54 protein-coding genes (1 of these 54 running past the window's edge) are annotated in these 57,671 nt (G+C 52.9%); 16 read left to right on the top strand and 38 right to left on the bottom strand.

The window, feature by feature from the left end; genetic code table 11:
• On the bottom strand, positions 1-557 hold the 5' portion of the coding sequence (gene rlmN / locus QSV34_RS02025) for a dual-specificity RNA methyltransferase RlmN (RefSeq protein ID WP_289151559.1). 595 nt of this gene lie to the left of the window's left edge; 557 of the gene's 1,152 nt are visible here — the first part of the coding sequence; the start codon lies at positions 555-557; its stop codon lies beyond the left edge, outside the window.
• 35 nt (positions 558-592) lie between these two features.
• Positions 593-1,018, bottom strand: a complete 426-nt coding sequence (ndk, locus tag QSV34_RS02020; protein WP_289151557.1) for a nucleoside-diphosphate kinase — start codon at positions 1,016-1,018, stop codon at positions 593-595.
• A 182-nt stretch (positions 1,019-1,200) separates the two neighbouring features.
• Between ndk and QSV34_RS02015 the strand changes: the two genes are divergently transcribed.
• Together QSV34_RS02015 and QSV34_RS02010 are read left to right on the top strand one after the other, a co-directional pair.
• Positions 1,201-1,878: an AzlC family ABC transporter permease gene (locus QSV34_RS02015; protein ID WP_289151556.1), complete on the top strand. Its 678-nt coding sequence runs from the start codon at positions 1,201-1,203 to the stop codon at positions 1,876-1,878.
• Positions 1,875-2,183 carry an AzlD domain-containing protein gene (locus tag QSV34_RS02010; protein WP_289151555.1) on the top strand — a complete coding sequence of 103 codons (309 nt, stop codon included), beginning with the start codon at positions 1,875-1,877 and terminating at the stop codon, positions 2,181-2,183. The genes QSV34_RS02015 and QSV34_RS02010 overlap by 4 nt, the downstream gene beginning before the upstream one ends.
• Positions 2,184-2,263: 80 nt before the next feature.
• Here QSV34_RS02010 and QSV34_RS02005 read toward each other — a convergent pair whose 3' ends face one another.
• From QSV34_RS02005 to trmJ, 11 genes are all read right to left on the bottom strand, one after another.
• A complete protein-coding gene (locus tag QSV34_RS02005) occupies positions 2,264-2,764 on the bottom strand; it encodes a hypothetical protein (protein ID WP_289151553.1) in 501 nt (166 codons plus the stop codon).
• Between the two features lie 184 nt (positions 2,765-2,948).
• Positions 2,949-4,883: a sensor domain-containing protein gene (locus tag QSV34_RS02000; RefSeq protein ID WP_289151551.1), complete on the bottom strand. Its 1,935-nt coding sequence runs from the start codon at positions 4,881-4,883 to the stop codon at positions 2,949-2,951.
• Positions 4,884-5,168: 285 nt separating this feature from the next.
• On the bottom strand, positions 5,169-5,363 hold the full coding sequence (iscX, locus tag QSV34_RS01995) for a Fe-S cluster assembly protein IscX (protein WP_289151549.1): 195 nt from the start codon (positions 5,361-5,363) through the stop codon (positions 5,169-5,171).
• A gap of 188 nt (positions 5,364-5,551) precedes the next feature.
• Positions 5,552-5,890 (bottom strand): ISC system 2Fe-2S type ferredoxin, encoded by a 339-nt coding sequence (gene fdx, locus QSV34_RS01990; RefSeq protein ID WP_289151547.1) that lies wholly within the window; start codon positions 5,888-5,890, stop codon positions 5,552-5,554.
• A 1-nt stretch (position 5,891) separates the two neighbouring features.
• On the bottom strand, positions 5,892-7,757 hold the full coding sequence (hscA, locus tag QSV34_RS01985; RefSeq protein ID WP_289151545.1) for a Fe-S protein assembly chaperone HscA: 1,866 nt from the start codon (positions 7,755-7,757) through the stop codon (positions 5,892-5,894).
• Between the two features lie 109 nt (positions 7,758-7,866).
• On the bottom strand, positions 7,867-8,397 hold the full coding sequence (hscB, locus tag QSV34_RS01980) for a Fe-S protein assembly co-chaperone HscB (RefSeq protein WP_289151543.1): 531 nt from the start codon (positions 8,395-8,397) through the stop codon (positions 7,867-7,869).
• A 76-nt stretch (positions 8,398-8,473) separates the two neighbouring features.
• Positions 8,474-8,794 (bottom strand): iron-sulfur cluster assembly protein IscA, encoded by a 321-nt coding sequence (gene iscA / locus QSV34_RS01975; RefSeq protein ID WP_289151541.1) that lies wholly within the window; start codon positions 8,792-8,794, stop codon positions 8,474-8,476.
• Between the two features lie 21 nt (positions 8,795-8,815).
• Positions 8,816-9,208, bottom strand: a complete 393-nt coding sequence (iscU, locus tag QSV34_RS01970) for a Fe-S cluster assembly scaffold IscU (protein WP_289151539.1) — start codon at positions 9,206-9,208, stop codon at positions 8,816-8,818.
• Positions 9,209-9,267: 59 nt separating this feature from the next.
• Entirely contained in the window at positions 9,268-10,482 is a 1,215-nt protein-coding gene (locus QSV34_RS01965) for an IscS subfamily cysteine desulfurase (RefSeq protein WP_289151537.1), read from the bottom strand.
• 30 nt (positions 10,483-10,512) lie between these two features.
• Positions 10,513-10,992 (bottom strand): Fe-S cluster assembly transcriptional regulator IscR, encoded by a 480-nt coding sequence (gene iscR / locus QSV34_RS01960; protein ID WP_289151535.1) that lies wholly within the window; start codon positions 10,990-10,992, stop codon positions 10,513-10,515.
• A gap of 88 nt (positions 10,993-11,080) precedes the next feature.
• Positions 11,081-11,875: a tRNA (cytosine(32)/uridine(32)-2'-O)-methyltransferase TrmJ gene (trmJ, locus tag QSV34_RS01955; protein ID WP_289151534.1), complete on the bottom strand. Its 795-nt coding sequence runs from the start codon at positions 11,873-11,875 to the stop codon at positions 11,081-11,083.
• A gap of 201 nt (positions 11,876-12,076) precedes the next feature.
• Between trmJ and QSV34_RS01950 the strand changes: the two genes are divergently transcribed.
• Together QSV34_RS01950 and QSV34_RS01945 are read left to right on the top strand one after the other, a co-directional pair.
• A complete protein-coding gene (locus tag QSV34_RS01950; protein WP_289151533.1) occupies positions 12,077-15,082 on the top strand; it encodes an EAL domain-containing protein in 3,006 nt (1,001 codons plus the stop codon).
• Positions 15,083-15,178: 96 nt separating this feature from the next.
• The gene (locus QSV34_RS01945; RefSeq protein WP_289151531.1) at positions 15,179-15,982 is read left to right on the top strand and encodes an inositol monophosphatase family protein; all 804 of its coding nucleotides are present in this window, start codon (positions 15,179-15,181) and stop codon (positions 15,980-15,982) included.
• A gap of 163 nt (positions 15,983-16,145) precedes the next feature.
• On the opposite strand, the gene QSV34_RS01940 is transcribed toward QSV34_RS01945, so the two are convergent.
• From QSV34_RS01940 to QSV34_RS01925, 4 genes are all read right to left on the bottom strand, one after another.
• Entirely contained in the window at positions 16,146-17,567 is a 1,422-nt protein-coding gene (locus QSV34_RS01940; RefSeq protein ID WP_289151529.1) for an aldehyde dehydrogenase family protein, read from the bottom strand.
• Between the two features lie 81 nt (positions 17,568-17,648).
• Positions 17,649-18,578, bottom strand: a complete 930-nt coding sequence (locus QSV34_RS01935) for an aldo/keto reductase (protein ID WP_289151527.1) — start codon at positions 18,576-18,578, stop codon at positions 17,649-17,651.
• A gap of 58 nt (positions 18,579-18,636) precedes the next feature.
• Complete coding sequence (locus QSV34_RS01930) at positions 18,637-18,912, bottom strand: acylphosphatase (RefSeq protein ID WP_289151525.1); 276 nt, start codon at positions 18,910-18,912, stop codon at positions 18,637-18,639.
• Positions 18,909-20,171 (bottom strand): YihY family inner membrane protein, encoded by a 1,263-nt coding sequence (locus QSV34_RS01925; RefSeq protein ID WP_289151523.1) that lies wholly within the window; start codon positions 20,169-20,171, stop codon positions 18,909-18,911. Before QSV34_RS01925 ends, QSV34_RS01930 begins: the two co-directional genes overlap by 4 nt.
• Before the next feature lie 82 nt (positions 20,172-20,253).
• On the opposite strand from QSV34_RS01925, the gene arsC reads away from it, so the two are divergent.
• The 4 genes from arsC (at position 20,254) to sppA (ending at position 23,553) form a co-directional block, all read left to right on the top strand.
• Complete coding sequence (gene arsC / locus QSV34_RS01920; RefSeq protein ID WP_289151522.1) at positions 20,254-20,598, top strand: arsenate reductase (glutaredoxin); 345 nt, start codon at positions 20,254-20,256, stop codon at positions 20,596-20,598.
• A gap of 86 nt (positions 20,599-20,684) precedes the next feature.
• Complete coding sequence (wrbA, locus tag QSV34_RS01915) at positions 20,685-21,281, top strand: NAD(P)H:quinone oxidoreductase (RefSeq protein ID WP_289151520.1); 597 nt, start codon at positions 20,685-20,687, stop codon at positions 21,279-21,281.
• A gap of 12 nt (positions 21,282-21,293) precedes the next feature.
• Complete coding sequence (locus tag QSV34_RS01910) at positions 21,294-21,713, top strand: DUF2069 domain-containing protein (protein WP_289151518.1); 420 nt, start codon at positions 21,294-21,296, stop codon at positions 21,711-21,713.
• Positions 21,706-23,553, top strand: a complete 1,848-nt coding sequence (gene sppA, locus QSV34_RS01905; protein WP_289151516.1) for a signal peptide peptidase SppA — start codon at positions 21,706-21,708, stop codon at positions 23,551-23,553. Before QSV34_RS01910 ends, sppA begins: the two co-directional genes overlap by 8 nt.
• Positions 23,554-23,643: 90 nt before the next feature.
• Here sppA and QSV34_RS01900 read toward each other — a convergent pair whose 3' ends face one another.
• From QSV34_RS01900 to QSV34_RS01880, 5 genes are all read right to left on the bottom strand, one after another.
• Positions 23,644-24,555 carry a 5-oxoprolinase subunit C family protein gene (locus tag QSV34_RS01900; RefSeq protein WP_289151515.1) on the bottom strand — a complete coding sequence of 304 codons (912 nt, stop codon included), beginning with the start codon at positions 24,553-24,555 and terminating at the stop codon, positions 23,644-23,646.
• Between the two features lie 17 nt (positions 24,556-24,572).
• Positions 24,573-25,289: a 5-oxoprolinase subunit PxpB gene (gene pxpB / locus QSV34_RS01895; protein WP_289151513.1), complete on the bottom strand. Its 717-nt coding sequence runs from the start codon at positions 25,287-25,289 to the stop codon at positions 24,573-24,575.
• On the bottom strand, positions 25,289-26,020 hold the full coding sequence (locus tag QSV34_RS01890) for a 5-oxoprolinase subunit PxpA (RefSeq protein WP_289151511.1): 732 nt from the start codon (positions 26,018-26,020) through the stop codon (positions 25,289-25,291). Before QSV34_RS01890 ends, pxpB begins: the two co-directional genes overlap by 1 nt.
• Before the next feature lie 111 nt (positions 26,021-26,131).
• Positions 26,132-29,098, bottom strand: a complete 2,967-nt coding sequence (locus tag QSV34_RS01885) for a galactose oxidase-like domain-containing protein (protein ID WP_289151509.1) — start codon at positions 29,096-29,098, stop codon at positions 26,132-26,134.
• Positions 29,099-29,114: 16 nt separating this feature from the next.
• Positions 29,115-29,654, bottom strand: a complete 540-nt coding sequence (locus QSV34_RS01880) for an SCO family protein (protein ID WP_289151507.1) — start codon at positions 29,652-29,654, stop codon at positions 29,115-29,117.
• Positions 29,655-30,366: 712 nt separating this feature from the next.
• Here QSV34_RS01880 and QSV34_RS01875 point away from each other — a divergent pair.
• A complete protein-coding gene (locus QSV34_RS01875) occupies positions 30,367-32,838 on the top strand; it encodes a TonB-dependent receptor (RefSeq protein ID WP_289151505.1) in 2,472 nt (823 codons plus the stop codon).
• Positions 32,839-32,909: 71 nt separating this feature from the next.
• The gene (locus tag QSV34_RS01870; protein WP_289151503.1) at positions 32,910-34,262 is read left to right on the top strand and encodes an MFS transporter; all 1,353 of its coding nucleotides are present in this window, start codon (positions 32,910-32,912) and stop codon (positions 34,260-34,262) included.
• Positions 34,263-34,319: 57 nt separating this feature from the next.
• On the opposite strand, the gene QSV34_RS01865 is transcribed toward QSV34_RS01870, so the two are convergent.
• Genes QSV34_RS01865 through QSV34_RS01830 form a run of 8 tightly spaced genes read right to left on the bottom strand, consistent with a single transcriptional unit; the run spans position 34,320 to position 43,930 of the window.
• Positions 34,320-34,961, bottom strand: coding sequence for an HAD family hydrolase (locus QSV34_RS01865; RefSeq protein ID WP_289151501.1), 642 nt, complete (start codon positions 34,959-34,961; stop codon positions 34,320-34,322).
• 6 nt (positions 34,962-34,967) lie between these two features.
• Positions 34,968-35,855, bottom strand: coding sequence for an MBL fold metallo-hydrolase (locus tag QSV34_RS01860; protein ID WP_289151500.1), 888 nt, complete (start codon positions 35,853-35,855; stop codon positions 34,968-34,970).
• A 2-nt stretch (positions 35,856-35,857) separates the two neighbouring features.
• On the bottom strand, positions 35,858-36,868 hold the full coding sequence (iolG, locus tag QSV34_RS01855; RefSeq protein WP_289151499.1) for an inositol 2-dehydrogenase: 1,011 nt from the start codon (positions 36,866-36,868) through the stop codon (positions 35,858-35,860).
• Positions 36,869-36,886: 18 nt separating this feature from the next.
• Entirely contained in the window at positions 36,887-38,392 is a 1,506-nt protein-coding gene (locus QSV34_RS01850) for a CoA-acylating methylmalonate-semialdehyde dehydrogenase (protein ID WP_289151497.1), read from the bottom strand.
• 53 nt (positions 38,393-38,445) lie between these two features.
• Complete coding sequence (gene iolE, locus QSV34_RS01845) at positions 38,446-39,333, bottom strand: myo-inosose-2 dehydratase (RefSeq protein WP_289151495.1); 888 nt, start codon at positions 39,331-39,333, stop codon at positions 38,446-38,448.
• Positions 39,330-41,183, bottom strand: coding sequence for a 3D-(3,5/4)-trihydroxycyclohexane-1,2-dione acylhydrolase (decyclizing) (gene iolD, locus QSV34_RS01840; protein ID WP_289151493.1), 1,854 nt, complete (start codon positions 41,181-41,183; stop codon positions 39,330-39,332). Before iolD ends, iolE begins: the two co-directional genes overlap by 4 nt.
• Complete coding sequence (locus QSV34_RS01835; protein ID WP_289151492.1) at positions 41,170-43,119, bottom strand: bifunctional 5-dehydro-2-deoxygluconokinase/5-dehydro-2-deoxyphosphogluconate aldolase; 1,950 nt, start codon at positions 43,117-43,119, stop codon at positions 41,170-41,172. Before QSV34_RS01835 ends, iolD begins: the two co-directional genes overlap by 14 nt.
• Positions 43,120-43,132: 13 nt before the next feature.
• The gene (locus QSV34_RS01830) at positions 43,133-43,930 is read right to left on the bottom strand and encodes a 5-deoxy-glucuronate isomerase (RefSeq protein ID WP_289151491.1); all 798 of its coding nucleotides are present in this window, start codon (positions 43,928-43,930) and stop codon (positions 43,133-43,135) included.
• Positions 43,931-44,257: 327 nt separating this feature from the next.
• Here QSV34_RS01830 and QSV34_RS01825 point away from each other — a divergent pair, with 327 nt between their 5' ends.
• Positions 44,258-45,085, top strand: coding sequence for a MurR/RpiR family transcriptional regulator (locus QSV34_RS01825; protein ID WP_289151489.1), 828 nt, complete (start codon positions 44,258-44,260; stop codon positions 45,083-45,085).
• A gap of 61 nt (positions 45,086-45,146) precedes the next feature.
• Here the strand turns inward: QSV34_RS01825 and QSV34_RS01820 are convergent, their stop codons facing one another.
• From QSV34_RS01820 to QSV34_RS01810, 3 genes are all read right to left on the bottom strand, one after another.
• Positions 45,147-45,905, bottom strand: a complete 759-nt coding sequence (locus QSV34_RS01820; RefSeq protein ID WP_289151488.1) for a TIGR04219 family outer membrane beta-barrel protein — start codon at positions 45,903-45,905, stop codon at positions 45,147-45,149.
• A 203-nt stretch (positions 45,906-46,108) separates the two neighbouring features.
• On the bottom strand, positions 46,109-46,822 hold the full coding sequence (hda, locus tag QSV34_RS01815) for a DnaA regulatory inactivator Hda (protein WP_289151487.1): 714 nt from the start codon (positions 46,820-46,822) through the stop codon (positions 46,109-46,111).
• Between the two features lie 7 nt (positions 46,823-46,829).
• On the bottom strand, positions 46,830-47,912 hold the full coding sequence (locus QSV34_RS01810) for a DUF2066 domain-containing protein (RefSeq protein ID WP_289151485.1): 1,083 nt from the start codon (positions 47,910-47,912) through the stop codon (positions 46,830-46,832).
• A 125-nt stretch (positions 47,913-48,037) separates the two neighbouring features.
• Between QSV34_RS01810 and purM the strand changes: the two genes are divergently transcribed.
• From purM to dxs, 4 genes are all read left to right on the top strand, one after another.
• Positions 48,038-49,099: a phosphoribosylformylglycinamidine cyclo-ligase gene (purM, locus tag QSV34_RS01805; RefSeq protein WP_289151483.1), complete on the top strand. Its 1,062-nt coding sequence runs from the start codon at positions 48,038-48,040 to the stop codon at positions 49,097-49,099.
• Entirely contained in the window at positions 49,096-49,749 is a 654-nt protein-coding gene (gene purN / locus QSV34_RS01800; protein ID WP_289151480.1) for a phosphoribosylglycinamide formyltransferase, read from the top strand. The genes purM and purN overlap by 4 nt, the downstream gene beginning before the upstream one ends.
• Before the next feature lie 123 nt (positions 49,750-49,872).
• Entirely contained in the window at positions 49,873-50,589 is a 717-nt protein-coding gene (locus QSV34_RS01795) for a DUF3108 domain-containing protein (protein ID WP_289151478.1), read from the top strand.
• Between the two features lie 240 nt (positions 50,590-50,829).
• Positions 50,830-52,785, top strand: a complete 1,956-nt coding sequence (dxs, locus tag QSV34_RS01790) for a 1-deoxy-D-xylulose-5-phosphate synthase (RefSeq protein ID WP_289151477.1) — start codon at positions 50,830-50,832, stop codon at positions 52,783-52,785.
• Between the two features lie 60 nt (positions 52,786-52,845).
• Here the strand turns inward: dxs and ruvC are convergent, their stop codons facing one another.
• From ruvC to aspS, 4 genes are all read right to left on the bottom strand, one after another.
• The gene (ruvC, locus tag QSV34_RS01785; protein WP_289151475.1) at positions 52,846-53,367 is read right to left on the bottom strand and encodes a crossover junction endodeoxyribonuclease RuvC; all 522 of its coding nucleotides are present in this window, start codon (positions 53,365-53,367) and stop codon (positions 52,846-52,848) included.
• 113 nt (positions 53,368-53,480) lie between these two features.
• Positions 53,481-53,777 (bottom strand): hypothetical protein, encoded by a 297-nt coding sequence (locus QSV34_RS01780; protein WP_289151473.1) that lies wholly within the window; start codon positions 53,775-53,777, stop codon positions 53,481-53,483.
• 63 nt (positions 53,778-53,840) lie between these two features.
• Complete coding sequence (locus tag QSV34_RS01775) at positions 53,841-54,587, bottom strand: YebC/PmpR family DNA-binding transcriptional regulator (RefSeq protein WP_289151471.1); 747 nt, start codon at positions 54,585-54,587, stop codon at positions 53,841-53,843.
• 192 nt (positions 54,588-54,779) lie between these two features.
• Positions 54,780-56,555: an aspartate--tRNA ligase gene (aspS, locus tag QSV34_RS01770; RefSeq protein ID WP_289151469.1), complete on the bottom strand. Its 1,776-nt coding sequence runs from the start codon at positions 56,553-56,555 to the stop codon at positions 54,780-54,782.
• A 307-nt stretch (positions 56,556-56,862) separates the two neighbouring features.
• Here aspS and QSV34_RS01765 point away from each other — a divergent pair, with 307 nt between their 5' ends.
• Positions 56,863-57,285 carry an HU family DNA-binding protein gene (locus QSV34_RS01765; protein ID WP_289151467.1) on the top strand — a complete coding sequence of 141 codons (423 nt, stop codon included), beginning with the start codon at positions 56,863-56,865 and terminating at the stop codon, positions 57,283-57,285.
• 216 nt (positions 57,286-57,501) lie between these two features.
• On the opposite strand, the gene QSV34_RS01760 is transcribed toward QSV34_RS01765, so the two are convergent.
• On the bottom strand, positions 57,502-57,671 hold a 170-nt coding region (locus tag QSV34_RS01760; RefSeq protein ID WP_289151995.1), incomplete at its 5' end, for a transposase.

Below are 57,671 nucleotides of genomic sequence, written 5' to 3'. Positions count from 1 at the left end.
AGATTCATGGAGTCGACCACATTCTCGAAATTGAGCAGTGGCTCACCCATGCCCATCATCACCACATTAGTGACGGTGCGTTCTGCCTTGGGTTCCAACTGACCAAAGGATTTAGCGGCGATCCATACCTGGCCGATGATTTCAGCCGCGGTGAGGTCGCGGTTAAAACCTTGCTTGCCGGTGGCGCAGAAGCTGCAATCCAGGGAGCAGCCTACCTGGGACGATACGCATAGGGTGCCGCGATCACCGTCGGGAATAAATACGGTTTCCACACAACTACCGCCTGTGACGCGAATCAGCCACTTGCGGGTACCGTCGCTGGAATCCTGCTGGCTGACCACCTCCGGCGCGCGAATTTCGGCCTTTTCTTCCAATTTGGCGCGAAGCGCCTTGGAAAGGTTGGTCATCTGCTCAAAGTTTTCTGCACCCAGCTGGTGAATCCACTTCAATACCTGGGTTGCACGAAACGGTTTTTCGCCAATTGAGGCAAAAAATGCCACCAGCTTTTCAGCAGAAAGCCCCAGAAGGTTAACCTTCTGGGGCTCGTTTGCTGGCATTTGCTGCACGGCATCAGGCGCCGTCGATGCCGACATTAGCGTTCGCAGATCTCGTCTGCGTTAAAGAAGTAAGCGATCTCACGGGCAGCAGATTCTGGAGAGTCAGAACCGTGTACCGCGTTGGCATCGATAGTTTCAGCAAAGTCAGCACGAATAGTACCGGCAGCCGCTTCCTTGGGGTTGGTGGCACCCATCAAATCACGGTTGGCAACCACAGCTTCTTCACCTTCCAGAACCTGAACCACTACCGGGCCAGAAGTCATAAACTCAATCAAAGCGGGGAAGAAAGGACGCTCTTTGTGCTCGGCGTAGAAACCACCGGCGCTTTCTTCGTTAAGACGAACCATTTTCATGGCGACTACTTTCAGACCTGCCTTTTCAAAACGGGCGTCGATTTCGCCAATCACATTTTTGGCGACGGCATCGGGCTTGATGATGGACAGAGTGCGTTGAACTGCCATTGCTTGCTTTCTCCAGAGTAAGCGTACTGTTTAGACACGAGCCAGCAAAGCGCCAGCCCTTGAAAATCGGGGGCGAATTTTACTCTCCGCGAGCCTTGGTTACAACCATAAGCCAACAAACGCAGCGCATACAAAACTGGTATTGTTTTGCCTGAATCACGATTTACCTACAGGCCACTCCAATGAAGCACCCCCATATCATCCGACAAGCCCTGATAGATACCCTGCCCTTGTGCCTGCCAGCGGTGCCGTTCGCTTTTGTGATCGGGCTGGCCATCATTAGCGCGGGTATCAATCCAGTTGTTGGCTGGTCAAGCTCATGGCTTATCTTTGGCGGAGCCGCGCAAATGACGTTGATTTCCCTGTTGGGCTCAGGGGTGACCGCGATTGCCGCGATTGGCGCAGCACTGGTGGTAAACGCCAGGCATTTGATGTACTCCGGAGCCATCGCCCCCAGCTTTCAACAGCAGCCCAGGTGGATGCAGTTTTTTGGCCCCTACCTGCTGATTGACCAGGTGTTTGCTCTGGCCATGCTGCGAACCGCTGAGCACCCGGACGCCTTTCGAATTTACTACCTGACGGCCGGGTTTACTTTTTGGGTTATATGGCAAATCACCACCGCATTTGCGTTGCTTGTGGGCCCGCAGGTGCCGGAATCCTGGCACCTGCAATTTGCAGTCCCGGTATTATTTCTCGGCTTGATCGTACTGGGTATTGATAAGCCCCCCAAGCTGGTTGCCGCTCTTGTCGGTGCCGGAGTAACACTGGCCTGTATAGAATTGCCAAATCGTACGGGATTACTGGTTGGCGCTGTGGCCGGTGTTGCAGCAGGCATTATTGCTGAGAGGATAAAACCATGAGCCCACTGCTCGCCATCTTTCTTGTTGGTCTTGGCACGTACGCTTGCAGGGCCGTGTTCATTCTGGCGTTTGCCAATCGGAAAATGCCCCAGGCACTACAACGAGCCTTGCAGTATGTCGCCCCGGCAACCCTATCCGCATTGTTGGTGACACTGCTGATGGATAAAGACGGAAATCTGGCAATTACCATTGCTGAACTGGCGGGGTTAACTGCCGCGGCAATAGTCGCTCACTTTACGCGAAATCATGTATTTACCCTGGTAACAGGTATGGGAGTTTTTCTTATCCTGAAACACTTGCTTTGATCAGCAAGCAATTATTTGGAGCGACCAAATTCGAGAAAATAAATCTGTGCCCTTACCGCCCTTGATTCTCGTTTATTATTTTAAAGACCATACAATTCTTGTGCAGCTGCCTGGCAACCATTCATTTCCTCATAATAGACCCCATCTTTTGGAAATTTTATATCCTTCACATATTCAGCATTAGGGGTTACCTGTATGGCTAAAACTGCTCTCTGCCAATATTTTCCATCTTCAACTCTCTTTAATGGTCCATATGGAATACAAAGAGAAAATGAGCCACCTAAACCACTCTCATCATCATAATTTCCGTAATGCATGATTTCAGTATCAGGCAAACTTGGGTGCCTATATTTAGTTAAATCCTTTTTTGGGACATCCACCCATTTGATGCCAGTTCTTATCTGAAGAGTTTCTATGTAACCATTCGAATCCACTGATACTTCAACCTCAGTAGTACCATATGGTTCAAAAAGATCATATTTGATTAATATGCTGTTAGCTGGAGCCTGTTCAGGTTCCCATGCAAATACTGGCGTAAAGACAACTATGGCGAGAGATAAAACAAACAACTTGAGTTTCATGGGATTATCGCCAGCACATGATAATTATAAAAACGCGCTTATTTTTCGGGACTCGTTTATTTTGAATAGAAACTGGCTATCGTTGGGCGAAGCCCAACTGCGTTTGACGTCAGACTTCCGACGTCTGGCCGGGTGCCAAATTCAGGAGATTGCCGCATCGCTGCGCTCCTCGCAATGACGGGGGTTAAGCGACAAGCAGCTCGCGGAACCGATCTACCGGCACTGGCATGCTGTAGTGGGCGCCCTGGTAGCTATCGCAGCCTACTTTGGTGAGCACGTTGAGGGCCTCGGCGTTTTCCACTCCTTCGGCGATCACTTGCAAGCCGTACTGGCGGGATACCGCCATAATGGCTTCTACCACTCCGCGGCTTTCCGGATCGCGGTGGATATTGCGGATAAATTCCCGGTCGATCTTCAGGTGGTCGAACGGCAGGCGCTTCAAGTAGATCATGGACGAGTAGCCGATACCGAAGTCGTCGATGGAGAAGCAGGAACCCAGCGACTTGATGGCGTTCATTTTGCTCACCACCTCGTCCACATCTTCGATCAGCAGGTTTTCGGTGACCTCAAAGTTAAGATGGCGCGGGTCCACGTTGTAGCTGGTGATGCTGTGCTGTACCACTTCCAGTAGCTGCGGGTCACGGAACTGGCGGGGGCTGATATTGATGCCCATTTGCATACCGTCGCGCCAAATGCCTTCGTCGATAAAATTGCGCAGGTATTCACAGGCGGTACGGATTACCCAGTGGCCCACGTTGACGATTAACCCGGAGGATTCCAAGACCGGGATAAACTCCGAGGGCATATTGTGGCTTTTCTCGGTATTCACCCAGCGCAACAAGGCCTCGCCGCCGATCACGCGGCCAGTATCTACCTCAATTTGCGGCTGGATATAAAGGGCAAATTCCTGGTTATCCAGGGCTTTGCGCAGGCGGATATTGAGGCCGATCTGGCGTTGGGCTTTTTCGGTGATATAAGGATCGAAAAAGGCGATGCCGTTGCGACCCTTGCGTTTGGATTCGTACATGGCGCTGTCGGCGTACTGCAGCGCCCGCTCTGAGGTGAGGTCATTATCGGTCAACAGGGCAATGCCGATACTGGCGGTAAGAACCAGCTCATGGCCATCGATAAAAATCGGGTTGGCAATGGATTCGCGCACCTTCTCCGCCATTGCCTGGGCGTCCCAGGCGGCCTGAGACACGCTGTCGGAAATCTGCGGGATAAACAACACAAACTCGTCGCCGCCAAGGCGCGCCAGCACGTTATCGCCGCGCACAATATGAGCGATGGCAGAACCCACTTTTTTCACCACCTGGTCGCCAACGGTGTGGCCCCAGGAGTCATTGATGTCCTTGAAATTGTCCAGGTCGATCATCAACAGGGCACCGCAGATTTCCTCGGTGCGGGTGGCGTCGAAGTACTTATCCAGAGATTCAATCAGGAACTGCCGATTGGGGAGTTTGGTAAGGCTGTCGAACACCCTGTCCTGGTGAGTTTGCTTGGGCGCTTCCTGAGCCGCTGAAGGTGGCTCAACAACGACTTCCTGCTCTACAACCTCAGTTTCGGGGCTGGCTTGCCTGGGTTCTGCGACTTCCGGCTTTTCCTTTACCGCTCGGGCGGCAGCGCTCATGGCAGCCTGCAGTACCTGTTCCGGGTCTTCTTTCTGCTCCGGCCGATTGATAGCCGGCGGTTCCGGCTCAGCAGTTTGTTGGGGGGCTGCGTTTTCTGGCTGGCGAACGGGCTGCGGCGATAAAGGCTGAGCCTGAGAGTTGGCCCTCGCCTCCATCAGCGTCACCACAAATTCCCGCGGGTTGTGGGGCACTGGTTCAATGCACAGATCGATATCAACGCCATCACCAGAGCCCTGCGGGCAGCGCCACTGCAGACGCTTCTGGTCGCTGTTAACAGCGCGCTTGAGTTGCAGCTTGAGGTCAATAAGTGCGGAGGATTCGTCGCCGGAGATTTCATCCAGAGAAGCGCCAATCAGGTGGCTGCGCTCGCAGCCCAGCAGGGTCATGGCTTTGTCGTTGCATTCAATGCAGACGCCATAAACAAAGAACAGGGTGCCGTAGGGAGATATCTCCAGAAGTACCTTATAAAGCTCCTCTTTAGAGCTCATAGAATCCCCGCGACAGTTTTATGTTGGCTTTTTTTAGGTGTTTTATTTGCTGCGATGGCGCTTCTGCCATTCTACGCCGGGGGCTGGTTTGCGGGCAAATGGTTTGTGGGCAGATCGCCAGGGTTAAGTCACCTCTCGTCATTGCGAAAGCAGTGACAAATCTTTGATTTGGGCAGCCCTTGGGCTGAGCGTAGCGTACAACCAATCTCCATCAATCTGCTACTTAACCGGACGAGATTGCCGCGCCGCCTGCGGCGGCTCGCAATGACGGGGGTTTAAGGAAATTCAATCCAGTTCGTCGATCCACGCCATTTGAATGGCTTCCAATATGCGCTCACCACAGCGGTCGGGATCGTCGTCAAAGCCATCCAGCGCCATCACCCAGTTGCGCAAATCCACAAAGTTAACGGTACGCGGGTCTACGTCGGGCTTACTGTCTGCCAGTTCGATGGCAATATCCAGGGTATCGATCCATTTCATTGTGTTTTACCTCCAGTAAAACGGGAGATGAAAGACGTGAGATGGGAGACGTAAAATCCCACTGCTGTCATTCTGAGCGTAGCGAAGAATCTCGTACTTCGAATTAAGCCTTGAGATTCTTCGCTACGCTCAGAATGACACAAAAGGACAGCTTTACGTCTCTCATCTCTCGTCTCCCATCTCTCGTACTAATGATTCTCCGACACCATGTTGATGGTGTACTTGGGAATTTCCACCACCAGGTCTTCGGATGCCACCAAAGCCTGGCAGCTGAGGCGGGAGTCCGGGTCTACACCCCAAGCCTTGTCCAGATAATCCTCTTCCAGTTCGTCCGCTTCTTCCAGCGACTCAAAGCCTTCCCGGACGTGCACATGGCACGTAGTGCAGGCACAGGACTTTTCACAGGCGTGTTCAATATGGATGCCATTTTTCAGGGCCGCATCACAAACACTGACTCCCGATTCAACCTCTACCACTTTGCCTTCCGGGCAGATGGTTTCGTGGGGCATAAAAACGATTTTCGGCATGCTATTTGTCGCTCTGTTCAAAATCTTCAAGGTGATGGCCTGCCAAGGCCTTGCGGATACTATTGTCCATACGGCGGGCGGCAAATTCTTCGCTGGCCTTGGCCACTGCTTCTATGTGACGGGCGATGGCGCGGTGGTCGCTGCCTTGAGCATAATCCGCCAACTCCTCAACCGCCACTTCCAGGCAATGAAACTCATCCGCCGACAACAGGGCACGGCCATCCAGTTCAAGCGCGGCGTTCAAATCTTCCACCATACGCTGAGCCTCCACTTGCTGCTCCCGCAATGCCCGCGCCTGCATATCATCGCGGGCGTGCTCAAAGGAGTCCTGCAACATGGAGGTGACTTCGCTGTCGGTCAGGCCATAGGAAGGCTTTACTTCAATATGAGCCTCTACATCACTGGTTAGCTCCTTGGCGAATACACTCAATAAGCCATCTGCGTCTACCTGGAAAGTCACCCGAATCTTCGCCGCACCCGCCGCCATAGGAGGCATATTGCGCAGTTCAAAACGCGCCAGGGAACGATTGTCTGCCACCAGCTCCCGCTCCCCCTGCAACACATGGATAGCCATGGCAGTCTGGCCGTCTTTGTAGGTAGTGAACTCCTGGGCTTTGGCCACCGGAATCGTGGTGTTGCGATGGATAACCTTTTCCGTCAGCCCACCCATGGTTTCCAAACCCAGTGACAGCGGAATCACGTCCAACAACAGCATTTCGTCGTCGGGCTTGTTGCCCACCAGTACATCCGCCTGCAGGGCAGCGCCGATGGCCACTACCCGATCCGGGTCGATATCGGTCAGCGGCGGTTTGGCAAACAGTTCGCTGACTTTTTCCCGCACCCGCAGGGCGCGTGTGGAGCCGCCCACCATCACCACGTTGTCTACATCGGCGACGTCCAGACTCGCGTCGCGCAGAGATTTGCGGCAGGCACGCAGGGTTTTTTGAATCAATGGATCGATCAGTTCGTTTAACTGCTGGCGAGTGACTTGCCCTTTCCAACCGACAACATCCACATTGGCAGATTCTGCGCTGGACAGCGCTTCTTTGGCGCTCTGGGCCGCATCCAGCAGTTGGCGCTGCTGACTTGGGGTCAGTGATTCATCCAGACCGGCCTGCTGCCTCAGCCACTGGGCCAGAGCGCGGTCGAAATCATCACCACCCAGGGCGGAGTCCCCCCCGGTTGCCAACACCTCGAATACACCCCGTGAAAGCCGCAAAATGGAAATATCAAAGGTGCCGCCTCCGAGGTCATAAACGGCGATCACCCCCTCACCCTGCTGATCCAGCCCATAGGCCACTGCCGCTGCGGTGGGTTCGTTGAGCAGGCGCAACACTTTAAGGCCAGCCAGAGTGGCGGCATCTTTGGTGGCCTGGCGCTGGGCATCATCAAAATAAGCGGGCACGGTAATCACCGCGCCGTCCAGCGGGCCATCCAGAGTGGCTTCGGCACGGGAGGCCAGTTTTTTCAGTATCTCCGCAGAAGCCTCAACCGGGCTGACGGTACCGGCAGCGGTATCGAAGCGCACCATGCCCTCTCCTTCGGCCAACTGGTAAGGTAATTCACTGCCAAGGGAAACCACATTCTCCCGGCCGCGTCCCATAAAGCGCTTTACTGACAGCAAGGTGTTCAACGGGTCGCTGGCGGCAGCGGCCCGAGCACTGTCGCCAACCACAACGCCATCGCTGGTGTACCGCACTGCCGAGGGCAACAAATGACGCCCCTGTTCATCGGGCAAAGTTTCGGCGCTGGCGCTGCGCACGGTGGCCACCAGTGAATTGGTAGTACCGAGGTCAATACCAACCGCACGGCGCCGCTGGTGGGGTTCCGGGGAAAGGCCCGGTTCGGAAATTTGTAATAAACTCATTTATTCAATGATGGCTGTGATAAGTAGGGTGGATTAGCGTCAGCGTAATCCACCGCATCGGATTATATGGTGGATTACGCTGACGCTAATCCACCCTACAGTAAAAACATCATAAAGCGTCCAAATCTTCTTCCAGCAATTCCATTTCTGCCAGCAATTTACTGGAGAACTGCATCTTTGCCACGGTATCCAGTGCGCTGTCGTATTCACCAGCATCGTAATATTGAGCAAACGAGGCCTGCTGATCGCGGTAGTCGCTGCTCACCCGGCTACGCAATTCGTCCAGGGCGGCAAAAGGGTCGTTATTATCACGAACATCAGCAAGGGATTCTCGCAATTCCATCTGCGTCATTAAAAACATGGGGTCGCTACTTACAGTGGATTCCCCGGTGCTATCCAGACCCTGCCGTTCCAGCAAATACTGGGCCCGCTTCAGGGGCGATTTCAAAGTGTCAAATGCCTGGTTAATAGTGGCAGACCATTGCACTGCGAGGTTGCGCTCCCGCTCCGGTTTGTCCGCATAGCGATCCGGGTGAAATTGCTGCTGCAGTTCGCGGTAGCGTTCTGACAGCACCAGCAAATCTACTGTGAAGGATTCGGAAATCCCTAAAATTTCAAAAAAGCTGTTGCCGTTTTCCACGAAAAAGTACTTCCCCAATAAAACAAAAGGTGGATTACGCTTGCGCTAATCCACCCTACGATATTACTCAAAAACCTTAAACGTGAAAGGATTCGCCACAGCCGCATTCGTCTTTGACGTTGGGGTTGTTGAATTGAAAGCCTTCGTTCAACCCTTCTTTGACAAAATCCAGTTCAGTGCCATCCAGGTAAGCATAACTTTTCGGATCAATAAACAACTTAACGTCATCGCCAATCACCGTATCCGCATCGTCTGCTTCGTCGACAAATTCAAGCACATAGGACAAGCCAGAACAGCCGGAGGTACGCACCCCCAAGCGAATACCCAGCCCTTTACCGCGCTTTAACAGGTGACTGCGAACATGATCTTCCGCCGCTGGCGTCATGGTAATTGCCATTTCTACTGCTCCAAAGTCCGCTTACTGCTGCTCTTCGCCACGCTTTTTGCGCACGTCCTTGATGGCTGCCTTGATGGCATCTTCCGCCAGTACTGAACAGTGAATTTTTACCGGTGGCAGAGCCAACTCTTCCGCCAGCTCGGTGTTCTTGATTTCACCGGCTTCTTCCAGAGTTTTGCCTTTCACCCATTCGGTCAGCAAAGAACTGGAGGCAATGGCGGAACCACAACCATAGGTTTTGAACTTGGCGTCTTCAATTACGCCCTCGTCGCTCACCTGGATCTGCAAGCGCATCACATCGCCACAGGCGGGAGCACCCACCATGCCGGTACCGACGTTGTCAGAATTGTCATCCATCTTCCCCACATTGCGGGGGTTTTCGTAGTGATCCAGAACTTTATCGCTGTAAGCCATTTTGTTTCTCCAAGCTGCCTTTCAGGTAGCAAAAAACACTCAATAAATCAGATTTCAGATCAGTGTGCGGCCCACTCAACCTGATCCAAATCAACACCGTCTTTATACATATCCCACAGGGGCGAAAGCTCCCGCAATTTGCCCACCGCGTGTATTACCTTGTCGATGGCGTAATCGACTTCCTGCTCAGTGGTAAAACGACCAATACTGAAACGCAGGGAACTGTGAGCCAGTTCGTCGTTCAGGCCCAAAGCGCGCAGCACGTAGGAAGGTTCCAGGCTGGCGGAGGTACAGGCCGAACCGGAGGAAACCGCCAAGTCTTTGAGGGCCATAATCAGGGACTCACCCTCGACAAAATTCAGGCTGACATTGAGCAGGCCAGGCACGTGGTGATTCTCTGAGCCATTGAGATGCACTTCTTCAACATCTTTTAAGCCGCTCCACAGGCGATCCCGCAGGCGGTTCAGGCGCAGTGCTTCATCGGCCATTTCCTCGCGGGCAATGCGGAATGCCTCACCCATACCAACGATCTGGTGGGTAGCAAGAGTGCCGGAGCGCATGCCGCGCTCATGGCCACCACCGTGGGTCTGGGCCTCGATGCGAACACGGGGCTTGCGGCGCACATAGAGCGCCCCCATACCTTTGGGGCCATACACTTTGTGAGCGGAGAATGACATCAAGTCCACTTTCATGGCTTCCAGGTCGATGACAACTTTGCCCGCACTCTGGGCAGCATCCACGTGGAAAAACACTTTGCGCTCACGGCAGATTTCACCAATGGCAGCAATGTCGTTGACAGTACCAATTTCATTATTCACGTGCATCAGCGACACCACAGTGGTGTCTTCACGAATGGCGTCCGCCACTACCTGCGGCTGAATAATGCCGTCACTGTCCGGCTCCAGATAGGTAACTTCAAAACCCTCACGCTCCAATTGGCGGCAGGTGTCCAGCACCGCTTTGTGCTCAATTTTGGAGGTGATAATGTGCTTGCCACGCTTCTGGTTGAAGTGGGCACAACCCTTGATGGCCAGGTTGTCGGATTCCGTTGCGCCTGACGTCCAGACAATTTCCCGTGGATCGGCGTTGATCAAATCCGCCACATGGCGACGGGCTTCTTCCACCAGTTCTTCCGCCTGCCAGCCAAAGGCGTGGGAGCGGGATGCCGGGTTGCCAAACACCCCTTGGGTGGTGAGGCATTCGGCCATTTTCTCCGCCACTCTCGGGTCAACGGGGGTGGTGGCAGCATAGTCGAAATAGATAGGCAAATTCATGGGTTACAACACCTTACGTACTTTTGTACTTTAATGGCCACTGGCCGCTATCAGGGGCTCGCCACTTACCTGCGCCACTTCGTTCTGACGTAGGCAAATGGATTGGATATCGGCACGGGCGGTGAGGTCCGCCAGGCTGATACCGCTGAGAAACTGGTAAATCTGGTCACTGAGTTCCTGCCACAGATGGTGGGTCAAACAAATTTCCCCGTCCTGACAGTTGCCTTTACCGGAGCAGTTGGTGGCATCCACCGACTCGTTGACCGCGTCGATAATAGCCGCCACATCAATGCTGCTGGCGCCACGACTGAGGCGATAACCGCCACCGGGGCCGCGAACACTGGACACCAGATCATTCTGGCGCAGCTTGGCAAACAATTGCTCCAGATAAGAAAGAGAAATGCCCTGGCGCTTGCATATATCCGCCAGGCTGATGGGGCCAGCGTCGCCGTGCAGTGCCAAATCCAGCATGGCAGTAACGGCGTATCGTCCACGGGTTGTCAGGCGCATAGTGACACTCTAAATAACTCTAACCGAGGGCAATTATGGAAAAACCAACTTTTTTAGTCAAGTAAATAATAGACTAATTTAGTAGGAATTATTTCTCGCTTTCAGAATTCCCGTTTACCGCCTGCTTTAGCTGCCGCGCCGCGCGCTGAATGGAGGTGAGCATACCCCGTAAAATCGCCAGTTCCATCTCATCCAGGCGAATGCGCCCGTACAGCCGCCGCAAGCGGGCCATGGTCTGGCGCGGGTTGTCACGGTTGTGGAAATCAATATCCACCAGTGCCTGTTCCAGATGTTCGTAATAGCGTTCCAGAGCATCGTGTTTGGCGGGGGGAATATCCCAGTCGTTGAGATCCGGCAACGTCCCCTCTTCCGCTAACAGCGCCGCCATTCGAGTTTCGTAAGTCAGTACCTGCACTGCCGCTGCCAGGTTAAGGGAACTGTAATCCGGGTTGGTGGGAATATGCACATGGTAAGTGCAACGCTGTAATTCCTCGTTAGTGAGGCCACGGTCTTCGCGGCCAAACACCAGCGCCACCTCGTGCTCGGTGGCTTCCGATACCGCCTTTTCGCCGCACTCACGGGGGTTGAGCATGGGCCAGGGAATACCGCGGCTGCGGGCGCTGGTCCCTACTACCAAGCCACAATCCACCAGGGCTTCATCCAGGGTATTTACAATCACCGCGTTATCGAGAATGTCCAGAGCATTGGCGGCCCGTTGAAACGCCCGGTGAGAAGGAAATTCTTTGGGCTCCACCAGATACAGCTTCTCTAGCCCCATATTCTTCATGGCGCGCGCCACCCCACCTATATTGCCGGGATGGGTGGTATTTACCAGTACGATGCGTACCTTTTTGAGAAGGTCAGTTTTGAGAATATCTGTCATAGGGGCCTCTAAAATCGGCGCGGATTCTATCATTAATAGATTCTTTCCGGGTAACTCTACGGCATCACTGAATATACGCCCACACTCATACACTTTGATGGTGGCCTTTGTCAGAGTGTATGATGTCTCGCAACGAGAAATGGCTTAAGCCGCCTGCAGCGAGAAGCGGCAGATAATAAAAAGAGCCATTGAGGGCCCTTAATGCTTTCACAAGCAAAATGGATCATCATCAGTCTTATTTTGGCTTGCAGCCATTCGGCCGCAACCACGCTCGATCTCTCCCAAGAAGAAATACAGTTCATCAAAGCCAACCCGGAAATTGTCGTCGGCGGCGAAATGGATTGGCCGCCCATGGATTTCGTGGCCGACGGCATCTACCAGGGAGCCGCCAAGGATTACCTGGATGAAATCGAAACGATTTCCGGGCTCAAATTCAAAGTTGTTACCGGGTACACCTGGTCAGAGCTGATGCAACTGCTCGATAACCGGGAAATAGACATGGTTCCCATGATGTACTGGAGCAACAGGCGTGGCCAGATTTATAACATGACCAACCCCTATATCACGGTCAGACACTACGTATTTACCAAAGGGGAAAGACCTGACATTGTCGATCTGATGTCACTGGAAGGAAAGACTGTCGCCATCCCAAAAGGCTATGCGTCTATTGAGCATCTCGCAGACAGTCACCCCGGCATAAAAATACGGCAAGTACCCACAGTACTGGATGCTATTGATGCAGTTGTTGTGGGTAAAGCCGATGCCATCATCGAAAATACCGCCAGTGTGGGTTGGTACTCCTTGCAGCACAATATTCTCGGCCTGAAACCGGCCTTCCCAATAAATTTTGACGTCAACAATGTGCATATGGCGGTCAGGCGAGACTGGCCAGTGCTGCGCAGCATTCTGGAAAAATCCTTGAGGAGTATTCCAAAGGAAACCACTGCGGCAATCATGGAGAAGTGGACAGGCAGTGAAACTGCCGCGCGCACATTTTTAACGTCGGAAGCCAGATTTTCGCCACAGGAAATTGCCTACATACAAGATCGGCAGGGGTTTTCTGCCTGTGTGTTGTCTAGCTACCTTCCTTTTGAATCGACCGATGTACACGGCCATCAGGGAATGAGCCTGGATTATCTGACCATCACGTCGGATAGTTTGGGAAGACCCTTCTCCATCGTTCCCGTTAGTCAATGGGATCAAGCCGCCGCCAACATCAAGGCGGGCAATTGCGACCTTGCAACGTTTTTTGCCGATACCGGAAACAGCAAGGAAGGAATCACCTCAACGGTGCCTTTGTACAGTGACGATCTCGTTCTGGTCACTCGGCTGGATTCACCTTTTGTTAGCTCACTCGGTGAGCTGCCGGATGCCACAATTGCGGTGATCAAAGGCTATTCAAATCTCAACGACCTTCAGCAAAGCTACCCCAACATCCGTTTTAAGCAGATCGATAGCAGAGCTGACGCGTACCAGCTCATTGAATCCAATCAGGTTTTTGGTGTTCTGGATTTTATACTGGCCGCAAGCCATGAAATATCAAGACGTTACCAAACATCCCTGAAAATAGGCTCCGTACCCACCGAAAACCCCATCAACATCAGCTTTGCAATCCGCAGTGATGAACCCGAACTGGTATCTGCGGTGAACAAAATTTTCAACTCAATACCCAACTCCCAACACAAAACCATTCGCGACAAATGGGTTGCCCTGAAAGTTGAGGAGCGGGTCGATTACCGCCTGGCCATTCAGGTGCTGGTGGTTGCCTTGATTGTACTGGCGGTGGTAGTGGCGTTTTTGATTAATATGCGCAGGCATCGAACTGCCATCCAATCGAAAAACGCCGAGCTGCAAACCATAAACCTGGAATTGAAAGAACAAAGACAGGTAGCGCTGCATCGCGCCAACCACGACCAACTGACAGGCCTTTCCAATCGCCACAAACTGATAGCTGAACTTGAGTACGCCAAAAAATGTTGCGACCGAAGCGGCGAGGAATTGGCATTATTGTTCGTCGACCTGGACCGATTCAAAGCGGTGAACGACACCCTTGGGCATGAATTTGGCGATCAGCTGTTGGTCGCCGTTGCAGATAGGCTGAAAAGTCTGTTCCGGGAAACAGACCACCTGGCGCGTATCGGGGGTGACGAATTCGTCGCAGTCTTGCCGCGCACATCCGACAAACGCTCTGCCTCTATCGTTTCTCAAAGGGTCATCAAGGCACTCACCAAACCCTTTGACGTTCAGGGGCATTCACTGACCATTGGCGCCAGCATTGGCATCGCCTTTTACCCCAGTGATGCACAGGACATGAAAATGCTTATGCGGTACGCCGATGGCGCCATGTATGCAGCCAAAAACTCGGATTCCGATTCAGTACATTTTCACAACGAAGATTTCGCCTTAAAAATGCAGCGACGGCTCGCGATAGAAAAAGGCCTGAACAGCGCTTTCGAAAACAATAGCTTCGAACTGGTTTTCCAGCCTATCGTTAGCCTGGAGACAGGAAAAGCCGTTAAAGCAGAAGCTCTGCTGCGCTGGAATGACCCAGATCTGGGTGCCGTTTCGCCCATTGAATTCATCCCCATTGCAGAAGAACTGGGAATCATCAAACAGATAACCGATTGGGTGCTGGATCAAGTCTGCGCAACACTTGTTAAGCTCGCCAAGCGCGGCTGCCATCTGGAGGCCATTGCCATCAACGTCTCATCTGTTGAATTTGGTTCAGGCACCATCGCTGACAGATTTCAGCAAACGCTGCAAAAACACAGCATTGATGCCCAGCAGATTGAAGTGGAGATTACCGAGGGCCATATGCTGGATCGCGGCCACAAAATCGACGCAGACTTACAGAGCCTGCGGGATATTGGACACAACATAAGCGTGGATGATTTTGGTACAGGCTATTCATCGTTGAGCTATATGAAACGTCTGCCCATTCACCTGATAAAAATCGACCGCGAATTTGTCCGGGACATACCCGACATCCAAAGCGATGTGGAAATTACCCAGGCAATCATTTCACTGTCTCATGCTCTGGGTTACAAGGTAGTGGCCGAAGGGGTAGAAACCGAGGATCAGCTGACATTCCTGAAAAGCCACGGCTGCGATCTGGCACAAGGGTATTATTTTGCCAAACCCCTGCCGGTCGATGGACTGTTTGATGCCATAAAGCGTATAGGTGTGGATGCCTGTACGGCACACTGACATCATTACTCTATTCTGCTAGAATCCCGCGCCCAGCCGGTGATGGCCACTGCGCTACGCTCTTTACAACCCCTAACACTGCTATCGGGAACGACCATGGAACCCACGGTAAACATTGCCCTGCGCGCAGCGCGCAAGGCAGGCGAGCTGATTGTGCGCGCCACTGAACAACTGGATAAAGTCAGAATCCAGCAGAAAGGCCACAACGACTTCGTAACCGAAATCGACAAGGCTGCGGAGCGTGAGGTACTGCACCACCTCAGTAAAGCGTACCCGGATCACCGTTTCATTGGCGAAGAAAGTGGCGAAACCGGCAACCCGGATAGCGACCACCTGTGGATCATCGACCCCATCGATGGCACCACCAATTTTATTCGCGGCATCCCCCACTGCGCAGTTTCCATCGCCTGCTCCGTTAACGGCCGCCTGGAACACGCGGTTGTCTACGACCCATTCAAAAACGAAGAATTTACTGCCAGCCGCGGCCGTGGCGCACAACTCAACGGTCGCCGCATTCGCGTTACCGGACGTACATCTATGGAAGGTGCTCTGATCGCCACCGGCGTTCCCTTTAGCGAGCCCTCCTTCAGCGAAATGGACAACTACCTGGCGTGCATGAAAGAACTGGCAGAGAATTCCTCTGGCATCCGTCGCATTGGCGTGGCTTCACTGGATTTAGCCTACCTGGCAGCGGGCCGTTTTGACTGCTTCTGGGAAATGCACCTAAAACCCTGGGACATCGCTGCTGGCGTGCTGCTGATCAAAGAAGCCGGCGGCTTGGTGTGCGACTTCCAGGGCGGGGAAAACTATATGGAAAATGGCCATGTTGTGGCTGCCAGCCCGCGGTTGTTAAAGCCGACGTTGCAGGTTGTTGGTAAGTATTTGGGGCATCTTAAATAGCGGCGAGCTACGCGCTGCTGGCTTCGAGCAGCCCCAGCGTAATTGTCATCCTGAGCGCAGCGAAGGATCTCATTATTGCAACAATCACAGAGATTCTTCGCTGCGCTCAGAACAACAGATGACCACCCTACTGCTCGCAGCCCGTAGCTAGAAGCCCGCAGCCTTAAAAGCCATTTATGGCTTTGATTTCCAGGAAGTCTTCAAAGGCATAGGCACCCCACTCCCGGCAGTTACCGGACTGTTTGTAGCCGCCAAAGGGGGCGTCGTAATCCTGGTAGGCGCCGTTGAGATGAATCATGCCGGCCTTGATACGGCGCGCAACTCGGCGACAACGCTCCACATCACTGCCCTGCACATAGCCGGCCAAGCCATAAATTGAATCGTTGGCAATGGCAATGCCCTCTTCCTCGTCGCCATAAGGAATAATGCACAGTACCGGGCCAAAAATTTCTTCCTGGGCGATGGTCATATCGTTGCGCACATCAGCAAAGATAGTGGGTTTGGCGTAGTAGCCTTGTTCAAGTCCCTCCGGTTTGCCCAAACCACCCCACAACAAACGCGCTCCTTCGTCGATGCCAATTTGAATATAGCGCTGGGTGGTATCGTATTGTTTTTTGCTGGCCATGGGGCCCAAGTGGCGACCTTCCTGTGTAGGGTCACCTACTTGCACTTTGGCAGCCGTCCGAACAGCCACGTCCAAGGCTTCTTCATAACGAGACTGTGGCACCAGCATACGAGTGGGAGCGTTACAGGACTGGCCGGTGTTTTCGAAGCAGTTGAATACGCCCCATTTCACCGCTTTTTCCATATCCGCATCGTCCAGGATCAGGTTGGGAGATTTGCCCCCCAGCTCCAGCGCCACTCGTTTGATGCTGTCTGCCGCCGCTTTGGACACCAACGCACCCACGCGGGTTGAGCCGGTCAGGGATACCAGGTCAACTTCCGGGTGGGTCGACAGCACTTCGCCCACCACCGAGCCAGGGCCATTGATAACGTTGTACACACCGGCAGGAATACCCGCCTGGTGCACGACTTCGGTAAACAGCATGGCGGACAGCGGGGTTTCCTCACTGGGCTTGACAACCATGGTGCAGCCAGCGGCAATGGCCGGGGCCACTTTGCACACAATCTGGTTCATGGGCCAGTTCCACGGGCAGATAAAACCACACACGCCAATGGGCTCTTTCACCACACGGGCGCTGCTGGTACTTTCCTCAAACTGGTAATTTTTCAGGGCATCGATAGCCGCCTGAATATGACCGCGCCCGGTATCCGCCTGAGCCGCTTTGGAAAAAGAAATAGGGGCACCCATTTCCTGGGTAATGGCAGCAGCAATCTCGTCATAGCGCTCCATATAACCGGCCAGCAAACGCTCCAACATGGCCAGGCGCTCTTCGCGACTGGTCTGTGAAAATGAATCAAAAGCAGCCCTGGCAGCAGTGATAGCACGTTCCACATCAGCAGCGCTGCCCATGGCAGTAGTGGCAAAAGACTGTCCGGTGGCAGGATTTTCCACTTCACGGGAAGTGGATTCCAATGGCTCGACCCACTGGCCGTCGATATAGAATTTGCGTAAATTTTCCATGGTTTTTCTCGATATTTAAAAGCGTAAATAAAAATTTTATGGACAGCAAAAAGCGACCGTTATACCTCGATCAGGGAAGAGTCAGGCAAACAGTTTTGACAACTGCCGGTCCAGATCAACAGGCAAATCATACTCCTGTGCCGCCAATGTTTGCTGCAATTGCTCCGCACTGGTAGCCCCCAACAGCACGCTGGCAACCTGATTGCGCTTCAGCAACCAGGATATAGCCAGCGTCGCCGGAGCGACTCCCGCCTGTTCTGCCAAACTAACAAACTGAGCGATTTTGGCGTTATTGCCATCGGTGAGAATTTCCTGCAACCACTGGGTATTGGCGCCACGGCTGTCCACAGGCATGGTATTGACGTACTTGCCCGTTAGTGCCCCGCCAGCCAGTGGACTCCAACACACCATGCCAATACCGGCGTGCTGGTAAAAGCGCTGTTTTTTCTCCACCCAACGCTCCAACAGATTGTAGGGCGGCTGTTCAACAATGGGTTTGTGCAGAGAATTCTGTTCAGCAAATGCCAGCGCTTTTTTCAGCGTTTTATCCGACCACATGCTGGTGCCCCAATAGAGAATTTTCCCTTGGGCAATCAGGTCATGCATCGCCCATACCGTCTCCTCAACCGGCGTACTGCTATCTTCGCGGTGGCAGTAATAAATATCCAGGTAATCGGTTTGCAGGTTTTTCAGTGTGCGCTCAATACTGACGCGAATATGTTTGCGACTGAGGCCGCAGTCGTTAGGATCATCACTCTGCGGCCAAAACAGTTTGCTGGCAATCACCAGAGCGTCCCGCTGCAAGGGTTTTACCAACTCGCCAAACGCACGCTCTGCGGCACCGTTGCCATAGGCGTCAGCCAAATCAAAATGATTAACACCGGCAGCGACGGCGCTGTCGACAAGCTCCCTTGACTGCTGCTGATTAAGACTTTGCCCCACTGTCAGCCAGGTGCCGAGGCCAAGAGCGCTGACTTTAAGCCCGCTGCGACCGAGATTTCGATAATCCATAGATAACCCAGACGTATTGAAAATATAAAAAGTTAGAGATGTATAAAAACGACAAGCCTTAAAGGATTTCAAATCCGTGTGCGATCTGAGCCTCAATACTCTGCCACTGAACACCATCAACCCGCGCATCTGGCGGCCCGTTGGCCACCGCTTTCTGGACTTGGGCGACGCTCTCTTCAGAACCGCAAAGCAGTACTTCAACTTGCCCATCCACCAGGTTCTTGGCGTAGCCAGTCACCCCCAATGGCTGTGCCTGTTGTTGCACGAAGTAACGGAACCAGACCCCCTGGACTTTACCGCTGGCGTAGCCGATAACAGAAACATCAGTGCTCACTGCCCCTCCTGCAACAACTCAGCCACCGTCTTATCCAGTAGCGGCGCAGACTGGTTGTGAAAGTTATCGAGCAACTGCCGCAACTGACTGCTCCAGGGGTAACGTTCCAGAACGGTCCAGGCGCCCGCAGAGGGCTCGGTGGCAAAGTGCTCACCGAACAGATTTACCACTTCTGCCATTTTCAGAGAGCTAAGTTCTCGAGCCAGCACATAGCGGTTGTTGGCGGTACTCACCAAAATTTGTTCACCGAGAAACAGGTCGCGCAACTGTTGCCAATGCAGCTGATCCACTCCCGCCTGCAGCATGTGATGGTCGGAAATAGTTTCCCCCTGGCGCTGCTGTTTAGCGGCTTCGGAAAAGATCATCAGCGCCGCCACCAGGTTAGGGTAGCTGTAACCGCGCACGGATGTTTTAAACGTTTCCAGGCCCCGTACCAACTCTGCCCCCAACAACACCAGCGTCCAGATCAGGTAAATCCAGAGCAGGAACAGGGGCACCACCGCAAAGGTGCCATACACCTCCTGGTAGCTGGTATTTGCCACCACCCAGCTAAAGCCGTTTTTCAAACCCTCAAACAGCAATACCGTAACAAGGCCGCCGAACAGGGCAAAACGGATTTGAACCCGACAATTTGGCACGGCAACAAACAACAAGGTGGCGGCAGCCCAAGCGAACAGGAATGGCAGAATTTGCAACAACGTGGCGCCTACTTGCGGGCTGCCAGAATCTTCCAGCAGGAAGCGATCGATCACACCGTAGGCGTTGATGGACAAGCCCACCCCCAACAGTACCGGGCCCAAGCTAAGAATGGCCCAGTAAAGCAGAAAACTGGATAGCCCTTTACGGCCACCGGCAGTACCCCAGATTTTATTGAAGGTTTTTTCAATATTGGCCAGCATCAGGTAAGAGGTAACAATCAGCACGCCAATGCCCACCGCGCTCAGTTTACGCGCCTGATCCATAAAACCGGTCAGGTATTCCTGAACACGGACGCCGGTATCGCTGTCTGAACCGGCTTCCGGCAGAAAGTTACTGAAAATCAACGACTGCAGCTTCGCTTCCAGCCCCCTGAAATCGGGAAACAGGGAAAATGTGGCAAACATCAGGGTGAGCATAGGCACCAGAGCAAACAGCGTCATGTAAGTCAGTGCCGCTGCACTCTCCGGGCAATCGTCGCGAAAAAAACGCCGTGTCAGGTGAACAATAAACTGCCAGCAGGTTTCCAGAAGATTCAGCGGCTTTTGGTGCCATTGGCTCATAAGTGAGAATGCCTTTAAAATGAACCGCTTGATTACAGCACACCCCCTTAACCAATTCCACTAGCCAACGGCTCGCGAATTTATGACTACGATTTACCACAACCCCCGATGTTCCAAATCCCGCCAGACCCTGCAATTGCTGGAAGAAAAAGGCATTATCCCTGAAATAGTGCTTTATCTGGAAAGTACGCCAGACGCCGATACCTTGAAAACCCTGCTGACCAAACTCGGCATCACCACTCGCGAACTAATACGCAGCGGCGAAGATGCCTACAAAGACAACAACCTGGCGGACCAATCCCTGAGCGACCAGCAGCTGATTGATGCTATGGTGAAGTACCCCAAACTGATCCAGCGCCCCATAGTGGTCAACGGCGACAAAGCCGCACTGGGACGACCGCCGGAAGCGGTGTTGAGCATACTCTGAAAGGAGAGATGTAAGATGGGAGACGAGAGACGGGAAAGAACCGACCACGTCTCTCGTCTCCCATCTCACGTCTCCCGGACTAAGAAATGACTGACAGATACATTCTGATCCTCTACTACAGCCGCTCCGGCAACACCCGCGCCATGGCGGAGCTGATTGCACAGGGTGTGGAAGCCGCCGGCATGGAAGGCCGCCTGCGTACAGTACCCGCGGTGTCCGCCAACTGTGAAGCCAGCGAACCGGAGATTCCCGCCAGCGGCGATTTATACGCCAGCAGCGACGATCTGATTCACTGCAGTGGCTTGGTTCTCGGCAGCCCTACCCGCTTTGGCAATATGGCTGCGCCGTTGAAATATTTTCTCGACAGCAGCGGCGAGCAATGGCTCAACGGCGATTTGATTGGCAAGCCCGCCGGGGTTTTTACCTCCACTGGCAGCCTGCACGGCGGTCAGGAAAGCACTCTGCTCACCATGATGGTGCCGCTGTTGCACCACGGCATGGTGATTGCCGGCCTGCCCTATTCCGAATCTGCTCTGCACCACACCAACACCGGTGGCACGCCCTACGGCCCGTCACATACCGCGGGCAGTGACAGCAACACGCCGGTGAGCGATGACGAAGCACAGCTTTGCATCGCCCTTGGCAAACGCATCGCCACCCTGGCGCAAAAACTGACGACATAAATAGAAGCAACTATGGCAACCAGTGATATGCCCACAAGTACGGGTTTTAAGGTACTTAAAATTCTTAGCTGGCTGAGTTTTTTCGGCCTCTGGATCACGCTGGCCCTCAATGGCTTGAAATCGCCACTGGTGGTGCAAGTGATTACTCTGGCACCTCTGCTGATTTTTTTACCAGGCATGATCAAACAACGCCACAAAACCTTGTCGATGCTGTGTTTTGTGTGCCTGATTTATTTCACTGCGGTCACCGTTAATCTGTTTGAACCAGACGCGGGCATACTGGACGCATTGGAAATGGTGTGGGTGGTGATTTTATTTATCGCCACCATGCTATTCAGCCGCAGCATTCAAAAACACCGCTACCAAATGGCCATGCTGGCCCAGGAAAACGCCGCCACCAATCCACCGAGCGAGGACAGCCACAATGACTGACAAGCCCAAGGGAATATTCAGACGATTTTTTGGTTTTATTGGCAACACATTGCTGGGGCTGCTGAAAAGCATTGCCCGACTGCTGATTTCAGCGGTGGTTATTATCACTGTGGCCGTTGTTCTTATTGCCCTGTTCACACGCCCGGAACCCATTCCTGAAAGTGCCGCTCTGGTCATTGCTCCCCAGGGCAGTATTGTCGAGCAGCTGAACCGGTCGCCATCCCCCATGGCCTTGCTGGCCGGACAACCCAAGGAAACCCGGCTCAGCGATTTGCTTGGCAGCATTCGCGCCGCCGCCAAGGATGAGCGCATCAACTCTCTGATACTGAATCTGGACGGCATGTCCGGAACCAGTTTCAACAAGCTCAGTGATATTGGCGATGCACTGCAGGAATTTCGCGACAGTGGCAAGCCGATCACCGTGGCCGGAGACAACTTCAACCAAGGGCAATATTTTCTGGCCAGCCACGCCGACCGCATACTGCTGAACCCATTCGGCGCCGTGGAAGTGATGGGCTTTGCCAGATACCGGCCCTACTTCAAGGATGCCCTGGACAAACTCAAAATCAATGTCCACGTATTCAAGGTGGGCAGCTTTAAAGATGCGGTAGAACCGTTTCTTCGCAACGACATGTCGGAGGCATCAAAGCTCCACAACAGCGAGTGGCTCAATTTGCTGTGGGCGGACTACACCAGCCGCGTGGAGTCCCTGCGCGGGCTCCCCAAAGGAGCCCTTAACGGCTTCATCAATGCCATGGACAGCGAGTTGCAACAGCACAATGGCGACACCGCCAAACTCGCTCTGGAAAATGGTCTGGTCGATCAGCTGGCCACCAGCCAGCAAATGCACGACGCACTGGTGGAGCTGGCCGGTGACGACGGCAATGGCGGTTACCGCCAGGTAGGGATGAAGCGCTACCTGCAAGACATTTTTGCCCAGCGCGAAGCAGACAATATGTTCAAGGAAGACAAGGTGGCACTGGTGGTAGCCAGCGGTGAAATTCTTGATGGCGAACAACCCGCCGGCAAAATTGGCGGCGACAGCCTGGCTGAATTACTGTCCCAGGTGCGTGACGACCCGGCCATCAAAGCACTTGTTTTGCGGGTAGACAGCCCAGGAGGCAGCGCCTATGCCTCTGAGGTGATTCGTCAGGAAATACTGCAAATCAAGGCGCAAGGTATTCCCGTGGTGATTTCCATGGGTAGCCTGGCGGCTTCCGGCGGTTACTGGATTTCCGCCAACGCTGACCAGATATGGGCCAGCCCGACCACCCTCACCGGCTCCATTGGCGTGTTTGGCATGATCCCCACCTTTGAGAACAGCTTTGCGGAGCTGGGTATCAGCAGCGATGGCATAGCCACGACGGAACTGGCCGGCTTTGGCAACCCGACACGCCCAATGAGCGAAAAAGGCGCCGCCGTAATCCAATCAGCCATTGACGGCATTTACCAAAAATTCCTCACTCTCGTGGCCGAGGGCCGCAACAGCAGCAGTGAAGAAGTCCACAAAGTCGCCCAGGGGCGGGTATGGACTGGTGCCAAAGCCAAACAACTGGGGCTGGTGGATGAACTGGGCAACCTGAAAGACGCCATTGTTGCCGCCGCCAAACTGGCAGACATCAGCGAGTACAAGGTAGAACTGATACAACAACCGCTGAGTTTTCAAGAAGCTCTGATGTTGGGGCTAACGGAGAATGTTGATTTGGGGCAATGGCTGAATATCGACAGCCTGATTCCGCAAAGCATCCAGCAAACCGCAAACCCGCTGGTTGAAGCGCTGAACGACCTTAACGATCCCAAGGGGTATTACTTGCGGTGTTATGAGTGTGGGGAACTCTGACAACCCGTAGCCCGGGTAAAGCGCAGCGGAACCCGGGAGGCTCCCCGACAAATTCCCCCGGGTTCCGCTGCGCTTTACCCGGGCTACGAGTCAGACTAAGGGCACTGCAAAAAACTGCTTAAATTCGCGCAGCTCTCGCTGCGCCTCTTCCAGATCGCCTTCCACAAAACGCACCCGATCCCCCGGCCGTGCCTGAGCCAATTTGGGCAAATCTACTTGGTAAACGGAACCCAATTTCGGATAACCACCAATGGTCTGGCGGTCATTCAGCAATACGATGGGCAAACCATCGCTGGGCACCTGGATGGCCCCCAGCGGCACAGCCTCTGACACCATACTGCCGGGCACATCAGTCATAGGCTCGCCATCCATGCGGCACCCCATGCGGTCGCAGCGGTTACTGAGTTGGTAGTCCTGAGCAAAAAACTGCTGGCGAGACTGCTGGGAAAACTGCTCAAACTGATTGCCGGGCAGAACTCGCAAGGTAATGGCGGCGCCAAACTCAGGAATAAATTTTTCCGGTACCTGATAGCCGCCAAAAGTAGCAGAACGGTTATCCCAACTATCACAGGCTATTTGATCACCAGCCTGCACCCGTTCACCTCCACGTAACCCACCCAGGCGATCCCCCATTACCGTGGCGCAGCTGCCGAACACCTTGGGCAACTGCCAACCACCGGCCACCGCCAGGTAACCGCGCACGCCGGTGCTGGCAATACCCGCTCGCAGTTCACTGCCGGGCCGTACTCGATAACTGGCCCAGGGAACCAGCGGCTTACCATCCAGGCGCCAACCCAAATCTGCGCCAGTCAAAGCGATCCAGGTGGTGGCTGCAAAGCGAGCGTGGAAATTGCCAAAACAGACTTCTATCTGGGCAGCGTCGGCACAATTTTCCAGCAAGCGATTCCCCCAGGCAAAGGCGTGGGCGTCCATGGGGCCACCGACACCAATGCCGAGATGCTGGCTACCCAGACGCCCCCTGTCCTGCACCGTGGCCAGCACACCGGGGGAAATAACCGTCAGAGCGATATCTCACCTCCATTCTCTTCGGCTAATTCCAGAAATTGCGAACGCCCCACGGCGGTAAATGTTACCCGGTCACCCACTTGCAGGAATGGCGCGGGTGGATTAGTACGTCGGTTAAACATGGAAATTGGACAGCGGCCAATAATATTCCAGCCACCGGGGCTGACATCCGGGTACACTGCCGCCTGTGCTTCGGCAATGGCCACCGCACCTTTCGGCACCCTCTGGCGCGGTGTAGCCAGGCGCGGCACTCGCAATTGTTTTGGCAGTGACCCCATAAAGCCAAAGCCGGGGCGAAACCCCAGGGCGTACACGCGCAGGTCGGTGCTGGTGTGCAGTTGAATAATTTGTTCAGGGCTCAGGCCAGTGGCCTCACTCACCCGACCGAGATCTTCCGCCACCTCGTCGCCGTAATACACAGGGATTTGCAATGTTCTTCCAAACGCTGCGCCTTCAGCTTGCCCACTATTTTCAAACAGCTGATTCAGTTGCGCCTGTACTTGAGAGAAGTTCGCTTGCAGCACATCGTAATACACCATCAACGACGTAAACGAAGGCACCAACTCCACCAGCCAGGGTGGCTTGGCTTGTTCCAGGTTGGCACAGAGTTGCTGGATAGAAGACAGTACGGTATCGCCAGATTGATCCGCCAGATAGATCAAAGCCGCCTCTTCGCCAGCGGCAATCACTTTGGGAAATTGTGCGTCCATCACCCGTCCAGCAATTGGCGCAACTGGCGAGCCACGTCCACCGCGTCCGGGTTATCGCCGTGTACGCACAGGGTATCGGCCTGCAGCCGCAGTGGTTTGCCATTAATGCTGACCAGTTCGCCACTGGCCAATAGCTGCTGCATACGTTCAGTAATTTGCTTACTGTCATGCAATACCGCACCGGGTTGGCTGCGGGGCACCAGGCGACCATCGTCGCCGTAGGCACGGTCAGCAAACAGCTCGAATTCCAGAGGCAAACCCAGAGGCTGGGCCATTTGCAGATAGCGAGAGTTTTCAGCGGTGGACAACATCACCAGTGAAAGATCACCGGCGCAACCGGCCACTGCTTCCATCACGGCAGAGCAGACCGCGTCATCAGCCATCATGTCGTTATACAGGGCGCCATGCGGTTTAACATAAGCCAGGGTAGCGCTGTGGCGATAAGCGATAGCTGCCAACGCGCCCACCTGATAAGTGATCAGAGCGACAATTTCATCGTGACTACAGGGAATGGAGCGGCGACCAAAACCCTGCAAATCCGGATAGCCGGGATGGGCGCCTATAGTAACGCCGTGCTTAACCGCCAGCGCCACAGTGCGATCCATAGTCACCGGGTCGGAAGCATGAAAACCACAGGCAATATTCGCCCGGTGCAGATGGGGCATTAGCTGTTCATCCATGCCCATTTTCCAGGGGCCAAAACTTTCGCCGAGGTCGCCGTTGAGTTGCATAGTGTGCCCTTTATATAAGAAGGCAGAGTATATCGCTTCAATGATTTCCCGGAAACGAAAAAGCCCCACCCGATACCGGGTGGGGCAAATGGGCTTCCTTGCGACTGACTGTTATTCCGCTTGAATGCTGACATCGTCGAGCAGCACACCGCAGCAGGGGTTGCCGCTAGTGCCCTCGAACGACAAGGTTTCCGAGGTACCTGACGCCGTGAACTGGTAGGTGGCGGTCAGCCAGGGCCCCGTTCCCACATTGGATACCGACAGAGATTCATCCAGGTCGGAAATAGTGACGTCCACAGTGGCGGCACCTCCGGCAAAACTGTGCAGGGCATACTTGAAGGTCAAGCTGTAATCTTGCCCAGCCACCAGGTTATCGATCACCTGGGAAACTTTGCCCAAGGGAGGGCCGTTCACATCCAGGTGGTTGCTACCACTGGCACCACCGGCGCCCAGATTATGGTGCGTGTTGGACTGAACGCTGACAGAACCCGTATCTATCTGCCAGGGGCCGAACGCGGAGCCCGCCGCGTAATCGTGCCAGCCGCCGGCAGGTGCCGGGATGGTTTCAAAGCCACCATCCTGTACCAAAGGTGCAGTGGGTGCTTGTTCAATGGCCACATCGTCCACCAGCACACCGCAGCAATCGCTGCCACTGACGCCAGCCAGGGTCAAATCTTCACTGGTTGCCGTGGCGGTAAACTGGTAGGTAGCCGTGAGCCAGTTGCCACTACCCACATTGGTGGCGGTGATGGTTTCATCCACATCCGCGATGGCAATGGAGGCACTGGCGCTGCCACCAGCAAAGCTGTGTAGCGCGTATTTGACGCTGACGTTGTAAGCCTGGTTCACCTGCAAACCGGTTATGGTCTGAGAGATTGACCCCGGTGTGGTGCCATTCAGATCCACGTGGTTTTGACCACTGGCACCGCCATTACCCAGGCCGTGGTGGGTGTTGGATTGCACACTCACAGCGCTGTTGACAGTCCAGGGGCCGAAGGTGGAGCCGGAGGCGTACTCTGTCCATGCGCCTGCCGGTGCTGAGGTGGTTTCAAAGCCACCATCTTTTACCAGCGGTTCCGGGGGCGCCTTATAGATAGTGACATCGTCCACCAGTACACCACAGCAATCGCTGCCGCTGACGCCAGCCAAGGTCAAATCTTCACTGGTTCCAGTGGCAGTAAATTGGTAGGTAGCCGTGAGCCAGTTGCTGCTACCCACATTGGTGGCGGTGATGGTTTCATCCACATCCGCGATGGCAATGGAAGCACTGGCGGTACCGCCGGCAAAACTGTGCAACGCGTATTTCACACTGAGGTTGTATTTCTCCCCTATTTCCAGTTCATCGATGGTTTGGGATACTTCCCCCGGCGTGTCGCCATTCAAATCTACATGGTTACTGCCGCTGGCTCCACCGGCACCAAGGCCGTGGTGAGTATTGGATTGCACACTCACGGCGCTATCGATACTCCAGGGGCCAAAGGTGGCGCCGGAGTCGTATTCGGTCCAGCTACCCGCTGGTGCAGCAATGGATTCGAAGCCGCTGTCATCCACCAGATTTTCCAGACCACCGCCGGGTTTCAGGTGAATAATATCGGCAACACTGGGAGTACCCTCGGAATCGATAACGAACAGCATGTAGAAACCGGGAGTGGCTGCGCTGGCGCTGTCTGGCATCGACAACGTCAGGGTGTTGCCACTGGCGGTAAATGGTACTTCCACAATGCGTTGATCGTTATTGAAGGAATGGGTCACGGCGCCGGTCTTCACCAGGGTGACGCGGTCAATAGCCAGGCTTGATGTGACCTGGATAGCCACATCGTCGGAGTAATCCAGCTCAGTTTCCGCAATGGTATAGCTGGGCCGGGGCGCCAACTGATCGCCGTTATACAGGTAGGGAGGGTAAAAAATCTGGGCATTGAGGTTGTCGACGGGCCCCGGTGCGCCACCGCCGCCAGATAGCACAGTGGCATCTGGCAACAGAATGGCGGTGCTGTGGTACAGACGGGCATTTTGTTCAGCGGCCAGTGTTGTCCAGTTTTCCGTATCCGGATCCCAGATTTCAGCGGCGTTGTAAAAACCAAAAGCAATACCCGCATTTTGCAAAGAGCCGCCAGTCAACAATACATCGCCATCGGGCAACAAGGTAACGTTGCCCCAGTGGCGGGCATACTGTGGGCTGTCGGTGTTGGTGACGCTGGGCGAGTCACCACTGACGTCAATAATCGACGCAACACCAGATGCATTGGGGCCACCACCATTTTCAAAGTGGCCACCACCCAGCTGAAGAATTTTATCCGGTGAATACATCACCGCTGTTGAGGTAGCGCCAATATTGCCATAAGGGAAAGTGCCGGCACTGGTCACCGAGCCATTATTGGCGTAATCCAGAAAGTACATGGCCGGGCCGGCAACCCCAAACACACGTCCATCGGACAACACCCAGCTGCGCGGGTACCACCAACGTTTAAAATCATCGCCATAGGCATAGGCACTGGTGGCTCCCATCAAGCTGCGCCAACCGGTTGCCGGGGAGTAAATTTCTGGCGTCAACATACCGGTACCGGGCACACCGTTGTTACTGCCCCCCTGAACCAGCACCTCACCATTGGGCAGCGCAATTGTGGTGGGATACCAGCGGGGGTAGGCCATGGCGTGGCCGGGGTTGCTGATGTTGTCGTTATCGCTGTCAAACAGCGTGGTGCCGTTGTTGCCCGAATTACCGGGGCCGCCATTATCACCACCGGCCAGCATTATCTCTCCACTACTTGGCAGTATGATCTGGGCAGCACAAAAAATATCCGTGGGCGTGGTATTAGGCAGCAACGTAAAGGCGTTGGCGCCGGTTCCCAGGGCAGGGTCCCAAATGCTGTAGTGCAATTCCCCTCCCTGGACACCGGTATTGTGTGTGCCAAATGTCATCACACGACCGTCCGGGGTCAACACGGAATGAATGGGAATCAGGTTCCAGTCAAACACATCCCCCCAGGCTCCCTGGGTGTCATTAGCAAACACCCCGGTGACACTCGACAAGCCAATTGCTGCAGCCAACGCGCTGCGTTTTATTCCTTTGATAGCCATTAAAATTTCCTCGTTATTAGTTATGCGTCAAATAAGTGATATCGCGAGCAACCCTGACGGGCTCAAGGGAGTCTCCGACATAACGCTGCACCACCTGGCCAGCGCCATTGATCAAAAAGACCGACATCTGGTGATCCAGCTCATCCCCTTCACCGACGGTTTCCAGCGCCAACTTGTCCAGCAGCTCTTGCAGCTGGGGATTTTCAGCGCGGCCGAAAAACCAGTGGCTGTCGTCTACACCGTGGCGTTTGGCAAAGGTGTCAATTTTTTTCACAGAATCCCGCTTGGGATCGATAGAGATGGAGACAAACCGGGTGCCTTCTTTCACTTGTTCCGGCAGATTTTTCTGCGCTTGCCTCAAGTTGGCGGTTTGCATGGGACAGGCGTAAGGGCAGCTGGTGAAAAAGAAACTCAACAACAGTGGCTCACCGGCCATTTCTGAAAGCTCCACTGTTCGCTCTGCAGTTTTGAATTGCAGCTGCCAGGGATAAGAGTCTTGCGCGTGAGCAAGCCCACTCCAGAGAGCAAGAGCTCCCAAAAGAACACGAAAAATCACGTCTAACCTCCTTGGTAGGCAGTGTTTTTGGTTGGCAAAAAAGTGTAGTTGGGATGAATTCACACTGTTTGTGTGACACAGTTCACGAAAAATAGTATTTAAGTATTAATTTTCGATCAATAGATAAGCACTAAAAGATTAATCAAGAGATCTTAAAAACTAACACTTTTAAATTAATAGCCAGCTTTAATTACTATTGATAAGTAGCTGAATTTATTAGCAGGCAAACCGTGAAGTCATTCTTTGGATGGTTAGCACGCAAAAAATGCAGACACGACAAATCGCACTTTTAACCAGACGAGTGGCAAGAAAACAGATAAGGAAATAGTAGGAAGGAGGAAGCGTTAGTAACGATATTCGTCATCAGAAACAAAAAACCGGCGACATCAGCTACCGATTTTTAGACCACAACTAATGATTACAAACCACCAAATCGCACTCAAAGGTAACAACCCTTTCGAGATTAACGCTGAAACAAAGCACCTGTTAAATTGCAGCCAATCATTGTGCCGCAGCCCCCTTGCTTGCCCGATTTCATAAGAAAACCAACTAGTTATACCTTCCTCTGCCTGGGTTATTCTCCCACCCAACAAAAATAGAAAAATAATTCTAAATAAGTAACCAAAATGAAATATACAGTTCGTAATATAGCTGCGCTCGATTGAGGTTTACCCCTTTCCACCATGTCTCCAAAGATTAAGAGGAGAGTGACATGACCAGCTTGACCCATTGGAAAAATGTGAGCGCGAAAACTTCCAAATTTGCGCCGAATCTGATTGCTTTAGCCGTTTGCAATGCTGCCTTGGCGGGCACTGCATGGGCAGAAGAAGAGAACAGGGAAATCATGGAAGAGGTTGTCATCTCGGCAACCAAAAGACCACAGAGTGCCCAAGATGTAAGTATCTCGGTACAGGCTTATTCTGGAACACAGCTCGACCGTATGGGGGTCGAAGATGTGCGTGATCTGGGCCGATTGGCTGCCGGTGTGGAGTTTACCGGAGGCAGTAATGGTGTTGATCCATTTGTCGTCATCCGTGGTGTCAGCTTGCAAGCTACCGGGCCGGCGAATGCTTCTGCCAATGCGGTTCACGTGGATGAGGTGCCATACACTCGTTCGCAGTTTTTGAACTTCCCTACCTTTGACCTGGAACGGGCTGAGGTACTTAAAGGGCCGCAGGGCACCTTATTTGGCTTGGCGGCAACTGGCGGTACAGTAAACCTGATTACCAAGAAGCCAACAGAAGAAACTGATGGTTATCTCGACGTGTCATACGGGAGTTTTGAGGAACTGGACATCACCGGTGCTATCGGTGGCGCATTAACTGAACGCACAAACGGTCGATTGGCGTTCAAGGTTCAGCAGTCCGATGGCTATATGAGATCTGTTGGCACGACAAACGTTGACAGAAGTAATTTCCCTGCACTGGTAACAGACCTCGGTTTTAATTTTGACAAGCATCTGGATAGCGGCCTGATTACTGCCGATGACTTGGGGCCAGATGGTTTTATCCAGGAAGCCTATGAAAACTACGTGGCCTCTATTCCAACCATTGCCGCTGATGACAATTACGGCGATCTGGACAAGTTTGCCGTTCGTGGTTCGATTCAGTCATACCTGGCGGACAATGTCAGCATGTATGCTGCTGTTCAGTATTACACTGACGACTCCGAGATTCTTCAGCGGGAGATTGAAGGCGTTGATGGCGGCCCGCTGGGTACCGATGGCCTTCCGGTAAGGGATCGAGCAGGAAACCTGTTGCCCACAACCCCGTTCACTATTGCCCACAATATCACCGACCCGACTTACGACCACCGGCACCTGGGCTGGACGTTGCGTTTTGATGTTGACCTGGATAACGCCACGTTGACAACACTGACCGGATTTAACGATCTCTATCGAGTTGTTCGTGACAATACGGATGTATCGTCTATCTCCGAGCAAGAGCAAACCATGGTGACGGACAATCAGGTCTTCAGTCAGGAGATCCGCATGGTGAGCAATGACGACAGCGACCTGTTTTGGACAGTTGGTGCGTTTTTCTTGAACGACCAGCTGGCGGCTGTTGTGGACACTCCTTTCCCGTTTAAAGGTGGAAATGATTTCCTGGGAACCTTCCACACCGCATACACGGAAGATGTCGTTCATTGGGCATTGTTTGCAAATGCCGAATACAACCTCTCTGATAACGTGAAGGCAATTGGTGGTATCCGTTACAACGACGAGAATCGCCAATACAACGTTCAGGCTTTTGACGGAAATGACTTTGGTCTGGCCATTTCGCTGATGGACGCAAATCGCAATTTCCCTATTGACGAATCTCCGGTAGTAGACGAGAGCAGCACTACTTACAAGCTCGGCCTGGAGTGGACACCATTTGATGATGTTTTGCTGTACACCAATATTTCTACCGGGCAATCAGCAGGTGGATTTGATGGCAGTGCGGTAACCAGCCTGGCAGAAGCCATCAATCCGATTAAAGGCGAGACAGTAGACGCGTTTGAGGTCGGCTTCAAAACAGATTGGGTAGACGCAGGTATTCGCTTCAATGGCGCCTTCTTTATGATGGACTATGAAGATATTCGCCTGTCCGCTGCCGAGCGCCTTCAGGTTGGTACTGATAGTCAGGGCAACCCGATTTTCACTCAAGGCGGCGCCCTGGTTAATGCGGGCAACGCTGAGATCAAAGGTGCGGAGTTTGAAGTGAAGTGGTTCGCCAATGAGTACTTTGGTATCGATGCCAACGTCAATATCATGGATACCGAGATTGTCGAGTTTACCGGTAACCGTATCGCCACCAGTCCGTCGAAGATCGAAGCCATCGAAGGCAGCCGAATTCCAGATGCGCCAGAACTTACCTATCGGGCAGCAATTTGGTCGGAACTTCCTCTCAGCTCCGGGTATAAGCTGTTTGGTTCCATCGATTACATATACCGCGACGAGGCATTCACCCGCACCGTTGAGGAAGATCGACGTAAATTGATTGATGACTATTCATTGGTCAACGCACGCATTGAACTCTCACCAGAAGAAGGTAACTGGACTGTGGGAATCTGGGCCAAGAACCTGACTGATGAGAGTTATGCCGTTGCTTTGGACGGCGGCGAGGGTGCAAATGGATTTCGCCGTATTACCCGCGGTATGCCACGGTCAGCAGGCATTTCATTGAAATATAATTTTCTATAATTCAATGCAATAGTTTTCATCTTCTAGTGATCTGTCCCCCTCTGCTTCTGTAGCAGTTTTGGTGGTGTATCGTGCAAGCGGTACACCACCATTTTTTGTTAACAATGGCAGATTTGGGGCTGGGAAAGGTGGTTATGGTTAAAGATAAACTCAACGCAATTCTGTCCAAGCTGGGATTTAATCGTCGCATGATGGTGCAATTCCTGGTGCTGTCCATAGGAAGCCAGACGATATTTTGTTTTCAGGCGATCCGAAGTGTTCTTTACGACCCATTCATCAATACCCTGGGCGTCAACAATACCCAGTTTGGGATTTTGATGAGCCTTACCGGTTTGGGCGTGCTGTTTTCTGCCGTTTTGGGCTACGTACAGAATCGAATCGACCCCAGGCTGTTGATTACGTTTGGTCTTTTGGCGAACGGTATTTGTGTGCTGATCATATCTGGATCGCCAAGCTATCCTGTTTTGCTGGTTGTGTTCGGCATAATGGGGTTTCAGTCCATGGGAATTTTTTGGCCAGCGGTCATGGGAATGGTTCGACGAGTAGCTGCTGATGATCACCAGGGTACTGCGTTCGGATTTTTGGAGATGATAAGACGAGCAACGGAGTTACTTCAAAACATGCTGGCAGTTGCCGTTTTTACTGTCATCGGCGCAACCTTGGGCATCAAGGTTGCTATGGTCATTTCTGCAATTATGATGATCATCATGGCGGCTCTTAACTTCTTTGTTTTGCCAAAAGAAGATCACGCCGGGGAGACCAGCGAGTACCGTAACAAGAAGGCAATCTCCGATCTTTTTTTGGTCCTGAAAATGCCTCAAGTGTGGTTGGTTGGTGTGACTGCTGCAGGTATTTACGCCTCTTTCGTTGGCCTGCAATTTTTTCTTCCTTTTCTCAATAGTGTGTTTGTTCTTCCGGTTCTTGCCGGGGCGATATTTGGCCTGGTAAATACCTCTGTAACCGGCATGATTGCGTCACCCGTTTCCGGCGTGCTGGCTGACAATGTGTTTAAATCACCCATGCGCTACTTGAAACTGTTGCTGGCCTTGCTCGCAATAGGCGTTTTCGTACTTTTGGTACTGCCAAGAGATCAGGCCATGCTGTATGTGACTATTGGTCTACTGATATGTTTGTCGTTTTTGCTGTATCTCGGGCGAGGCGTCTATTATGCGCCTATCGGCGAGATGAAGATTCCAAAAGAAATCAGTGGCGGAGCGATGGCAGTGGCCGCCTTTATTGGCTATTCCCCCATGTTTTTTGCCTACGCCATATATGGCTATCAAATGGACAACTTCTCCCCGGAAACCGCTTTTAATAGAATCTTCATGATTATGCTGGGGTTCGCTTGCATAGGCTTCGTGTCTTCTTACTTGCTAAATCACAAGTACGGAAAGGCAAAGGTTGGAAGCAGGATCGAAGCGTAATTTCCGGGTCGTGAATTGCGTGCTGAATGGAAAATCAGCACGCAATTTTTTTGAGCGCTATTTTGGGTATATCTCAAGCAGTTCGGCAGGTTCGCTTATTTGAAAGTCTGGCTGTTCCCGAGCCAGAAGTTGCTTGTCTTGAAACCCCCAAGTGACGGCTACAGTGGTTACATTAGCCAGCTTTCCCTGGCGAATATCACTGATGGCATCCCCTACCATCAGCGTCTCACACTTTTCAAAACCAAGCTCTTTGCACACCATGTCAATTCGATCAGACTTTGAAAGGCCGAGCTCACCACCCAACACTTTGGTGATTGTGTCTCTGATTCCCAAGGCTGTCAGGTTTTCAGAAACAACCTGACTCTCGCTGGCGGTGATCACCACCAGAGTGTGATATTTGGACAGCTCCGAAAACACTTCGGCTATCGTTGGAAACAGTGAGACTGACCAGCTTTTCTTTTGCTCACTAAATACTGCATCAGAGTACTGTTTGGCGTCATCGCCGTTTAGGCCGATTAGTTGGCCTAAATCCAGGAAAGTGAGGTTCTCAATTGAGTGAAAATCTTCTTTCGCAGGTTTACGGCTTGCGGGGAATTCTTCACTTGCTCTAATGGCAATATCTAACAATTCGTCAAACGAATCGACGATGACACCATCGTAATCAAAATTTATTAACATCTTTTGAACCTGCTTTTTCATCTGGAATTAAAACTGGAATTCGAGTTCATCTTTAGCCAGCAGGGTTCCGAACCCGTAGGTATCCAGCTGAGCCTGAAGATGCTGATGGGACATATGCAAAGCGGAGCTAATGTGAGTGGCGTAGATACGGGTGTTGCTGTCAATAAAACCAATCTTTGACATTTTTTCCAGCTGATTGTGGAATGTATCAAAATTCATATGGGTGTCATTCATATGGCCTCTGTCTTTCCAGGGGCCAAATGTTGCTTCCATGACCACGGTGTCTGCTCTTTTCCCTTGCAGATATTCCCAGGTGTCATCCTGATAGAACCCGGTATCCCACGCCAACAATATGCTCCTCGATGGTGAATGCACCAGGTAGTTTAGTGCAGACTCATTGACGCCGAGAGCGTGATGATTGCCCTTTACCGCATCAACCTCAAGATCGCCAGCACGGAACGATTCAAAGTAATTTATGCAATGAATATTCAGGAACTGCTCCAAATCTTTTAGGCGCTTTTTATTTAAGAAACCGTGGTGCACAGGCAGGTAACGATCAATTAACCATTCATGTGCTGCTGTACTCAGGTACAAATTGATTGGAGCCGTATTAGTGCTGGCAGGCTCTTCTGAGCACATAGATAATGCGTCAAATAGCTCTTGCGGAGCGAAATGGTCGGCGTGAGTGTGTGTTATCAACAGGTGCCTGATGTCGTACATGTCACTGCCGTACCTTCGCAGCTGATAAGCAATGTCCGGCGAAAGGTCAATCTGATGTTCCCTGCCAATTCGAAATCCCGTGCGAGTTCTCACCTCATCAGGTTCTTCTTCTCTCAGTGATGTATAAAAGTCATTTCGCCCGTAGATTGGAGGGAAACCCTGCGCGCCACTGGTTCCGAGAAACTTACAAATCACTTTTAGCCCTCGGACTCTGGCGGCATCTGCACAGGCCGCCCCTGCAGAAAGGAACGGTGCGCGGCGTCGGCAAGTTCGAGAGCCTTTGCCCCGTCTATACCGGTTACTTTTGGAGGCTGTCCGTTCAATGAGTCGATGAATTCATTCATCTCGATTTTGTACGCCTGATGGTATCTGTCCAGGAAAAAATAAGGCGGCAAGTCCCGACGAATTCCGTGTTTATCGTGTATGACGACGCTGGACGATGATACGTTTTCGGCCTGGATCATACCCTGCGAACCAAGAATCTCGATACGTTGGTCGTAGCCGTATGCCGCCCTGCGGCTATTTGAAATCTGACAAAGTTTGCCGGAAGCGGTTTTCAGTGTGACAAGTGCAGAGTCAATATCTCCGTGCTCGGCAATAGCCGAATCCACCAAACAACTCCCAGTGGCATACACTTCAACAGGTTCTTCACCCAAAAGCCAACGGGCCATATCCAGATCATGAATCATCATGTCACGAAACAGCCCACCAGATACGCGAATATAATCTGATGGTGGAGGGCCTGGGTCGCGGCTGGTGATTTGTATCATTTCCAAATCACCGATGGATTTATCATTGATGGCTTTATGCAGTTGCTGAAAATTGGGATCAAACCTGCGGTTAAAACCGACAAATAAAGGGGTACTGCATCGCTCAACGACATTCAGGCACGCCTTGACCTTCTCAGAATCCAGGTCGATTGGCTTTTCACAAAACACGGCCTTGCCTGCCCTTGCTGCAGCCTGAATGAGATTCACATGGGTGTCCGTTGAACTTGCAATCACCACGGCATCAATCTCAGCGTCATTCAGTGCTTCGTCAAGAGAACACCAACGCGCTCCCAATTCTTTAGCCAATTGTTCAGCTGCGGCATCATTTATATCAACGACACAACGTAATTGAGCATCGGCTCGCTCACAGATATTTTGTGCATGCAAGCGGCCGATTCTCCCGGCACCGATCACACAAATTTGGTGAATTTTTTTCATCTACAGGCTTCCTGAACTTTATTTCATGGTTGGCATAACAAAGTCAGGATCAAGGCGTTGACCAGTTGGCCAGCGGCTTGTGATGGTTTTTAACTTGGTGTAGAAGCGAACACCTTCAGAGCCGTGGATGTGATGATCACCAAATAACGACTGTTTCCAGCCTCCGAAACTGTGGAATGCCATGGGAACGGGAATAGGAACATTAATCCCTACCATGCCAACCTGAATCTCATTGCCAAATGCCCTCGCGGTGTCACCGTCGCGAGTAAATATGGAGGTACCATTGCCGTATTTGTGGCGATTGATAATGCCAACCGCTTCGGAATAATTTCTGGCCCGCACAATGCACAATACCGGGCCAAATATTTCCTCACTGTGGATGGTCATGCGCTCTGATACCCGGTCAAAAAGACTCGCCCCCAGGAAGTAACCGTTCTGATGATCAACAGAGTCAATTTTATGTTGACGCCCATCAACCACCAGCTCTGCACCTTCCTCCACACCCATTTCTATGTACCGCACTACATTGTCTCGATGAGCCTCGGAGATCAGTGGGCCCATCTGTGAATCAGGATCTGAATATGGGCCAACGTTGAGTTGTGCAATTTTGTCTTTCAGGCTGGCCACCAGTTTGTCGGCAACCGCGTCGGTTACAGCCACGGCTACCGATATGGCCATACAGCGCTCTCCTGCAGCACCATAAGCAGCCCCCATCAGCGCCTGAGAGGCTTGTTCGATATCCGCATCCGGCATAATAACCATATGATTTTTGGCGCCACCCAGTGCTTGTACGCGCTTGCCATGGGCTGCTCCCGTTGTGTAAATGTAGCTGGCAATTGGCGTAGAGCCGACGAAGCTGATTGCATGAACATCCGGGTGTTTGATAAGCGCATCTACTGCAGTTTTATCACCTTGAATAACATTGAAAACACCATCGGGGAGCCCCGCCTGCTTCAGTAATTCCGCGATCCGCAGTGAGGCAGATGGGTCTTTTTCGGAGGGCTTCAATATAAACGTATTCCCGCAGACCAGAGCCACCGGGAACATCCATCCAGGCACCATGAGTGGAAAGTTGAAAGGCGTAATACCTGCCACCACGCCCAGCGGCTGACGAAGGGAGTGGCTGTCAACTCTGGTGCCGACATTTTCGGTGACATCGCCCTTCAGCAAGTGAGGTGCTCCACAGGCAAATTCCACAACCTCAAGACAGCGAGTTACTTCACCCATAGCGTCATCAATTACCTTTCCATGCTCTTTACTGATGAGTTCTGCAATACTTTGCGCGTCTTCCTCAAGGAGTGCTTTGAACCGATACATGACTCTTGCACGATTCAGGGGCGTCCAGTTTGACCAGCTTTCATACGCGGCTTTAGCAGACGCCACTGCGTTTTCAACGTCGTCGGGAGCTGCGTGAGCCACTTTAGCTATCTCTGTTCTGGTGGATGGGTCATACACTGGAGAGAAGCTCTGGCCTGTGCCTTCAGCAATTTTTCCATTGATGAAGTGGTGGATGGTATGGGTCATATACTGATCCTGATAAATTATTTTTTGGTGTAAGGTATCTGCAACAAGCTACGTTATAGACGAGCTTCTGTTACAGCATTGCGTAAGTGCTGAAAGCCGTTTGATACGTAGGTGAAAGGGTCGGCGAGCGATGGATCTTGTTCAGCTTCCACCACCAACCACCCGGAGTAGTTGATTGATGCCAGGCTAACGGCCAGCTCTCGATAATTAATGAACCCGTCGCCTGGAACAGTGAAAACCCCTGCCAACACCGAGTTCAAAAAACTCCAATCCTCTCGACGAGATTCCTCAAGCACTTGAGGTCGAATATCTTTACAATGAACATGGCAAATTCGACCGCCAAACTGGTCAATCAGATTGAGTGGAGAACCACCAGAGTAGGTAATGTGACCAGTATCCAGAAGAAGCCCTACGCTCTCGCTGGTGCTTGACATAAGGCGATCCACGTCGGCTTCAGATTCGATCACTGTGCCCATGTGGTGGTGATACGCCAGCTGAAGCCCTTCCGATAACAAATAGTCCGAAAATTCGTTTAGGCGAGAAGTCAGTCGGCACCAGTCCTGTTCATTCATCCTGGGTGATTTTGACAGCGGAGTATTGATATCAGAATGGATTGCACCACTGACCTCACAGGCAATAAATATTGTGCAATTCATTGCCTTTAGAAGTTTTATATGGTCTTGAGATTTTTGAATTTGGCTCTCAACACTGTTGTTGAGTAATTCAAGACTGAACCAGCCGGAAATAATCTCTAAATCGTATGCTTGCATCAGTGGCTGCAAGACACAGGGATCCCTCGGAAATTTGTTTCCCAGTTCAAACCCTTGGTACCCGGCCTCTTTGCCCTCGGAAAGACATTGCTCAAGAGGGATATGTGAGCCCAGGCTCGGAAGGTCATCGTTGGTCCAGGATAATGGATTAACACCGATTTTTACTGTCATTCTACTGCCTGAAATTGTTGAACCTTGGCTTGCCGGTACGAGGAATGCGCTTCCATCACATCGGGCGAACTGGACGTTTCTGAAACTGGCACATCCCACCAGGCTCCCCCAGCAAGAGACCGCTTTTCAGGGTCAGTTTTCATCACAATGGTGTATGTTTTCTCTGACAACTTTGCCCGCTCAATGGCAGAGGCAAGCTCAGTCAGATTGGCCACCTCTTCGCTATTGGAACCCATAGCGGCAGCATGGGCGACAAAATCCACCTGGAAATATCTGCCATCATTCGGTGCCGAATCTTTCAGCAAATTGTTGAATGGTGCACTGCCGCAGCCTTTTTGCAGGCGATTTATGCAACCAAATCCGCCGTTATCCAGAACGACAATGATCAGTTTTTTATTGAGGGAGACAGAGGTCGCGATTTCGGAGTTCATCATCAGGTAACTTCCGTCTCCGACAAGAACGTAGACGTCTGAATCTGGCATGGCCATTTTGGCACCTAAACCACCGGCAATTTCGTATCCCATACAAGAGTAGCCATACTCTAATTGATATCCTTTCGGCCCTGAGGCATTCCACAGCTTATGCAGCTCTCCAGGCAACCCTCCTGCAGCCGAAACCACAGCGCCGTTACTTACCGCGGCGTGGTTTAAAACACCCACAACCTCCGCATCACCTGGTAGCTCGCTGGGTTTTTCAGCGATCAATTGGTTTCTCAATGTATGCCAATCGCGAATTTGGGATTTTGCGAATTCCTGCCAATCAGTGGGTGAGCAATAGTTTCCCAGGTCACGACTCAATATATGCAGGCCTCGCGCAGCATCCGCTACCAGCGGCACTGATTCGTGTTTCATTGAATCTGGTGGCGATATATTCAACCCGACAAGTTTGCAATTCTTGGCAAATAGCGTTCGAGATGCCGTTGTGAAATCTTGAAGACGAGTACCAATTGCCAGTACTACATCGGCTTTTTGCGCGAGTGCATTTGCTGCAGTTGTGCCGGTAACGCCGACCGCTCCCGCTTGAAATTTATGATTCCAGGGCAGAGAGCCTTTACCCGCCTGTGTTTCAACAACGGGTATTCCTTTTCGCTCTGAAAACTCAGCAAGAAGATCACCGGCGTCTGAATATTTAACGCCGCCACCAGCAACGATCAGTGGCGCCTTGGCGTGCCGAAGAATATCAATGGCAGACTTCAGCTCGTGCAAGTCGGGCTCAGGTCTGCGTATGCGATGTGTTTTGGCCTTGAAAAAATTTTCAGGGAATTCGTAAGCCATTGCCTGAACATCTTGCGGAAGTGACAACGTTACAGGCCCACATTCAGCCGGGTCTAAAAGTGTCTGGATAACCCGAGGCAAGCTGTGGATAAGCTGTTCAGGGCGGGTAATTCGATCCCAGAAACGGGACACCGGCTTAAAGCAATCATTGACAGAAATTGTGGGGTCGGAGAAATCTTCCAATTGCTGCAACACCGGATCGGGCATTCTGGTGGCAAAGGTGTCACCGACTAACAGAAGCACTGGCAGCCGGTTTACATGGGCCAGCGCAGCGGCTGTCACCATATTGGTTGCGCCGGGCCCAATGGATGTGGTGCAGGCAAATACTTGCTTTCTGTTTTTTGCTTTTGCATACGCGATAGCAGCATGAGCCATTGCCTGCTCATTGTGTGCCCGATAGGTCGGGATTTTATCTTGGGCGTGAAACAGTGCTTCGCCAAGACCGGCTACATTGCCGTGACCAAAAATAGCCCAAACACCTGGAATGAGTGGTTCTTCAGTGCCATCAATTTCAACGTACTGCTGGCTAAGAAATTTAACCAGCGCCTGAGCCATCGTGAGTTTAACGGTGGGCATGATTGTTCTCACTTTGAGAAATTTGATTTTCGCGCTGCTTCCACATGTGGACAATTTCCCGATAATTTTCTGCAACCTGATCCACTAACTGAGTATCGTTCATCTCGCCTCTTAGCCAGAGCTTTGATGGTTCAGAAAATACACTTCTGCCAATCGCAAATCCTTTGCACAATGGAGCCTGTACTGAGTTAAGGAAACTTTCCTGAAGAACATTCATCGGTGCTTCAAGGCCAAGGATGAGTATTCCCCGGCACCACCTGTCGTGTGATTCGATGACGTTATTTGTCTGTTTCCAACCCTCAGTAGTTTGGGCGGGCAATTTCCACCAGTCGGGATAAATGCCTTCTTGATAAAAATTTTCTATACAGCGGGCTATAGTGTCGTCACTCACCTTCGATTCTTTGGGCGGAATAATCTCTAACAACAGTTCCAGTTCTTGACGTACACATGCCCGGTAGAGGGATTTGATTCGTTTGTGTTGTGTCTCTCGCATCGAAACGGAATCATCCGGGTGGTAAAAAACCAGGCACTTGACGACATGGTGTTTTGGCCATTTGCTCAGGGTCGATGTGATATCTTCCCCACCCTCAAAGGCGATGGGGCGTGACCCGGGCAACTCAACCGGTCTGCCCACCCAGAGGTTTGACTCTCTTGTCGAGAACAGCTCCCTTTGGCCATAAGTGTCATCCACCAGGATACCCGCAGAGCCTTCCAGATTTTCTTCCTGTGAGACTTTTACAGCAGCCTTGGCGATCAGTGATTTCAGTGTGAACAGTTTACTGGGGCAGGCTCCTGCTTCATCCGCCATGTCCAATAGTTGCTTGCGGTGATCAAAAGCCAGTGCATAGACACTGCGATGTTTGTCTTGCCTTGTTGTTACTCTGTGAAGGTGGTTGAGCATGACATCGGATGCCGGGTCAATTGGCGCCTGGTGTTCCGACAGAAAGTAGTTCAGCTCTGTTTCGGTGGGCATAGCAGGAGAACAACCATGCCTCGAAACCACAATCGCGCCGCAGGCGTTGGCGTACTCACAACATTTGTTAATGCTGTCATTCCTGATCCAGCCACGCAAAAAACCACTGATAAACGCATCTCCGGCCCCAAGCACATTGAGAACATCAACTTTCCTGCCCTGGGAGACAATGCCGCCATCCAGTTCTTCCGGGATATTCTGTTGGTCAAAAACCACACAGCCCAGAGAGCCCCGTTTGACCACAATTGTGGCACTCGGATTGAGCTCACGAATCTTCTTCACTGCTTGCAATGTGTTTTCATTACCTGCGGCAATGTGGATCTCTTCTTCTGTACCAACAATCAAATCAAAATGAGGGATCACGGATTGAAGGTGCTCGGTAACTGATTCAGCACTGATATAGCGCGTTTCTCCATCACCTTTTGCAGTCAACCCCCACAGCACCGGCCGGTAATCAATATCCAGAACTCGCTTTACCTGGTGCTTTTCCGCATAGGCAAGGGCGAGCTTGGATGCCTGGAAAGTTTCCAAAGTGGAAAAATGCGTGCCGGTTATAACGAGCGCTCGGGACGATGCGATGAATGACTCATCGATATCACGCTCCTCCAGCGCCATATCAGCACAGTTGTCGCGGTAGAAAAGTAGCGGAAAGCTCTCGGTATCTTGAATTCCCAGTAAAACCAGTCCTGTGAGCCGAGTCGGATCCAGAGATATGTGGTCGGTATTGACACCATTGCGCCGTAACTCACTGGTTACAAAACGGCCCATCTGCTCGTCGCCAACCCTGGTGAGCATGGCAGTTTTTAACCCCAATCGGGACACACCGATAGCTATGTTTCCCGACGATCCTCCCAGGTATTTGTTGAACGACCGGCAGTCTTCAAGGGATTCACCGATCTGCTGGGAATATAAGTCTACCGCTGCACGGCCCATGCAGATAACGTCAAAATTGGCTGTAGTCACAGCATTGTCCTTATTAACTGTTCTTTGGTTTCCAATACTGGGCTGCTGGGTTCATCACCCACTTGTGGGCTTCAGTAAACTCCGGTTCCAGGTATCGATTGTCGGGCAGATGACGTATCACCCAGCTGTAGTACATGCCGTATCCGGGAGCTGCACATTGGGCATGGTCGTCAGGGGATAGAATTTTTACCGTGTCGAACTGCTGAACTTTGACCACATCCTCGCCGAGCTCAGCGTGCCCGTAGCCTTGTGGCTCACTGAACCGGTAGTGATATATCTCTGGCTGAGGATGGTGGTGAGGTGGGTAACTGGACCATCGGCCTGGAAATGTTATGACTTCACCCAAAACAAGGTTTGATTCTGGAAAGCTATCACCAAGCCCAAAAATAGTGCGCACTTCTCGCCAGCAGGTATCGCCAACGCTGCCCTTACCACGCTGCTCACAGGTGGTTTCTTCCGGGCTGTAGAGGCGCTCTGAGAATTTGCAGGAGTTTTCAGTCTGATAGAGCGTCAACTCGGCGGGCTCGATGCACTCAATCTGTACGCGACAACCAGCACTTGTATGCAGGGCCACAGGTTTGTCGTCAAACAAAGAAGAGCGATGCACTTCTATAGAACCAAGTTCCGGGGAAGATAACACGACTCGCCCGGACATCAGTAACCAGGCACACTCAGCATCCAACTGAAGTGACAGTGATTCACCCACTGCCATATTCAAGACTCCAAAGCCTATTCCCGTCACATCAGTTTTATGGTCTGTGACCCATGTCAACCCGGGCGGGAAGCCCTGGCGATAGTTCTTATTGTGCATATCAGATTTCAACCCCTTTTAACTGGTTTGATTCGCCAAATTGGCAGAGCGCTTTTAATGTTGGACGTCACGCCTCAATAGAACTAAATATTCTACATACTTTCAAATTCGAAATAAATATTCCAAATTGATGGCGCAAAAAGCCCTGTCAGCTGGTGCGAATACAGAGATTAGCCGCAGAATATTTCGATGATGTGACAATCCGATGCGTGACGCGCGATTATCAAGTTTGCCGGAAATACAGTACCATCTGCGCTTATTTTGCAGACTTGGATCGGGTTTGCGTCATTCCAAATGAGTTGGAATGTGAGTCCGAAAACAATCGTTATGTCCAATAATATATCGAGTTATGAACAACTGAGTAAGGCTGTCAGGGAGGAGTATAACTCTCTGAGCAAGCGCCTGAAATTGATTGCAAGGTACGTATTGGAAAATCCTACCGCAATTGCTTTGGATACAGTTGCGGGCGTTGCAAGCAATGCAGGCGTTCAACCCTCCGCCTTAATTCGCTTCTCCAAAGCATTTGGGTTCAGCGGTTTCACGGAGATGCAGAAACTGTTCCAGGAACACATTGCCCAGCAGTCAGCCTCCTATAAAGAAAGAGTGAATCGAGGGTTGGATGGTGGCGAAATAGCCTCAGAGGAAGGGTGGCTTGAGCAGCTTTGCCAAGCGAATGTCTCATCTTTAGAACACTTGAGCCACAGTGTAAATGTCGATGTTGTGGAGTCGGCGGCTCGCTGCATATCCGGCGCTGACAAGGTTTTTGTGATCGGGTTGCGGAGATCGTTCCCTATTGCCACTTACCTGGCTTATTCTCTCGGACAGTTAGATTGCCATGTTCAGCTACTGGACGGTGCAGGTGGGATGCTGGCAGGGCAAGCCAGCTCAATCACAGAAAAAGATGCATTAATTGCCATCAGTTACCACTCCTATGCTGAGGAGACTCAACGTGTACTGACCCAGGCCAAGAGTGCAGGTGCATCTTGCATCGTGATGACTGACAGTCCGCTTAGCCCGATTGCTGATAATGCAGACTTCGCCTTCACCGTGCATGACGCTGAAGTGCACTCTTTTCGGTCACTGGCAACATCATTGTGCCTCGCTCAAGCATTGGTGACCCGCCTTGCGATTCAGGGTGCAATTGAACAAGACTGACTTCATCTCTTTGGTATTGCAGCAGAGACGTTTTCAGGTATTTAGCTTTGGATGACTGCTATCAAAAATGCGCATTCAATGACAAATACGGCCCATCAATAGTCAGATCAGTTTGCAGATCGCCCAAATCGTCAATTTCCAGATTCATACGGCGATAACCCAGCTCGACACCCAGATCAAAGACTGCCAGGAAATCATCCTGCCAGGCAATGGCAGCGGAGATATCGCTGATGCTGTCGCCGCTGTAGCCGATGGCGTTGGCCTCGCCTTTTAGTGAAAAGCCGGTAAATGGCAGGTCGATCTGGCCTTTCAGGTAAACCAGCGGGATTACTGCATCCAGTTCCACGGTTTCGCTCAGCGGCACCACATCATTGTTGCTGGCAGTGAGCTGCCCCTTGTATTGGCGAGCGGTAAGGCCCAGATCCAGATTAATCCAGTTATCCAGCACTTCGTAGTAGAAGGTGGCATCGGTGTGATCCAGATTGATGTCGGTAGCCAGGGTGGTACCGGAGGGGAAGATCACGTTGTCGAATTGCACGTTGCCCTGCAGGGTGGCACTGCCGGTGGTGGACAGGTCGGTGCGTACAACCTTGATATTGGGGATCACTGGTACCGGGTGTTCCAGAGCCAGATAAAACATATTGTTGTTTTCTTCATCGAAGCCGAGGGTGGAAAAATCCGTATCGGTAACACCGACATCACCGCTCAGTTCAGACTGCCACTGACCGGCGCCAGCGTACAGACCCAGTACAGTGTCTGCCTGGGCTGTGCTGGCGGCTGCGCTGAGGGTAATGGCGATAGCAATAGTTTTGGTTTTCATCGGATGCAAACTCCTTGGTTATTATTTTGTTTTTCTTGTCATCGCGAGCGTAGCGTGGCGATCTCCTGATGGGCGCTCCGTAGCAGGAGATTGCCGCGCCGCTTCGCGGCTCGCAATGACGAAATGACGACTTGAGCGTTATCCGATGCTACTTAAGTGCACAGCCACAGGCCGTGAGCCAGTGCTCATTACGGCCGTTAAGGTTACAGATTCAGGGCTTGGCGGATAAAGGGGATGGTCAGGCGGCGCTGGGTTTGCAGGGAGGCTTTATCCAGCTGATCAAGGGCCGCCACCAGTTGGCTAACGTCTCTGGGCAGGCGGCTTAACAGGTATTGCGCCGGAGCGTCCGCCAACTCCAACCCCCGCTGACGGGCGCAGAATTGCAGCAGCAATACTTTTTGCTCATCTGCCAGTGTTGGCAGCTGCAGGCTGAGCCCCCAGGTAAGGCGGGATTTCAGATCTGGCAGTTCAACGGGCATATGCACCGGGCTGGTATTTGCCCCCACCAGCAAGCGATTGCCCTGGGCCTTGATGCCATTAAACAGGTGGAACAACCCCTCCTCCCATTCGCCCTGCCCGGCGACTACCTGAAGATTGTCCAGGCACACCAGATCGGTTTGCTCAAGGCTGTCGAACAGCGCCTGTGGCGGATATTCCAAGACTTCATCAAGAGGCAGGTACTGCACCGATTTGCCCACCGCCAGTAGTTCGTGACAAGCCCCTTGCAACAGATGAGTAACACCACTGCCAGCACTGCCCCATAGATACACAAAAGGCTCTTGGCCATTTACCAGAGGGCCACGCAGGATCGACGTCGCCTGCTCGAAGATCGAACCTTCAGGGGAATAAAAATTGTTCAGGGTGCACTGGCGATCGAGGGCAATGCTCAATGCCATCTGGCTGGGGTGTTGACTCATCGCGGAATTAACGCCAGCGAAAACGACTGGCGGCGCCAGGGTTATCGAGACTGACCAGTGGCTCCAGGCGCTTGTTGCGATTGAGAATTCTCAACAGTCCAGGCGCACCCCCGTCGATAGTGAGGCGTAAATCCAAGTGGTCACCAACGGCGGAGGCCACCCGCACCGAGCGCACCATCTTCAGCTCAGAGAGTAATTCAATCGCCGCCTGGTAATCGTCGAAGCTGTCAATATTTTCCAACAGCAGGGCGAATTCTTCAGCGGTGTGCTGGCGAATAAAGGTGGCACCGGCAGCGACCCGGTCAACAGCAATATCCACGCCTTTGCGAATCAGTTCATTGAGGCTGGGAGCGTTGATATTTTCCAAGCCACTGTGAGCGCCAGCCTCCACCTGAACGGTGCCGCGAAACTGGCCACTGCTGGTTTCGTAAAAACGCAGCACTGTCCACTGTTGTACTTTATAACGCCGAGCAGCGGCCACCAGGGCGGTACGATCGAACGCCCAGGCATCGCGGGCCGACAAGGTCAGGTGATCTTCCAAATCCAACAGCGGCTGTTGCAATGGCTGGCCGCGACTGGCCGCGCAGAGCTGCAGTTGCTTATACGCTTCTGGCATGGAGTCCGGTGATACGTGGCTGCGCCCTTCCCCGACCTGATCCACCACCAGCCAGACCAACAGTTCCGGGCGGTCCGCTGGCCAGATGGGACGACCCGTACGAGCCAGCAATTGATCCACCATAGCGGGCGAATAGCTGACATCTGCCACCACCTGGCGGCTGCCATCTTCGCCAACCCGGCTTTGATAGCTGAATTCGCTGACGTATCCGCCGGGGCTTTTCACCGCCGCTGCAATTTGCGGGTTATTGACGGTTTTCGAGTTGCCGCTGATTTTAACCAGTACCGCTTTCAAGCCCTCGGATTCAGCCCGCCGGCGCTCTTTCTGGCTTTTGTCCTGCACCGTAATTTGCGCCTGATAAAGCTCATCCAGAGGAACCGCCAGGGCAGTACTCGACAAGCCAAGCAGTGTGACGAGCAGCAGGCATAACCGCCACAACGGAGGGAGTACAGTATTGGATCGGTGCTGCTGCATTAATTACGAGTTCCTTTGCGGGGCATTGACTGGCGGACATTGTATCAACGATTTCGATGGTGTCACGGCACCGAAGTGGATAAAATACGCGCCTTTCAAATTTACATCGATAACGGCCCCCCGTAATGACCACTGAACAGCAGAACACCCCTCTCAGCTACAAAGACGCCGGCGTGGATATCGACGCTGGCAACGCCTTGGTAGAACGCATCAAACACGTTGCCAAAAGCACCCGTCGTCCGGAAGTTATGGCCGGTCTTGGTGGCTTTGGCGCTCTCTGTGAGCTGCCCTCCGGTTACCGTGAACCGGTACTGGTATCTGGTACCGACGGCGTTGGTACCAAGCTGCGGCTGGCCATGGACTCCGGCGTGCACAACTCCATCGGTATCGATCTGGTGGCCATGTGCGTCAACGACCTGGTGGTGTGTGGCGCTGAGCCGCTGTTCTTCCTGGATTACTACGCCACCGGCAAACTCAATGTCGACACCGCCGCTGCGGTGGTGGAAGGTATCGGCAAAGGCTGTGAGCTGGCGGGCTGTGCCCTGGTGGGTGGCGAAACCGCTGAAATGCCTGGCATGTACGAGGGCGAAGACTACGACCTGGCCGGGTTCTGCACTGGCGTGGTGGAAAAGTCAGCAATCATCGACGGCAGTTCCGTACACGTGGGCGACAAACTGATTGGCCTGGCCGCCAGCGGCCCGCACTCCAACGGCTATTCCCTGATTCGCAAAATCATCGAAGTATCCGGTGTTAACGTCAACGAAGAACAATTGGACGGCCAGCCACTGATCGATGCCCTGATGGCGCCCACCAATATCTATGTAAAACCTCTGTTGCGCCTGATTCGCGACAGCCAGGTACACGCCCTGTCGCACATTACTGGCGGCGGTTTACTGGAAAATATCCCCAGAGTATTGCCAGATAACGCCAAGGCGGTGATCGATACCAGCAGCTGGCAGCGTCCGGCGGTATTCGACTGGCTGCAACAACACGGCAATGTCAATGAGCGGGAAATGCACCGCACCTTTAATTGCGGTATCGGTATGGTGATTTGCGTGCCGGCCGATAGCGTAGACGACGCCTTTGACATCCTTCGCGCCAGCAATCAGGAAGCCTTCCTGATCGGCGAAATCGCCCAGGCTGCCAGTGGCGAAGAACAGGTTGAATTGGTGGGAATTGACGGGTGAGCCTGCCCAAACTCGTTGTACTGATCTCCGGCAGCGGCAGTAACCTGCAGGCATTTATCGATAGTGCCAGCGATGGTTCTCTGGGCGGCGAAGTGGCGGCAGTAATCAGCAACCGCCCCAACGTGCTGGGCCTGGAGCGCGCCGAGCGCGCCGGAATCCCAGCAGAAGTAGTTGATCATACCGAGTTCGACAGCCGCGAGGCGTTTGACCATGCCTTGGCTGAGTGCATAGACCACCACCAACCAGACATCATTATTATGGCGGGCTTTATGCGTATCCTGACGGCGCAGTTTATCCGCCGCTATCAGGGGCGTATGCTCAATATCCACCCCTCACTGCTGCCCAAGTACCCCGGTCTGCACACCCACCAGCGGGCCATTGACGCTGGCGACAGCGAGGCCGGCGCCACAGTGCATTTTGTCACTGAAGAACTGGATGGCGGGCCACCGGTGCTACAAGCCAGAGTGCCAATTGAAGCCGGAGACAGCAGCGACGACCTGGCTAAACGGGTACTGGCCTACGAACACCAGATTTACCCTCTGGCCGCCAGCTGGCTGTGTAGTGGCCGCCTGAAAATGGATGGTAACCGCGCTCTGCTGGATGGTGAGCCCCTGCCAGAAACCGGCTACCCCTATCAACCAAATGTATAATTCGACGTTGGAACTGATTGTGTAGGGTGGATTAGCGCAGCGTAATCCACCAATATTCTGACACTACTGGTGGATTACGCTGCGCTAATCCACCCTACGAAAATATCAGTGGGGACAAGGAATATGCTTCGTGCCGTTACCGCGTTAATTTTTCTGTTGCTATGCGGCATGGTCTATAGCGACACTGCCGCCAACTCCCCTCCCTTGCTAGAGCCCTTTACCGCCAACTACGGTGCCAAATACAAAGGCATGCACCTCAAAGCCAAACGCATTCTGGAACCTCTGGGCAACGGCCAATACCGCATCACCAGCCACGCCAAACACCTGTTTTTTGGCGGCATTAAAGAGAGCAGCGAATTCAGCCTGCAAGATGGCCGTATTCAGCCAACCAGCTACCAGATGAAACGCAAGATTCTCGGTTCAGGGAGAACAGAAACTGCGGCCTTTGACTGGGATAACAACCTGGTCACAAGTACTTACAAAGGCGACTCCAATGAGCTGGCACTAACCGGGCAAGAACTGGACTGGCTCGGCTACCAACTGCAAATATCCCTCGACCTGATGGCGGGCAAAGACGAACTCCACTATCAGATCGTGCGCCGCGGGCAAATCAAGGATTACTACTTTCAGGTAGTGGGCGAGGAAAAAATTGACACCCCTATGGGTGAAATCAATACCGTTAAGCTGGAACGGGTCAAAGACCCCAACAAACGCCAGACTACCTTCTGGATGGCGCCTAAGTACAACTACCTGCTGGTAAAATTCCACCGGGTGGAAAACGACGGTGATGAGTATTCCCTGTATCTGCGCGACCTGGAAATGACGGATACGGGGCAATAGCCCCGAATCCGTCATCCTGAGCGGCGCAGCCGCGTGAGGATCTCACAAGGTCAGCCTTTCGCGTAATTCAAATCAGGAGATTCTCACGTCGCCTCCGGCTCCTCAGAATGACAGAGCTGAAAGAGCGCCACTCAGAATGACATATACCTCCACCATTTCCCCACAACTTCCGGGGGCTAACCCCGTCAAATTGTTGTAATATTGCCGCCCTACCAAAACTGCGCTCCGTTTGGCTTGGCAATGGCAAAGAAATTTACCGACATACCTCTGGCCCGCCCCACCACACCGCTGCTGGACAGCATTGGTGAGCCGGCGCAGCTGCGCAATTTCAGCGAAGAGCAGCTGTTGCAACTGGCGGACGAGCTGCGCGCCTACCTGCTGTTTACCGTAGGCCGCACTGGCGGGCATTTCGGCGCTGGCCTCGGTGTAGTGGAACTGACCATTGCCCTGCACTACGCCTACAACACCCCTGTGGATCGCCTGGTCTGGGATGTGGGCCACCAAACCTACCCCCACAAAATTCTTACTGGCCGCCGCGAGCAAATGGATGGCATTCGCCACAAAGGCGGCCTCTCCGGCTTCCCCAAACGCAGCGAAAGTGAATACGACACCTTTGGGGTCGGCCACTCAAGTACTTCGATCAGTGCCGCCCTGGGCATGGCTCTTGGGGCTGAAATGGCGGGCGAAAGCCGCCGCACCGTGGCGGTAATTGGCGATGGTGCAATGACCGCCGGTATGGCGTTCGAAGCCTTGAACCACGCTGCGCACACCGACGCGGATATGCTGGTGGTGCTCAACGACAACAATATGTCCATCTCCCACAATGTGGGTGGGCTGGCTACCTATTTCTCGAAAATCTGGGCCAGCCGCTTTTACAACACCATTCGCGAAGGCGGCAAAAAAGTTTTGCAGGCCATTCCCTCAGCCGCCGCTTTTGTGCGCCGCACTGAAGAGCACATGAAAGGCATGGTGGCTCCCGGCACCCTGTTTGAAGAGCTGGGTTTTAACTATATTGGCCCCATCGATGGCCACGATTTGCCGCAGCTGATCCACACCATTGAAAACCTGCAACACCTTACCGGGCCGGTATTACTGCACTGTATTACCTGCAAGGGCCAAGGCTTTACACCAGCAGAGGATGACCCGGTGGGTTACCACGCGCTCAGCAAAATTGAGCCCACCCCTGCGCTGGAGTCCACTGAAAACAAAGCACAACCAAGCAAACCCGCGAACAAAAAGTACCAGGATATTTTTGGCGACTGGCTCTGCGACATGGCCGAGCAGGACGACAAATTAGTGGGCATTACCCCGGCCATGTGCGAAGGCTCAGGCATGGTGGAATTTTCAAAACGCTTCCCCGAGCGTTACCACGATGTCGCCATCGCCGAGCAGCACGCAGTTACTCTGGCCGCCGGAATGGCCTGCGAAGGACAGAAGCCGGTAGTGGCCATTTACTCCAGTTTTTTGCAGCGTGCCTACGACCAGCTGATTCACGATGTGGCCCTGCAAAACCTGGACGTGACTTTTGGCATCGATCGCGCCGGGCTGGTGGGCGAAGACGGCGCCACTCATGCAGGCAGTTTTGATCTCAGCTACCTGCGCTGCGTACCCAATATGCTGGTAATGGCCCCCTCTGACGAAGACCAGTGCCGCCAACTGTTATATACCGGCTTTGTTCACAAAGGCCCGGCCGCAGTACGTTACCCACGGGGCACTGGCCCCGGTGTTGCCATCCAGCAACAAATGACTGCTCTGCCCATTGGCCGTGGCGAGATCAAACGCCAGGGCCGCAAAGTGGCCATCCTCAACTTTGGCACCCTGCTCCATCACGGCTTGCAGGCAGCGGATAAACTGAATGCCACCGTGGCGGATATGCGTTTTGTGAAGCCACTGGATGAAGCCCTTGTAGAACAACTGGCTATGGATCACGACTTGTTGGTGACCCTGGAAGAAAACAGCATCCATGGCGGTGCCGGTGCGGCAGTCAGCGAATATCTGGCTCAATCCGGAGTGGTGATGCCAGTTTTGCATCTGGGCTTGCCAGACAGCTATATCGACCACGCCAGCCATAGCGAACAGCTGGCGCAAGTGGGTTTGGATAAAGCTGGTATTGAGCGGGCGATTGAGGCACGTTTACAGTTGTTAGATGGGAAAAGCCAAAGGTTACAGGACGCTTCGCTTACAGGATACAGGTGACAGGGTTTTTCCTGTAGCGCGCAGCGCGTCCTGTAAGGGCGAAGCCCGTCCTGTTTCCTGTCACCTATTTCGCCCCCTTGCATAGCGACTCACCCCCGCTAAATTCGCCTGGGTACGACTGCTCTGTGCATGACACAGAGCCACTGCTAAAGCATCAGCGGCATCTTCTTTCGGCGTGGCGGAGAGTTTTAGCAGCCGCACCACCATTTCCTGCACTTGCTCTTTGGTGGCCGCTCCATTGCCCACAACCGCCTGTTTCACGGTGCGGGCAGAGTATTCACCCACAGGAATATCCGCATTCATACCCGCCACAATAGCGCTGCCACGGGCCTGACCCAGTTTGAGGGCGGCGCGAGGATCCTTGGCAAAAAACACTTCTTCCACAGCCATTAAATCCGGTGAAGTTTCGGCAATAATCTCGCTGACACCGGCGTAGATGATTTTTAATTTCTCCGGCAGGCTGGCCTGTGGTGGCAGTTTGATAATGCCGCTGGTGACGTAACTTTCCCGAGAGCCCGCCACATCAATCACACCGAAGCCGGTGCGTTGGGAACCTGGGTCGATACCGAGAATTCGAGTCATTTTTGGTTAGACGTTGGATGTTTGACGTTGGACGAAGAGTAGCTCAAGCCCCGGAAATAGAAAAGGCGGCCATTGGCCGCCTCGTCAAACGTCGAACCTCAAACGTCCAACATTTACTCTTTTGGCTCTTCTTCAGCAGCCTCTTCCTCTGCAGGAGCCTCTTCTTCAGCTGATGACTCTTCTTCCGCTGACGGCTCTTCCGCAACCGCTTCTTCGGTAGCTTCTTCCGCCACCTCTTCTACTGGCTCTTCCGCAGGAGCGGCGGCAGACAGTTTGATCAGCTCTTCAGCCAGCAGGATTTTGGCTTTCTCTTCACCATTGATCCACTTACTGTCGGCGCCTTTTACGGCGTAGCGCTCGTTACGCTTCTGGTAGATGGTGTAGTCAGCAGTTTTTTTGATGGTTTTCATGTCGTTACCTTTTTAAAAGTCTTTGGTTAAATGTTTCAACACTAGCCATGACAAGCAAGGCTCTTACTCCATTTCCGCCAATACCGATTCCGGAATATCCGCATTGGTATAGACGTTTTGGACATCGTCCAAATCTTCCAGCATATCCACCAGGCCCATCACCTTTTCGGCACCGGACTTATCCAGCTCAACGCTGGTAGAGGGCTGCATGGTGACTTCGGCATGCTCCGGGGTTAACCCGGCGGCGACCATGGCGTCTTTTACAGAGAGAAAATCTTCCCAGGCGGTGATCACGTCGATGGAGCCATCGTCATTGCTCACCACATCGTCGGCACCGGCTTCCAGGGCCACTTCCATAATCTGGTCTTCATCGGCACCTTCGCCATAGCTGAGCTGGCCGATTTTGGAGAACAGGTAGGCCACCGAGCCATCGGTGCCCAAGTTGCCACCGCGTTTACTAAACGCATGGCGTACTTCCGCCACGGTGCGATTGCGGTTATCGGTGAGGCATTCCACCAACACCGCTACGCCACCGACGCCGTAACCCTCGTAGGTTGCCGCTTCGTAATCATCACCGTCGCCTGTGCCAGCGCCGCGGGCGATGGCTTTGTCGATGGTGTCTCTTTTCATATTGGCGCCCAGCGCCTTGTCGACACAGGCGCGCAGGCTGGGATTATCTTCCGGGTTGGGGCCACCGGCTTTGGCGGCCACCACCAGCTCGCGAATAATTTTGGTAAATACCTTGCCCCGCTTGGCGTCCTGAGCCGCCTTGCGGTGTTTGATATTGGCCCATTTACTGTGACCTGCCATTGTCAAAACCTCCGGTTTTGACGTCGGACGCCAGAAGTCTGACGTCGGACGCTTTGAGTGAACGTCATTCCCGCGAAGGCGGGAATCCATTTTCCTACGAAGCTATTCAACTTGGATACCTGCTTTCGCGGGTATGACGGAATGCTTGGTTTTAGCTTCAGACGTCTAGCATCCGACGTCCGACCAGCGAAGCTACGCTTCGCTCACCTTCTCACGAAGGCGAATATTCAGCTCTCGCAGTTGCGCATTTTCTACCAAGCCCGGTGCGTCGGTCATGGCGCAGTGGGCAGTCTGGGTTTTCGGGAAGGCGATAACATCGCGAATGGAATCAGCGCCCACCATCAACATAATCAAACGGTCGAGACCAAAGGCGATACCGCCGTGGGGTGGGCAGCCGTAGTTGAGGGCGTCCAGCAGGAAGCCAAATTTCTCTCGGGCCTGCTCTTCGCTGATACCCAGAATGCTCAACACTTCAGACTGCATCTGCGGGTCGTAAATACGAATGGAACCGCCGCCCAGCTCAGTGCCGTTGAGCACCATATCGTAGGCACGGGACAGAGCTTCTGCCGGGTTGGCTTTCAGCTCTTCCAGGGAACAGGATGCTTGAGTAAATGGGTGGTGCAGTGGCGTTAAGGCACCACCATCCAATTCTTCAAACATGGGGAAGTCCACCACCCACAGGGGCGCCCACTCACTGATGTAGAGATTCAGATCTTCACCCAGCTTGCAGCGCAAGGCACCCAGTGCATCCGACACGATGTTGGCTTTATCTGCACCAAAGAAAATAATATCGCCGGACTCGGCACCCAGGCGCTCAAGGATTGGTTGGCAGTTCTCTACCCCCAAGTGTTTAACGATGGGCGACTGTAAGCCGTTTTCCAGGTCGTTGCGATCGTTGACCTTGATCCAGGCCAGGCCCTTGGCGCCATAGGTGCTGACAAATTTGCCATAGGCATCCACCTTTTTACGGGCCAACTGCTCGCCACCCTTGGGTACCTTAAGAGCAGCCACACGACCTTTGGGGTCGTTGGCCGGGCCAGAGAACACTTTGAAGTCCACGTCTTTGACCAGGTCTTTGATTTCCACCAATTCCAGGGGAATACGCAGGTCCGGCTTGTCGGAGCCGTACTTTTCCATGGCCTCGCTGTAGGGCATGCGTGGGAAGTCGCCCAGGTCAATGCCTTTAACATCGCGGAATACGCTGCGAACCATATCTTCGCTGAGCCCCATGATGTCGTCTTCCTCAACGAAGGCGAACTCCATATCGATCTGGGTAAATTCCGGTTGGCGGTCGGCGCGCAAGTCTTCGTCGCGGAAGCATTTGACGATCTGGTAATAGCGATCCACACCAGACATCATCAACAGTTGCTTAAACAGCTGAGGAGATTGCGGAAGGGCAAAGAACTTATGCTCGTGGGTGCGGCTGGGCACCAGGTAATCACGGGCACCTTCGGGGGTGGCGCGGGTAAGCATGGGGGTTTCCACATCCATAAAACCGCGGTCGGCCAAGTGGCTGCGGATGGCGGTGGTGACGTCAGAGCGGAACTTGAGGTTGCCCAGCATCTCCGGACGACGCAAATCCAGGTAGCGGTACTTCAGACGCACATCCTCACCCACTTTGTGGTGCTCGTCCAAAGGAAACGGAGGCGTTTCAGAGCTGTTGAGAATGGTCAGCTCGCTGGCAAATATTTCGATCTCGCCGGTTTTCATATTGGGGTTTACCGCCGCATCGTCACGGGCGCGCACCTTGCCGGTTACACGAATCACGTACTCACTGCGCAGGCGCTCAGCGGTGGTGAAATGCTCACCGCAATCCGGGTCGAATACCACCTGGGCCACGCCTTCGCGATCCCGCAGGTCAATAAAGATCACTCCACCGTGGTCACGGCGACGATCCACCCAGCCACACAAGGTGACCACTTCATCAATATTGGTTTTGCTCAGGGCGCCACAATAACCGGTGCGCATAATCGATTCCCGCTGTGTTCTATATGAAAAGTCTAAAGTCGCAATGAGCAGGCCAGCTGGCCATGCAAAAAGCCGGGCATTATACCCCAGCCCTCCATGACATGCACCGCTGCCAAAAGCAGGACCAGCAAAAACATTTGCGATCACAAAAAAGTGACAAAAACCCCTATTTTTAAGCGTTTTCCGGTTGCCTGCGCCCTGGCGATGCTTTATATATAGGCTCGGCTGCAGCGTCGATCTATGCTGCGCAGTGCCGCCCCTTAAAAAAACGCCCAATAAGCACCAACAACAAATAAAGGATAGTGAGATGGCCGCCAAAAAACCCGCAAAGAAAGCACCTGCCAAGAAAGCCCCAGCAAAAAAAGCCGCTGCCAAAAAGGCTCCCGCCAAAGCCGCAGCCCCCGCCCGCAAAGTAACAGCCGTTAAAGCCCGCTACACCAAAACCCAGATCCTTACCGAAATCGCTGACAACACCGGCCTGAGCAAGAAAGAAGTTGGTGCCGTATTGGACGAATTGGGTGTGGTCATTGAACGCCACATCAAGAAGCGCGCTGTGGGCGAGTTTTCCCTGCCCGGCCTGCTGAAGATCAAAACCGTGAAGAAGCCTGCTCGCAAGGCCCGCAAAGGCATCAACCCCTTTACCGGTGAAGAAACCACTTTTGCCGCCCGCCCTGCCAGCACCGCCGTTAAAGTCCTGGCCCTGAAAAAGCTCAAGGATATGGCGAACTGATTATCTCGTAAGATGTAAGACCAAAAAGGCGGCCATTGGCCGCCTCAGATCGCTGACAAACCCCAGCATTTTTGCTGGGGTTTGTTGTTTCTGGGCATTGCTAACCCAAAAGCCGGAGAGTTTCTCGAATCTAGGTTGAGCCTCGCAAACACCGTACTGGGGCATTTACAGAGGCTAAGCAAGGGGTTTGGAGTGTAGAGAGGGCTCAATAGAGGCTCAGGCCGCCATCTGAGCAATTTTCTTGATGTTTTGGGCAGTTGCAGCCATCAGACACTGACCAGCCACTCTATTAAGCCTGGTGTAGCGAGCATATCGATAACCGTGTAGTTGTTTAGCATCAGCGAAGCTGCGTTCAACTGTCTCCTGCCGGCGCCTGTAAATCTCTT

This window comes from Porticoccus sp. W117 (genome assembly GCF_030341905.1).
Taxonomy (GTDB): Bacteria; Pseudomonadota; Gammaproteobacteria; order Pseudomonadales; family Porticoccaceae; genus SCSIO-12696.
Note: the sequence above shows the minus strand (reverse complement) of the source record. Positions and strands in the feature narration are given on the sequence as shown.

Coding starts and splice junctions, on each gene's coding strand:
- fdx (WP_289151547.1), bottom strand. CDS start 5,890: ATGCCGAAAATCGTTTTTATGCCCCACGAAACCATCTGCCCGGAAGGC.
- QSV34_RS01965 (WP_289151537.1), bottom strand. CDS start 10,482: ATGAATTTGCCTATCTATTTCGACTATGCTGCCACCACCCCCGTTGAC.
- iolD (WP_289151493.1), bottom strand. CDS start 41,183: ATGCCCACCGTTAAACTCACGATGGCTCAGGCGCTGGTTAAATTTCTT.
- QSV34_RS01885 (WP_289151509.1), bottom strand. CDS start 29,098: ATGGCTATCAAAGGAATAAAACGCAGCGCGTTGGCTGCAGCAATTGGC.
- iolG (WP_289151499.1), bottom strand. CDS start 36,868: ATGAAAAAAATTCACCAAATTTGTGTGATCGGTGCCGGGAGAATCGGC.
- QSV34_RS02015 (WP_289151556.1), top strand. CDS start 1,201: ATGAAGCACCCCCATATCATCCGACAAGCCCTGATAGATACCCTGCCC.
- QSV34_RS01945 (WP_289151531.1), top strand. CDS start 15,179: ATGGAACCCACGGTAAACATTGCCCTGCGCGCAGCGCGCAAGGCAGGC.
- dxs (WP_289151477.1), top strand. CDS start 50,830: ATGGCAAAGAAATTTACCGACATACCTCTGGCCCGCCCCACCACACCG.
- QSV34_RS01765 (WP_289151467.1), top strand. CDS start 56,863: ATGGCCGCCAAAAAACCCGCAAAGAAAGCACCTGCCAAGAAAGCCCCA.
- QSV34_RS01810 (WP_289151485.1), bottom strand. CDS start 47,912: ATGCAGCAGCACCGATCCAATACTGTACTCCCTCCGTTGTGGCGGTTA.
- QSV34_RS02000 (WP_289151551.1), bottom strand. CDS start 4,883: ATGAGCTCTAAAGAGGAGCTTTATAAGGTACTTCTGGAGATATCTCCC.
- QSV34_RS01850 (WP_289151497.1), bottom strand. CDS start 38,392: ATGACCCATACCATCCACCACTTCATCAATGGAAAAATTGCTGAAGGC.
- sppA (WP_289151516.1), top strand. CDS start 21,706: ATGACTGACAAGCCCAAGGGAATATTCAGACGATTTTTTGGTTTTATT.
- QSV34_RS01910 (WP_289151518.1), top strand. CDS start 21,294: ATGGCAACCAGTGATATGCCCACAAGTACGGGTTTTAAGGTACTTAAA.
- iscR (WP_289151535.1), bottom strand. CDS start 10,992: ATGCGCCTGACAACCCGTGGACGATACGCCGTTACTGCCATGCTGGAT.
- iscX (WP_289151549.1), bottom strand. CDS start 5,363: ATGAAATGGATCGATACCCTGGATATTGCCATCGAACTGGCAGACAGT.
- aspS (WP_289151469.1), bottom strand. CDS start 56,555: ATGCGCACCGGTTATTGTGGCGCCCTGAGCAAAACCAATATTGATGAA.
- ndk (WP_289151557.1), bottom strand. CDS start 1,018: ATGGCAGTTCAACGCACTCTGTCCATCATCAAGCCCGATGCCGTCGCC.
- QSV34_RS01925 (WP_289151523.1), bottom strand. CDS start 20,171: ATGAGCCAATGGCACCAAAAGCCGCTGAATCTTCTGGAAACCTGCTGG.
- iscU (WP_289151539.1), bottom strand. CDS start 9,208: ATGGCTTACAGCGATAAAGTTCTGGATCACTACGAAAACCCCCGCAAT.
- QSV34_RS01830 (WP_289151491.1), bottom strand. CDS start 43,930: ATGCACAATAAGAACTATCGCCAGGGCTTCCCGCCCGGGTTGACATGG.
- ruvC (WP_289151475.1), bottom strand. CDS start 53,367: ATGACTCGAATTCTCGGTATCGACCCAGGTTCCCAACGCACCGGCTTC.
- QSV34_RS02010 (WP_289151555.1), top strand. CDS start 1,875: ATGAGCCCACTGCTCGCCATCTTTCTTGTTGGTCTTGGCACGTACGCT.
- QSV34_RS01875 (WP_289151505.1), top strand. CDS start 30,367: ATGACCAGCTTGACCCATTGGAAAAATGTGAGCGCGAAAACTTCCAAA.
- QSV34_RS01935 (WP_289151527.1), bottom strand. CDS start 18,578: ATGGATTATCGAAATCTCGGTCGCAGCGGGCTTAAAGTCAGCGCTCTT.
- QSV34_RS01775 (WP_289151471.1), bottom strand. CDS start 54,587: ATGGCAGGTCACAGTAAATGGGCCAATATCAAACACCGCAAGGCGGCT.
- QSV34_RS01780 (WP_289151473.1), bottom strand. CDS start 53,777: ATGAAAACCATCAAAAAAACTGCTGACTACACCATCTACCAGAAGCGT.
- QSV34_RS01890 (WP_289151511.1), bottom strand. CDS start 26,020: ATGCAACTCAACGGCGACCTCGGCGAAAGTTTTGGCCCCTGGAAAATG.
- pxpB (WP_289151513.1), bottom strand. CDS start 25,289: ATGGACGCACAATTTCCCAAAGTGATTGCCGCTGGCGAAGAGGCGGCT.
- QSV34_RS02005 (WP_289151553.1), bottom strand. CDS start 2,764: ATGAAACTCAAGTTGTTTGTTTTATCTCTCGCCATAGTTGTCTTTACG.
- QSV34_RS01795 (WP_289151478.1), top strand. CDS start 49,873: ATGCTTCGTGCCGTTACCGCGTTAATTTTTCTGTTGCTATGCGGCATG.
- iolE (WP_289151495.1), bottom strand. CDS start 39,333: ATGACAGTAAAAATCGGTGTTAATCCATTATCCTGGACCAACGATGAC.
- purM (WP_289151483.1), top strand. CDS start 48,038: ATGACCACTGAACAGCAGAACACCCCTCTCAGCTACAAAGACGCCGGC.
- hda (WP_289151487.1), bottom strand. CDS start 46,822: ATGAGTCAACACCCCAGCCAGATGGCATTGAGCATTGCCCTCGATCGC.
- QSV34_RS01820 (WP_289151488.1), bottom strand. CDS start 45,905: ATGAAAACCAAAACTATTGCTATCGCCATTACCCTCAGCGCAGCCGCC.
- QSV34_RS01865 (WP_289151501.1), bottom strand. CDS start 34,961: ATGAAAAAGCAGGTTCAAAAGATGTTAATAAATTTTGATTACGATGGT.
- QSV34_RS01950 (WP_289151533.1), top strand. CDS start 12,077: ATGCTTTCACAAGCAAAATGGATCATCATCAGTCTTATTTTGGCTTGC.
- wrbA (WP_289151520.1), top strand. CDS start 20,685: ATGACTGACAGATACATTCTGATCCTCTACTACAGCCGCTCCGGCAAC.
- arsC (WP_289151522.1), top strand. CDS start 20,254: ATGACTACGATTTACCACAACCCCCGATGTTCCAAATCCCGCCAGACC.
- iscA (WP_289151541.1), bottom strand. CDS start 8,794: ATGGCAATTACCATGACGCCAGCGGCGGAAGATCATGTTCGCAGTCAC.
- QSV34_RS01825 (WP_289151489.1), top strand. CDS start 44,258: ATGTCCAATAATATATCGAGTTATGAACAACTGAGTAAGGCTGTCAGG.
- QSV34_RS01940 (WP_289151529.1), bottom strand. CDS start 17,567: ATGGAAAATTTACGCAAATTCTATATCGACGGCCAGTGGGTCGAGCCA.
- trmJ (WP_289151534.1), bottom strand. CDS start 11,875: ATGACAGATATTCTCAAAACTGACCTTCTCAAAAAGGTACGCATCGTA.
- hscA (WP_289151545.1), bottom strand. CDS start 7,757: ATGAGTTTATTACAAATTTCCGAACCGGGCCTTTCCCCGGAACCCCAC.